Source organism: Pseudomonas sp. PDM13 (assembly GCF_025685765.1).
GTDB classification, from domain to species: domain Bacteria; phylum Pseudomonadota; class Gammaproteobacteria; order Pseudomonadales; family Pseudomonadaceae; genus Metapseudomonas; species Metapseudomonas solani.
On the sequence record NZ_JAOTQU010000002.1, the window covers coordinates 221,374 to 275,046 of the forward strand.

Sequence of the window (53,673 nt, forward strand, 5' to 3'; positions counted from 1 at the left end):
GGCCTGGCTTTCACCCCAGGCCTGGCTGAGCTGGTTGCGTTGGGTCTGCTGGGCACCGTTGATCAGTGCGGCCCAGAGCAGCACGCCGGCGGCGGCTACGCCCAGTGCCGCGGCGATGGCGCCGGGCAACAGGTCGCCCAGGCCCTTGTCACGGGCCGGTTTGTTCTTTTCGGCAGGGCTGGCCAGGATCTCGGTGTCGGCATCCTTGGCGCTGCGCTTGAAGAGTTTCACTGAAGGTCTCCCCCGCGGATCATCCTGAAGTCGTTCCGGATCAGTGGCTGCCGGAGTGCCCGAAGCCGCCCGCGCCGCGCTGGCTCTCGTCGAACTGGTCGACCAGCTCGAAGTGCGCCTGCACGACTGGCACCAAGACTAGCTGAGCGATGCGCTCGCCGATGGCGATGGTGAAGGCGCTCTGGCCACGGTTCCAGCAGGAGACCATCAGCTCGCCCTGGTAGTCGGAGTCGATCAGGCCGACCAGGTTGCCCAGCACGATGCCGTGCTTGTGGCCCAGGCCCGAGCGCGGAAGGATCAGCGCGGCGAGGCCCGGGTCGGCGATGTAGATGGACAGGCCAGTGGGGATCAGCACGGTCTGGCCCGGTTCCAGGGTCAGGTCTTCCTTGAGCATGGCGCGCAGGTCGAGGCCGGCGGAGCCCGGCGTGGCGTACTGGGGCAGCGGGAAGTCGCGGCCGATGCGGGGGTCGAGGATCTTGGCTTGCAATGAGTGCATGGGGTCTCAGGCCTGGTTGAGGCGATCGGCGATGAAGGCGATCAGCTGGCGGGCGATCTTGCCCTTGCTGGTCTGGGCGAAGCTGTTCTGGTGCAGCGCGCGATCGATGATGGTGATCGCGTTTTCCTCGCTGTTGAAGCCGATGCTGGGGTTGGCCACATCGTTGGCGACGATCAGGTCGAGGTTCTTGTCCTTGAGCTTGCGCGAGGCGTACTCGAGCAGGTTCTCGGTCTCGGCGGCGAAGCCGACGCTGAAGGGGCGATCGGCGCGCCCGGCGAGGGTCGCGAGGATATCCGGGTTGCGCACCAGTTGCAGCAGCAGGCCTTCGCCGCTGGTGGGGTCCTTCTTCATTTTGTGCGCCGCCACCACTTCCGGGCGGTAGTCGGCCACGGCGGCTGCGGCGATCAGCAGGTCGCAGGGCATCGCCGCTTCGCAGGCCGCGAGCATGTCGCGGGCACTGACCACATCGATGCGGTTGACCCGGTCCGGCGTCGGCAGGTGCACGGGGCCGGTGATCAGGGTGACCTTGGCGCCCGCCTCCACCGCGGCTTCGGCGAGGGCGAAGCCCATCTTCCCGGAGCTGTGGTTGGTGATGTAGCGCACCGGGTCGATGTTTTCCTGGGTCGGGCCGGCGGTGATCAGCACGTGGCGGCCGGTCAGGGCCTTGTGCTGGAACAGGTCGGCGGCCAGCTGGGCGAGCTGGTCGGCTTCGAGCATGCGGCCGAGGCCGACGTCGCCGCAGGCCTGGCTGCCGGATGCCGGCCCGAACAGGTGCAGGCCACGCTTGGCGAGGGCTTCGGCGTTGGCCTGGGTCGCCGGGTCGCGCCACATGGCCTGGTTCATCGCCGGGGCCAGGGCAACCGGTGCGTCGGTGGCCAGCACCAGTGTGGTCAGCAGGTCGTCGGCCACCCCCTGGGTCAGGCGGGCCATGAGGTCGGCGGTGGCAGGGGCGATGAGCACCAGGTCGGCCCAGCGTGCCAGCTCGATATGACCCATGGCCGCTTCGGCAGCGGTGTCGAGCAGGTCGAGGTGCACCGGGTGGCCGGACAGGGCCTGTAGGGTCAGCGGGGTGATGAATTCGCGCCCGCCATGGGTCATCACGACCCGTACTTCCGCGCCCTGGTCGCGCAGGCGGCGAACCAGCTCCGCGCTCTTGTAGGCCGCAATGCCGCCGCCCACGCCCAGTACGATGCGTTTCCGATAGAGCCGCTGCATAGGCCTGCCTTATGGATGTTTAGATTTGCGCTGCGGCGACGACGCCTCCCCAGGCCAATCGCCGCGCAAAAAAGGTGGATTAAGATAGCACAGCGACCGCATGGGAACAGCGGTGCGCTCAACCACGGAGGTGCCATGAGCATTCGTCACTGGCCTGCGGCGGAGCGGCCGCGGGAGAAGCTTCTAGAGCAGGGCGCGGCGGCCCTTACCGACGCCGAACTCCTCGCCATATTCCTGCGTATCGGGGTGGCTGGGCAGAGCGCGGTGGACCTCGCCCGCCATCTGCTCAACGACTTCGGTGGCCTGCGCCTGCTGCTGGAAGCGGACATCGATTCCTTCTGCAGCCGCCCCGGCCTCGGGCCGGCCAAATACGCCCAGTTGCAGGCGGTGCTGGAGATGTCGCGTCGGCACCTGGCCGAAGGGCTGCGCCGCAATTCGGTGTTGGAAAGTCCGCAGACGGTGCGCGATTACCTGAAGGCGCAGCTGCGCCATGAGCCCCATGAGCTGTTCGGTTGCCTGTTCCTCGACTCGAAGCACCGGGTGCTGGCCTTCGAGGTGCTGTTCCATGGCTCCATAGACGGTGCCAGCGTCTATCCGCGCCAGGTGGTCAAGCGGGCCCTGGCGCACAACGCGGCTGCGCTGATCCTCACCCACAACCACCCTTCCGGGGTTGCCGAACCCAGCCAGGCGGACCGCCTGCTGACCCAGCGTCTGCAGGAGGCCCTGGCATTGGTCGAGGTGCGGGTGCTCGACCACTTCGTGGTGGGGGATGGCGAGCCGTTGTCGATGGCCGAGTACGGCTGGCTCTAGCGCGTGTCGTCGACCCGGCGCTGGATGGCGGCCAGCAGGCGCCGGCGGATCAGCCCGCTGGCCGGGCGTATGGCCAGCCAGTAGGGCGTGAACAGCAGGCGGCTGCGGCGGTCCGGGCAATAGACCCGGGTTTCGGTGTGCAGGGTCGTGCGGCCATCCGCGCCGGGGCTGCAGTGAAAACTCAGAACCAGCTTGGCGACGCCGGGCTCGGCGTAGGCGTCGAAGGCGCTGGCGTCGCTGACCGACTGCAGGCCGAAGTCGCTGCGCCAGAAGCGCCCGATGAGCCCATAGGCCAGGGCCCGATCGGCGTCTCGTTCCAGCAGGGTGAATTCGTGCAGGCCAAAGGTCGCGCGGTCCTTGAGGTTGTTGTTAAGCCCGAGCGCGCCGGCCAGGCGTGCCGGCGCTTCACGGATATACAGCAGGGTGCGCACCAGCGGGTCGTCATGCACGGCGAGTTCTCCGACCGCATCCAGTGCCTGGCGTGGCGTTGCCCGCAGTGGCAGCTGGTGCCGCTCGACGAACTGGAACTGCGGCAGGTAGCGCTGGCTCAGCTCCATCAGGGTTTCACGCTGACGTGGGAAAAGTCCTGGCGACCGAAGGGATTGGCCTGGTAGCCCTCGACGCCGGCGCGGGTCAGGGCGAAGGCGGTGGGATGAGCCAGTGGCAGCCACAGGGCCTGTTCCTGGATGACGCGCTGCGCCTTTATATAGAGGGCTGTGCGTTCGGCCTGGTCGGCGAGGCCCTTGCCGTCGCTGATCAGCTTGTCCAGCTCGGTGTCGCAATAGCGTGCGAAGTTGAGCCCCGGCTGCACCGAGGCGCAGGAAAACTGCGGGGTGAGGAAGTTGTCCGGGTCGCCGTTGTCGCCGGCCCAGCCCATGAACAGCAGATCATGCTCGCCGGCCTTGGCGCGGCGGATCAGCTCGCCCCATTCGATCACGCGGATCTCCGCCTGGATGCCCACCTTGCCCAGGTCCGCCTGCAGCAGCTGGGCGCCGAGGCTGGGGTTGGGGTTCAGCAGGCTACCGGAAGGACGGGTCCAGATCGTGGTCTTGAATCCATCCTTGAAGCCGGCCTCGGCCAGCAGCGCGCGGGCCTTCTCCGGCTCATGGGCGTAGCCGGGCAGGTCCTTGGCATAGCTCCAGGTATTGGGCGGATAGGGGCCGTGGGCGGCGCTGGCGCTGCCTTCGAACACGGCCTTGAGGTAGCTCTGCTTGTCGAAGGCCAGGTTGATGGCCTGGCGCACCTTGGCCTGGTCCAGCGGCGGGTGCTGGCTGTTGATGCCGATGAAGGCGGTCATGAAGGCCGGTGTCTGCACCACCTTGAGCGTGGCGTCCTTGCTTGCGGCCTGGACATCCAGCGGCTTGGGCGACAGGGCGATCTGGCATTCACCGCGACGCAGCTTCTGCAGGCGCACATTGGCGTCCGGCGTGATGGCGAAGATCAGGCCGTCCACCGCCGGCTTGCCGGCGAAATAGTCCGGGTTGGCGGTGTAGCGCACCGCGGCGTCCTTCTGGAAACGCTTGAAGACGAAGGGGCCGGTGCCGATCGGCTGGGCGTTGAGCTTCTCCGGTGTGCCGGCCTTCATCAACTGGTCGGCGTATTCGGCCGAATAGATGGAGGCGAAACCCATGCTCAGGGTGGCGAGAAAGGTGGCGTCGGGCTTGTTCAGGGTGAAGCGCACCTGCAGCGGCGCGACCTTGTCGATGGACTTGATCAGTTGCGGCAGCTGCATCGACTGGGCGTGGGGGAAGCCGCTCTGGGCGACCTTGTGCCAGGGGTTGGTCGCATCGAGCATGCGCTGGAAGCTGAACAGCACATCATCGGCATCCAGTTCGCGGCCGGGCTTGAAGTACTCGGTGGCATGGAAGCGTACGCCGGGGCGCAGGGTGAAGGTGTAGGCCAGGCCGTCGGGCGAGACCTCCCAGCTCTGCGCCAGCCCGGGCACCAGTTCGCTGCGCTGGGCATCGAACTCCACCAGGCGGTTCATCAGCACATCGGCGGACGCGTTGGTGGTGGTCAGCGAGTTGTACTGCACCACGTCGAAACCTTCGGGGCTGGCCTCGGTGCACACACTCAGGCTGGCCGCCTGGGCGAACAGCGGGGCGAGCAGCAGGGGAAGGGCGGCGAATCGCATGGGCAGGCTCCATTTGCGGTGGCCCTGGCCGGTGGCGGCGGGCGGAGGCCCTACGCTAGACCATGGCCAGGAGCGGGGCAATGCGCTTCTGGCGACGAGCGGTTATTTTCTGCGCAGCCCGCGTCGCTGCGGTTGCAGGCCCCTCGCGGTTGGGCAATGCTTTCGGCAAAGTGGTGCAGTCCTTGCTGCACTAGGGGGTTTCTGATATAAAGCAGCGCTCTTTTCTAGGGGCCCGGTCTTTCGCAGTCTGTGTGTGGCCGGTAAGACCCTGACGAGACGGGCGCTAAAACGCCCACAAGTGAGAGTTCAAGCGGCCAACCCATGCCGGGTTGGGCATGAGGTTTAGAGGGCTGAGGCATGTCTAGAGTCTGTCAAGTAACCGGTAAGGGTCCGGTTACCGGGAACAACGTTTCCCACGCTAACAACAAAACCCGTCGTCGTTTCCTGCCGAACCTGCAGCACCACCGCTTCTGGGTCGAGTCCGAGAAGCGCTTCGTGCGTCTGCGCGTTTCCGCCAAGGGCATGCGCATCATCGACAAGCGTGGTATCGACGTAGTCCTGTCCGAGCTGCGTGCTCGCGGCGAGAAGGTATAAGGAGCTAATCATGCGTGAACTGATCCGTTTGGTGTCCAGCGCCGGTACCGGCCACTTCTACACCACCGACAAGAACAAGCGCACTACTCCCGACAAGATCGAAATCAAGAAATTCGATCCGGTCGTGCGTAAGCACGTGATCTACAAGGAAGCCAAGATCAAGTAATTGATCCGGCCCTTGTCGAAGAAGCCCGCCTACATGGCGGGCTTTTTCATGCCTGCGATTTACCGCCGGCCTTGGTCGCACCCATAAAAAAGCCCGCTTGCGCGGGCTCAAGGGGATTACGAGCTTCTGGAGGTGAAGCGGTGGATCATTTGCTCTGTTCAAAGATCACGTAGACCTTGCGGCAGGCCTCGAGCACTTCCCAGGTGCCGGAGAAGCCGGCGGGAATGACGAAGCGGTCACCGGCGCGGACGGTCTTGGCGTTGCCGTCGGCGTCACGCAGTACGGAAACGCCCTGGAGGATCTCGCAGTATTCGTGTTCGGTGTAGCTGACGGTCCAGTGGCCGATCGCGCCTTCCCAGATGCCCACGTTGAACTGCCCGCAGGGGCTGCCGTAGTGGTTGCGCACGCTCTGCTCCGGGTCGCCCTTGAGGACTTTCTCGGGGGCGGGCCGGTAGCGTTCGGCGGCGGCTGGGCTGTTGGCGAAGTCGACGATGGATTCGATGTTCATGGCGGTTCCGTTGCAGCTGGCGGGTGGTCCGCGCCCGGCGGACCTGTTTTTTATTCTGCCCGGTTGTCGGCGGCTTCCCGTATGCCCGTGGGAGGGAGGGAAAACGCCAGGGCGATCCGATTCGCAGTCTATGTTTAATAAAACGAACATGACAAGGGCGTTTGCTGGAATTTTGTCAAAAATATTGAAAACCCAGGGCCCTCTGGTTTAGGGTTGCGATCAGGTTCGGCCGCATGCTGGCCTTGCAGAATTCTTGACAGTGCCGGAGCCAGGATCCGGCACTTTTCTACTAATAAGAGGAATGCCCCATGACCACCCTGACTCGTGCCGACTGGGAACAGCGCGCCAAGTCCCTGCAGATCGAAACCCGTGCCTTCGTCCATGGCGAGTACACTAACGCCGTTTCCGGCGCGACCTTCGACTGCATCAGCCCGGTGGATGGGCGCGTGCTGGGTCAGGTTGCCAGCTGTGACCTTGCCGATGCCGAGCTGGCGGTGAAGGACGCACGCGCCGTCTTCGAGTCCGGTGTCTGGTCGCGCCTCGCGCCCACCGCGCGCAAGGAGGTGATGATCCGCTTCGCCGACCTGATCGACGCCCATGGCGAAGAGCTGGCGCTGCTGGAAACCCTGGACATGGGCAAGCCGATCAGCGACTCGCTGAACATCGACGTCTCCAGCGCCTCCCGTGCCATCCGCTGGAGCGGCGAGGCCATCGACAAGATCTACGACGAAGTCGCGGCCACCCCGCACAACGAGCTGGGCCTGGTGACCCGCGAGCCGGTGGGCGTGGTGGCCGCCATCGTGCCCTGGAACTTCCCCCTGCTGATGACCTGCTGGAAGCTCGGCCCGGCGCTGTCCACCGGCAACTCGGTGGTCCTCAAGCCGTCCGAGAAGTCGCCGCTGACCGCTATCCGCATCGCCCAGCTGGCCATCGAGGCCGGCATTCCCGCTGGCGTGTTCAACGTGCTGCCGGGCTTCGGCCACACCGTGGGCAAGGCCCTGGCTCTGCACATGGACGTCGACACCCTGGTGTTCACCGGCTCCACCAAGATCGCCAAGCAACTGATGATCTATGCCGGCGAATCCAACATGAAGCGCGTCTGGCTGGAAGCCGGCGGCAAGAGCCCGAACATCGTCTTCGCCGACGCGCCTGACCTGCAGGCCGCTGCCGAGGCTGCCGCCGGCGCCATCGCCTTCAACCAGGGCGAGGTCTGCACCGCTGGTTCGCGCCTGCTGGTGGAGCGTTCGATCAAGGACAAATTCGTGCCCATGGTGGTCGCGGCGATCAAGACCTGGAAGCCGGGCAACCCGCTGGATCCGGAAACCAACGTCGGTGCGCTGGTCGACACCACCCAGATGAACAACGTGCTGTCCTACATCCAGGCCGGCCATGACGACGGCGCCAAGCTGGTGGCCGGCGGCAAGCGCGTGATGGAAGAGACCGGCGGCACCTACGTCGAGCCGACCATCTTCGACGGCGTGGATAACGCCATGCGCATCGCCAAGGAAGAGATCTTCGGCCCGGTGCTTTCGGTCATCGCCTTCGACGACGTGGCGGATGCCATCGCCATCGCCAACGACACCGTCTACGGCCTGGCCGCTGCGGTCTGGACCAGCAACCTGTCCAAGGCCCACCTGACCGCCAAGGCGCTGCGCGCCGGCAGCGTCTGGGTCAACCAGTACGACGGTGGCGACATGACCGCGCCCTTCGGCGGCTTCAAGCAGTCGGGCAACGGCCGCGATAAGTCGCTGCACGCGTTCGACAAGTACACCGAGCTGAAATCCACCTGGATCAAGCTCTGAAAAAGGGCGGCATGACCGCCTGACAAGGTCCGCCTTCCTTCGGGAGGCCGGCTCCCCTGGAGCCACACCTGCGGCCGGGTTTCCTTCACAGGAGCCCGGCCGCTTTTGCTTTTCTGCCTGCCAGAATCCCCCGGGATGCTGGCCTATGGAATGGAGGACACCGCCATGCGTTGGGGGACCTACTTCGCCGTCTGCGGCGCAGTGATCAGCATTGGGCTCGCGCTGGGCGTGACCATGCCCCTGGTCTCGTTGCGCCTGGAAAGCTGGGGCTATGACGCCTTCGCCATCGGCGTGATGGCCGGCACCCCGGCGGTGGGCGTGCTGCTCGGCGCTTCCCTGGCAGGGCGCCTCGCCGCGCGCTTCGGCACCACTCCCCTGATGCAGCTGTGCCTGCTGGTCAGCGCCGTCTCGGTGGCGATGCTGGCGCTGGTGCAGAGCTACCCCATCTGGCTGGCCCTGCGCCTGTTCATCGGCGTGGCGCTGACGGTGGTGTTCATCCTCGGCGAGAGCTGGATCAACCAGTTGGCCGTGGAAAAATGGCGCGGGCGCCTGGTGGCGTTGTATGGCACCGGCTACGCCCTGAGCCAGCTGTCCGGGCCGCTGCTGCTCAGCGTGCTGGGTACCGGCAACGACCTCGGCTTCTGGACAGGCACCGGCCTGCTGGTAGGCGGCTCGCTGTTGCTGCTGGGGCGCACCGGCGCGCCCAGCGTGGACGCCCACAGCGCCTCGGGGCGCGGCCTGCTGACCTTCTGCGCACGGTTGCCGACCATCGCCTGGGCGGTGGTGCTGTTCGCCGCCTTCGAGGCGATGATGCTGACCCTGCTGCCCATCTACGGCCTGCGCCAGGGCTTCAACCAGGAAGTGGCGTTGCTGATGGCCAGCGTGGTGGTGGTCGGCGATGCTGCCTTGCAGTTGCCCATCGGCCTGCTGGCGGACCACATGTCGCGGCGCACGCTGTTCCGCGGCTGCGGGCTGGCCCTGCTGCTGTCCAGCCTGAGTATTCCCCTGTTCCTGCACACGCCGCTGATCTGGCCGATCTGGGTGATATTCGGTGCCAGCGCGGGCGGGCTCTTCACCCTGGCGCTGATCCTTATCGGCGAGCGCTACCGGGATGACGAGCTGGTCCGCGCCAACGCCCATGTCGCCCAGCTCTGGGGCATCGGCTGCCTGATCGGCCCGCTGGTCACCGGTGCCGCCAGCCAGTGGATCAGCGGCCATGCACTGCCGTTGATGATGGCCATCGGTGCAGCCGGCTTCGTCTGGCTGGCCTGGACCCGCGAGCTGTTCGACGACGAGGGTCGCGAGCCGGCCGTGACCGGCAACCCCTGATTCAGAGCATCCGCTCCAGGCCCACGCGCTCGGCGAACCAGGCATTGAAATGCCGCCACAGGCTGCCCGGCTCCTGCCGCAGCACCTGCTGGCGGCCGCCCTCCTCCGTCACCCATTCCATACCGCCGTCCGGCCGCAGGCGCACCTGGTAGCTGCGCCCGGGGCTCATGCCCTCCAGGGCCAGGCGGCGCAGGTGTGCGCTCAGTTCCAGGCTGTCGATCAGCACGCCGACCTCGGTGTTCCACAGCACCGAGCGCGGGTCGAAGTTGAAGGAGCCGATGAAGGCGTGGCGCTGGTCGAGGATCATCGCCTTGCTGTGCAGGCTGGAGTTGGAGGAGCCGCTGAAGCTGTACTCGCCGCTGCCGGCGCCATCTCCGGCCTGGCGACGCAGCTCGAACAAGCGGACGCCATGCTCCAGCAGCCGCTGGCGATAGGGTGCGTAGCCGCCATGCACGGCGGGCACGTCGGTGGCCTCCAGGGCGTTGGTCAGCAGGCGGATGTCGACGCCGGCGTCGGCCTTGCCGACCAGGTAGTCCATGCCCTCCCGGGCGGGCACGAAGTAGGCCGAGATCAGCACCAGGTCCTGCTTCACCCCGGCCAGCACCGGTTGCAACTGGTTGGCCAGGAGCAGGTGCGGATCGGGCGTGCCGCTGGCCAGCACCTTGCTCGGCGCGTCCCACAGGGCGCTGGCCGGTGCCCAGATCAGTTCGCGCAGCCAGAGGTCGATGCGCGGGTCATCGCGGTAGGTGTGCAGCCGCTCGTACAGGGTCTTCTGCTGCACCCGCGCTTCGGCCAGGTAGCCCCGCAGGCGCTGGCGCGCCTCGTCCAGCTCCTGGCGCTGCGGCTGGCGCCAGAGGAACTGCTGGATGGGCTTGCTCAGCGCGCTGTTCCAGTACTGGTCGAAGCTCTGCCCCAGCTGCTCCGCCACCGGGCCGATGGCCAGCAGGTCGATGTCGGTGAAGTGGAGGCTGGGCTCGGCGTCGAAGTATTCGTCCCCCAGGTTGCGCCCGCCGACTATGGCCGCCGCGTTGTCGGCCAGCCACAGCTTGTTGTGCATGCGCCGGTGCTGCTGGCCCAGGTCCAGCGCCCGGCCGAGGGTCCGCGTGACGCCGGTGACGCGGCCGAGGTGCAGGGGGTTGAACAGCCGCACCTGGATATTCGGGTGCGCGGTCAGCAGCGCGATGCTGGCGTCGCGACCGTCGCTGCTGGTGTCGTCGAGCAGCAGGCGCACACGCACGCCACGGTCGGCGGCGCGTAGCAGTTCGTCGAACAGGGCGCGGGTGGAGAGGCCGTCATGGACGATGTAGTACTGCAGGTCGAGGCTGCTGCGGGCCGAGCGGATCAGCTCGGCGCGGGCGCTGTACGCCTCGTTGCTGGCGGGCAGCAGGCGGAAGCCGGAGTGCCCCGGGTGTTCTGCAGCCAGTGCCTGCAGGCGCCGGCCGAAGGGTGACTCGGCAGCGGCGATCGCCTGGCTGGGCGGTGCCGGGGGCGGGCTGGCGCAGCCGGCGAGTGCGGCCAGCAGGCAGATGAATAGTAGGGGGATGCGCACGTCGGCCTCCGACTCGCCGGGTCCTTGAGCTCAGACGCCAGCGCAGCCGGAAGATTCAGGCAGCCCGCGCCTGGCGCGGGCCGAGGGTCATTTCGCCAGGCTGTTGCCGACGCTTTCCTTGATCCGATACCAGAGCATGCCGAGGGCCAGCAAGGGCGAACGCAGCAGCTTGCCGCCGGGGAAGGTGATGTGCGGCACCTTGGCGAACACGTCGAAACCGTTGCTCTGCTCGCCGCTGATGGCCTCGGCCAGCAGCTTGCCCGCCAGGTGGGTGGCGTTGACCCCGTGGCCCGAGTAGGCCTGGGCGAAGTAGACGTTGGGTTGGTCCGGCAGGCGGCCGATCTGCGGCAGGCGGTTGGCACCGATACCGATCATCCCGCCCCACTGGTAGTCGATGCGCACATCGGCCAGTTGGGGGAAGACGTCCAGCATCTTCGGCCGCATATAGGCGGCGATGTCCGCGGGGTCGCGGCCGGAATAGTGGCAGGCGCCGCCGAACAGCAGGCGGTTGTCGGCGGAGAGGCGGTAGTAGTCCAGGGCCACGCGCTGGTCGCATACCGCCATGTTCTGCGGCAGCAACTGCCGGGTGAGCGCCTCGGGCAATTGCTCGGTGGCGATCACGTAGCTGCCCGCCGGCAGCACCTTGCCGCCGAGTGTGGGGTTGAGGTCGTTGAGGTAGGCGTTGCAGCCGAGCACCAGGGTCTTCGCGCGGACCTGGCCCTGGGCGGTATGCACCTTCACTTCCGGGCCGTAATCGATGCGCAGTACCGCCGAGTGCTCGAAGATGCGCACGCCCAGCGAGCTGGCGGCGGCGGCTTCGCCCAGGGCCAGGTTGAGCGGGTGCAGGTGGCCGGAACCCATGTCGATCAGGCCGCCGGCGTAGCGATCGGAGCCCACCACGCTGCGCATCTCGCCCGGTTGCAGCAGGCGCATTTCGTGGCGGTAGCCAAGGCTCTTCAGGTCTTCCAGGTCTTCGGCGAAGCCGGCGAGGTCACGGGCGGTATTGGCCAGGTCGCAATAGCCCCAGGTCAGGTCGCAGTCGATGGCGAACTCTTCCACCCGCTGGCGAACCAGCTCCACCGCCTCCAGGCCCATCAGCTTGAGGGCGCGGACGCCGTCCTTGCCCACCACCGATTCGAAGTGCTCGACATCGTGGCCGACGCCGCGGATCAGCTGGCCGCCGTTGCGCCCGCTGGCGCCCCAGCCGACCTTGTGCGCTTCCAGCAGCACCACCGAGAAGCCGCGCTTGGCCAGTTCGATGGCCGTGTTCAACCCGGAGAAGCCACCACCGACGACGCAGACGTCGGCCACCTCCTCGCCCGCCAGGGGCGGATGTTCGATACGACGGTTGGCGGTCGCGGCGTAATAGGAGGGGGCGTGCTGGTCGCTGTGGACCGGATGGCGAACGCGGGCGTTCATGTGCGGAATCCTGATTATTATGTTTGGAAAATTTGACGGAGGATAAGCACGAAGCACGCCAACCGCCAAGGGGCGCCCAGGAAAAATCCCTGTGCCTCGCAGGCAACTATCGGCAAGGGGCGTCGGCGCTCCCGGGTTCATTCGGGAATGGGCAGGTTGAGGGATTCCTTGACCTCTTCCATCACGATGTAGGACTTCGACTCGCGCACGTGCGGCAGCTTCAACAGGATGTCGCCGAGCAGCTTGCGGTAGGAGGCCATTTCGTTGATCCGCGCCTTCACCAGGTAGTCGAAATCGCCGGAAACCAGGTGGCATTCGAGTACATGGGGCAGCTTCAGCACGGCGCGGCGGAAGTCCTCGAACGTATCGCCGGACTTGTAGTCCAGGCTGATCTCGACGAACACCAGCAGGCTCGCCTTGAGGTGCTGCGGGTTCAGCCGGGCGTTGTAGCCCATGATGATCCCCTCGCGCTCCAGGCGACGTACGCGTTCGGTGCAGGGGGTGGTGGACAGGCCTACCCGTTCGCCCAGCTCGGTGAAGGAGATACGTCCGTCTTCCTGGAGAATTCGTAAAATATTCCGGTCTATCTTGTCTAACTCACGACGCGATTGATGCTGGGTACGCATGGTGGATGCCCCTCCGCAAAAGCCGTATTGGCCAAGAATTATCGCCAAATATAGCTGGCTATATAGTGAATATCACTGGGGCGCTCTTCATATACTGCGCGGCATCTACGCTCAAAATAACAAACGCAGCGGTTACCCCGTTTGCGCTGGAGGCAGACATGCGAGTGATGGTGCTGGGCAGCGGTGTGATCGGTACGGCGAGTGCCTACTATCTGGCCCGGGAAGGCTTCGAAGTCGTGGTGGTCGATCGGCAGAGCGCCGTCGCCATGGAAACCTCCTTCGCCAACGCCGGCCAGGTCTCCCCTGGCTATGCCTCGCCCTGGGCCGCTCCCGGCGTGCCGCTGAAGGCCATCAAGTGGCTGCTGCAGAAGCACGCGCCCCTGGCCATCAAGGCCACTGGCGACATCGGCCAGTACCTGTGGATGGCGCAGATGCTGCGCAACTGCACCGCTTCGCGCTATGCCGTGAACAAGGAGCGCATGGTGCGCCTGTCCGAGTACAGCCGCGATTGCCTCGACGAACTCCGTGCCGAAACCGGCATCGCCTATGAAGGCCGCCAGCTCGGCACCACCCAACTGTTCCGCACCCAGGCCCAGCTCGACGCCGCCGCCAAGGACATCGCCGTGCTGGAAAGCTCCGGCGTGCCCTATGAAGTGCTCGACCGCGCCGGCATCGCCCGTGCCGAACCGGCCCTGGCCAAGGTCACCGACAAGCTGGCCGGCGCCCTGCGCCTGCCCAACGACCAGACCGGCGACTGCCAGATGTTCACCACCCGCCTCGCCGAGATGGCCCGTGGTCTGGGCGTGGAATTCCGCTTCGGCCAGGACATCCAGCGCCTGGACTTCGCCGGTGATCGCATCAACGGCGTGTGGATCGACGGCAAGCTGGAGACCGCCGACCGCTACGTGCTGGCCCTCGGCAGCTACAGCCCGCAGCTGCTCAAGCCGCTGGGCATCAAGGCGCCGGTGTACCCGCTCAAGGGCTACTCCCTCACCGTGCCCATCACCAACCCGGACATGGCGCCCGCCTCGACCATCCTCGACGAGACCTACAAGGTCGCCATCACCCGCTTCGACGACCGCATCCGCGTGGGCGGCATGGCCGAGATCGCCGGTTTCGACCTGTCGCTGAACCCGCGTCGCCGCGAAACCCTGGAAATGATCACCGCCGACCTCTACCCCCAGGGCGGCGACCTGGCCCGCGCCGAGTTCTGGACCGGCCTGCGCCCGGCGACCCCGGACGGCACGCCGATCGTGGGCGCGACCCCGTTCCGCAACCTGTTCCTGAATACCGGACACGGTACCCTTGGCTGGACCATGGCCTGCGGTTCCGGCCGCCTGCTCGCCGACCTGATGGCGCGCAAGCGTCCGCAGATCAGCGCCGAAGGCCTGGACATCTTCCGTTATGGCAACACCAAGGAGAGCCAGAAACATGTCACTACAGCGCCTGCGCACTGAAGCCCGCTACAGCGAAATCGTCATCCACAACGGCACCGTCTACCTGGCGGGCCAGCTGGATGAAGCGCTGAACCCGGGCATCGAGCGCCAGACCCGCGAAACCCTGGATGCCGTCGACCGCATGCTCGCCGAGGCCGGTACCGACAAGAGCCGCATCCTCTCGGTGACCATCTACCTGAAGGACATCGACGCGGACTACGCCGGCATGAACGCCGTGTGGGACGCCTGGGTCGCCAAGGGCGCCGCCCCGGCCCGTGCCTGCGTCGAGGCGAAGATGTACTCGCCCGAGGTGCTGGTGGAAATGACCGTGGTCGCCGCCCTGCCCTGAACCCTTGCTCTGCCCGGCGTCCGCGCCGGGTTTTTCATATAACCAGAAGAAGCCTTTGCCATGCGTCCCGCCCGTGCCCTGATCGACCTCGAAGCGCTGCGCCACAACTACCGTCTCGCCCGCGAAGCCACCGGTGCCAAAGCACTGGCCGTGGTCAAGGCGGATGCCTACGGGCATGGCGCGGTGCGTTGCGCCCAGGCGTTGCAGGCGGAAGCCGACGGTTTCGCCGTGGCCTGCATAGAGGAAGCACTGGAGCTGCGCGATGCCGGCATCGTCGGCCCCATCCTGCTGTTGGAAGGTTTTTTCGAGGCCGATGAGCTGTCGCTGATCGAGCGCTACGACCTCTGGTGCGTGGTGCATTCCACCTGGCAACTCGAGGCCATCGAACGCGCCAGCCTGAGCCGCCCGCTGACGGTGTGGCTGAAGATGGACTCGGGCATGCACCGCGTGGGCCTGCACCCGGCGGAATACCGTGACGGTTACCAGCGCCTGATGGCCAGCGGCAAGGTCGGCAAGATCGTGCTCATGAGCCACTTCGCCCGTGCCGACGAACTGGACAGCGACAGCGCCGCCGAGCAGGTGGCGGTCTTCGAGCAGGCCCGTGCCGGCCTCGCCGCCGAGATCAGCCTGCGCAACTCGCCCGCCGTGCTCGGCTGGCCGCAGGTGCCGAGCGACTGGGTGCGCCCCGGCATCATGCTCTACGGCGCAACGCCCTTCGAGCAGGCCCATGAGCTGGCCTCGCGCCTGAAACCGGTGATGACCCTGGAGTCCAAGGTCATCAGCGTGCGCGAACTGCCCGCCGGCCAGCCGGTCGGCTACGGCGCGCGCTTCATCACCGAGCGCCCGACCCGCGTCGGCGTGGTCGCCATGGGTTATGCCGACGGCTATCCCCGCCATGCGCCCACCGGCACCCCGGTGGCCATCGACGGGCAGCTGTCGCGGCTGATCGGCCGGGTGTCCATGGACATGCTCACCGTCGACCTCACCGACCTTCCCCAGGCCGGGCTCGGCAGCCGGGTCGAGTTCTGGGGCAGCCAGGTCCTGGCCAGCGATGTCGCCATCCAGGCCGGCACCATTCCCTACCAGATCTTCTGCAACCTGCGCCGGGTGCCGTTGATCTACCGCTGAAGCGGCTCTTAAAGAGCCATCTACGCAGCTGATGATGGTTCAAATAATTGATTTTCCTCGGGGTTTTCCGGGGTGGTGAAAGTTTGCGCAGGATTTACGGCCGAAGTGTTGTAAATACTGAACGCTGGCCGCATCATACGGCCACCGTGACCACCCCCCTCAACAAGAATCCCAAGGAGGATCCCACCATTGGACGTCGGTGTTCGACTGCAATCCATCCGCAAGCTCAAAGGCCTCTCCCAGCGTGAACTCGCCAAACGTGCAGGCGTAACAAACAGCACGATTTCCATGATCGAAAAGAACAGCGTCAGCCCCTCCATCAGTTCGCTGAAGAAGGTGCTCGGGGGCATCCCCATGTCGTTGGTGGAGTTCTTTTCCCTCGATCTGGAACAGGACAGCCAGACCCAGGTGGTCTACCGGGCTTCCGAACTTACCGATATCTGCAGTGGTGCGATCACCATGAAGCTGGTGGGCAAGGCCCATCCGAGCCGCGCGATCGCCTTCCTCGACGAAACCTACCCGCCGGGCACCAACACCGGTGACGAGATGTACGCCCATGAGGGCGAAGAGGCCGGGATGCTGGTAGAGGGCCGTCTCGAGCTCACCGTCGGCAACGAGCTGTTCATCCTCGAGCCGGGCGACAGCTACTACTTCGAAAGCAGCAAGCCGCACCGTTTCAGCAATCCCTTCGATGTTCCGGCCCGTTTGATCAGCGCGACCACACCGGCCAACTTCTAGTCCGTTCCAGCCTCCGGCGCGTGGCTTCGTGAGCCACTGCGCGGTCTTCACCCGAGCCGGTCATCGGACCGGCGCCGGCATGCTAGGTTTGCGCACGCGTCGCCGCAAAGGCGGCGTGCTCATCCACTCAAGGCCGTGCCCAGCGCAACGGCGCATGACAAGGAAGGTCCCGTGGCTGCCTCGAACAAATGGTTGATGTCCTCGCTCGCCTATTACCTGGACTTCTTCACCGCTCCGCTCTTCATCCTCATCGCCCTGTTCGTCGGCCCGATCCTGCCCTGGCAACTGTTGGCCGGCCTGTTGCTGTGGTCGCTCGTCGAGTACGGGGTGCATCGCTTCCTGTTCCACTCGCTGTATCGCCGTGAACACTGGACCCACCATCTCGACGTGCTGGCGTTCATCGGTATCTCCAGCTGGAAGACCAGCGCGGTCTATGCGCTGCTGCTGCCGTTGTGTGCCTACCTGGGGCTGGCGTCGCTGTTCGCCGGGCTGGTTGCCGGCTACTTTCTCTATATCTCGCTGCACTACGTGATGCACCGCCCCGGGCATCGGTTCTACCGTTTCATCCCCGGGCTGGTGTTCAACCACGACCTGCACCACCAGAAGGGCGTGGAGAAGAACTTCGGGGTTTCCTCGCCGCTCTGGGACCACGTCTTCGGCACCTATGTGCGCGTGGTGGAGAGAGCGAAGGTTTCGGGCTGATCGGCCTCTGGTCGCAAGGCGCTCATGCTTTAGTCGTGCGACAAGTAGGGTTGTTTCAGCATGGCGGGCTAACCGTTATACTGGCGCCCGCCCGCGAAACCGTGGCCGCGGGCGTCACTAGCCAGGATGAGGGTGTAAGGGTGAACCTGATAAATAAGATGCTGGCAGCGCATGTTGCCGTATTGGCCCTTTGGGCTGTTAGCGCCCAGGCCGCGACCGATGACGCCATCGCCGAGCGTATCAAGCCGGTAGGCGAAGTCTGTGTCCAGGGCCAGGAATGCAAGGGTGTGGAAGCTGTAGCAGCCTCCGCAGGCGGCGGCGCCAAGACGCCGGACGACATCATCGCCAAGCACTGTGGCGCTTGCCACACCGCCGGCGTTCTCGGCGCTCCGAAGATCGGCGACACCGCCGCCTGGAAAGAGCGTGCCGACCACCAGGGCGGCCTCGACGGCATCCTGGCCAAGGCCATCACCGGTATCAACGCAATGCCGCCGAAAGGCACCTGCGCCGACTGCACCGATGATGAGCTGAAAGCGACCATCAAGAAGATGTCCGGCCTGTAACAGGGACCCGGCATCAACGAAAAAGCCGCCCTCGGGCGGCTTTTTCGTGTCTGGCTGCTGCGGCTTATTGTCGCAGCGCCGGGCACTCAATCGATAAAGGTCACGGTGCCGTTGGCCAGGGATTGGACCCGCGCCAGGGACTCGACCCGGTAGCCTTCGCTTTCCAGCAGGGTGCGGCCTTCCTGGAACGACTTCTCGATGACGATGCCCATGCCGGCGATGCTCGCGCCTGCCTGGCCGATCAGGTCGATCAGCGCCTTGGCGGCGTGGCCGTTGGCGAGGAAGTCATCGATCACCAGCACGTGGTCGGATGCCGTCAGGTGCTTGGCGGAGATGGCGATGGTGCTCTCGGTCTGCTTGGTGAAGGAGAACACCTTGGAGATCAGCAGGTCGTTCTTCAGCGTCAGCGACTGGAACTTGCGGGCGAAGATCACCGGGATGCCCAGCTCAAGGCCGGCCATCACCGCCGGGGCGATGCCCGAGGCTTCGATGGTGACGATCTTGGTGATGCCCTGGCCACGGAAGCGTTCGGCGAATTCATGGCCGATGTGCTTCATGAGCTGCGGGTCGATCTGGTGGTTGAGGAAGGCGTCTACCTTCAGCACCTGGTCGGAAAGCACGATGCCTTCGGAGAGGATCTTTTCTTTGAGAATGTTCACGGGAGGGGCTTCCTGCGAAGCTGCTGTCGCTGATGAAGCGCGGCATTCTACCTCGGCGCGGGGGCATCGCGCGATGCCCTTCTGACAGATCGCGCCACGGCCCCCGGTTGCCCGTTGGACAGCGGCCTCAGGGCTTCTTGAGCATGGCGCGGATGTCCGCCAGCGCCGTGTTGCCGCGCACCGCCTTGACCTCCACCGGCGTGTCTTCCATGCCTTCCCATTGCAGGTCTTCCTGGGGCAGTTCGTCGAGGAAGCGGCTCGGCGAGCAATCGATGATCTCGCCGTACTGCTTGCGCTTGGCGGCGAAGGTCATGGCCAGGTTCTGCCGGGCACGGGTGATGCCGACATAGGCCAGCCGGCGCTCCTCCTCGATGGTGTCGGCCTCGATGCTGGAGCGGTGCGGCAGGATGTCTTCCTCTACGCCCATGATGAACACATAGGGGAATTCCAGGCCTTTGGACGCGTGCAGGGTCATCATCTGCACGCCATCGGCGCCCTCTTCCTCTTCCTGCTGGCGCTCGAGCATGTCGCGCAGCACCAGCTTGGCGATGGCTTCCTCGATGGTCATCTCGCCTTCTTCGTCGCGCTCCAGGGTGTTCTTCAGGGCGTCGATGAGGAACCAGACGTTGCCCATGCGGAACTCGGCGACCTTGTCGCTGGAGGCGTTCTGGCGGATCCAGTTCTCGTAGTCGATGTCCATCACCATGCTGCGCAGGGCGGCGATGGGGTCGGTCTGCGCGCAGTCCTGGCGGACCTTGTCCATGAAGCGCTTGAAGCGCTGCAGGCGCTCGGTGTAGCGGCTGTCCAGGTGCTCGCCGAGGCCGATCTCGTCGGCGGCGGCGTACATCGAGATCTTGCGCTCGGTGGCGTAGTTGCCGAGTTTTTCCAGGGTGGTGGAGCCGATCTCGCGGCGCGGCACGTTGATGACCCGGAGGAAGGCGTTGTCGTCGTCCGGGTTCACCAGCAGGCGGAAGTAGGACATCAGGTCCTTCACTTCCTGGCGGCCGAAGAAGCTGGTGCCGCCCGACAACCGATAGGGAACCTGGTGGTGCTGCAGCTTCAGCTCCATCAGCTTGGCCTGGTGGTTGCCGCGGTAGAGGATGGCGAACTGGCTGTAGGGCCGCTCGGTCTTCAGGTGCAGCGTGAGGATCTCCATGGCGATGCGCTCGGCCTCGGCGTCCTCGTTGCGGCAGCGGATCACCCGGATCGGGTCGCCGACGCCCATCTCGCTCCACAGCTGTTTCTCGAACACGTGGGGGTTGTTGGCGATCAGCACGTTGGCGCACTTGAGGATGCGGCTGGTGGAGCGGTAGTTCTGCTCCAGCATCACCACCTTCAGCGAAGGGAAGTCCTCCTTCAGCTGCATCAGGTTCTCCGGCCGCGCGCCCCGCCAGGCGTAGATCGACTGGTCGTCGTCGCCCACCACTGTGAACTGCGCGCGGTGCTGCACCAGCATCTTCACCAGCAGGTACTGGCTGGCGTTGGTGTCCTGGTATTCGTCCACCAGCATGTAGCGCACGCGCTGCTGCCATTTTTCGAGGATGTCCGGGTTTTCCTGGAACAGCTTCACCGGCAGCAGGATCAGGTCGTCGAAATCGACCGCGTTATAGGCCTTTAGAGTGCGCTGGTAGTGCAGGTAGACCACCGCTGCCGTCTGCTCCTTGGGGTTGCGCGCGTTGGCCAGCGCCTCCTCGGGCAGGATCAGGTCGTTCTTCCAGGAGCCGATGTAGTTTTTCACCTCATCGGCGCCATCGTCCCCGGCGTACTCCTTCTGCATGATGTCCGTCAGCAGCGCCTTGATGTCCGTCTCGTCGAAGATCGAGAAGCCCGGCTTGTAGCCCAGCCGCGCGTGTTCCTTGCGGATGATGTTCAGGCCCAGATTGTGGAAGGTGGACACCGTCAGCCCACGACCTTCGGCGCCGTGCAGCAGGGTGCCGACGCGGGCCTTCATCTCGCGGGCGGCCTTGTTGGTGAAGGTCACGGCGACGATGTACTGGGCGCGGATGCCGCATTGCTGGACGAGGTAGGCGATCTTGCGGGTGATCACGCTGGTCTTGCCGGAGCCGGCACCGGCGAGCACCAGGAGCGGGCCGCCGACATAGTTCACGGCTTCCTGCTGCCGGGGATTGAGTCGGGACATGCGGGTCGATTTTTCGCGGGGAAATGGCCGCGCATTCTAACAGGCCGGCCCCGATCTGCCGATGCGCGCCGAACAGTGTGACGTAGCGCCCTTTGGTGAAGCTTGGCGCTTGGATATTTCGAGCCATCAAGTACGATTGTTCCGACACACACTGTTGATGGCTGTTCACATTTGGCGCAAAGTTCGCCAAGTCGCCTCAAGAGCGCACTTAAAAGAACGACGTCGATCACGACGCGAATTGGGCAAGTTGCCCACTGTTTTTGTGACCCCGGGGAGGTCATTTGTCCGCGCTTGCCGAGCCCATGCGCATGCTCCTGCTGGCGGAATCGCCTGGCTGGGCGGAATCCTTACGCGAGCTGCTCAGCTCGCTGGGCAGCCTTTCACCCCTGATCACCGCCCCCTCCTGGGAGGCTGCCAGCAGCCTGTTCGATGACAGCGAGGGCGGCTTGCTGCTTTGTACCCCGCAATTGCTGCCGGCCCCCGGGCGTTGCCACCTGCCCACCATCCTGCTGCTGGAACAGGAGCCCGATGAAGCACCGGCCGGCGTCTGCGATTGGCTGGTGCGTGACCAACTGGGCCTCGACGTGCTGCGCCGCAGCCTGCGCTACATGCGCGAGCGCAGCACCTTGCAGAACACCCTGCAGAGCCTCGCCGAGCAGGACCCGCTCACCGGCATCGCCAACCGCCAGGGCTTCCAGACCCTGCTGGCAGCGCGCCTGGCCGAATTCGCCGGGCGCGGCCTGGCCCTCGGCCACCTGGACCTGGACAACTTCCGCCACGCCAACGACGCCCTCGGCTACCAGGCCGGCGACCGCCTGATCCTCCAGGTGGTGGCGCGGCTCAAGGGCGAGCTGGCTGCCGGCGACCAGCTGGCCCGCCTGGGCAGCGACGAATTCGCCCTGCTGCTGGACACCCGTCGCGACCCATCCCGCGCCGAGAAGGTCGCCGAGCGCATCGCCGAAGCCCTCGGCGAGCCTTACTGGGTCGACGGCGAGAGCCTGCTCATCGGCTGCAGCCTGGGCATCGCCCATGCCCGCTCCGATGAAGGCGCCGACCCGCTGATGTGGCACGCGCACATCGCCATGCAGCAGGCCAAGGCCGTGCAGGGCTGCACCTTCCACGTGTTCGACGAACGCATCAACCGCAGCGCGCGCAGCCTGGCCGACCTGGAAAGCGAGTTGCGCCGCGCCCTGCGCCGCGACGAGCTGGAGCTGCACTACCAGCCCCGGCTGTGCCTGGACACCGGGCGTATCGTCGGCCTCGAAGCGCTGGTGCGCTGGCGCCATGCCGAGCGCGGCCTGCTCTCGCCCAATGAATTCGTGCCCCTGGCCGAGGAAAGCGGGCTTATCGTCCCCCTTGGCTACTGGGTCATCTCCCGGGCCCTGCGCGACATGCAGTGGCTGCGCGGGCGCGGCCTGCCGGCCCTGCACATGGCGGTGAACCTGTCGTTCCGCCAGTTCCAGGACAGCCAGCTGCTACCGACCCTGAACCGCCTCATCAGCGAGCGCGGGGTCGATGCCCAGTGGCTGGAGTTCGAGCTGACCGAGACGGCGGTGATGCGCCGCAGCGAGCAGGTGCAGCAGACCATGCAGGCCCTGGGCAAGGTCGGCGTGCGCTTCTCCCTGGACGATTTCGGCACCGGCTTCTCGTCCTTCGTCCACCTCAACAGCCTGCCCATCACCCTGCTGAAGATCGACAAGAGCTTCGTCGGCGGCATGCAGGATCGCCCCGAGAACCGCCAGCTGGTACGCGCGATGATCAACCTCGCGCACAACCTCAACCTGGAGGTGGTGGCCGAAGGGGTGGAAACCGCCGAGCAACTGGCCCTGCTGCGCCAGTTCGGTTGCGACCAGGTGCAGGGCTACTGGATCAGCAAGCCGCTGCCCCTGGCCGACCTGGCGCGCTTCCTGGTATTCGGCGTGCGCCAGCCGCTGTTCAGCAGCCAGCCCAACCTCTAGCGTCTCCCGCTCAGCCCGCCTTGCAGGCGCTGCCGAGCGGTGCCTGCGGGCGCAGCATGCGCAAGGTCTTCCACTCGAACCCCAGGGTCAGCCCGACGGCGGCGCAGGCCAGGCCCGACGCCAGGCCCCACCACACGCCCTGGGCACCCATTCCCATGGGGAAGGCCAGCAGCCAGGCGGCGGGCGCGCCCACCAGCCAGTAGCAGCCGAGGCCGACGAGGAAGGTGGTCTTGGCGTCCTTGAGGCCGCGGATGGCGCCCATGGCGATGGTCTGGATGCCGTCGAACAGCTCGAACAGCGCGGCGATGGCCAGCAGGCTCACCGCCAGGGCGACCACCTCCTGGTACTCGCCGGCGTTGCGGTCGAGGAACAGCCCCACCACCCATTCCGGCGCCAGCCAGAACAGTGCGGCGAAGCTCAGCATGCAGCCGGCGCCCACGGCGATGCCCAGGCGCCCGGCGCGGCGTGCGTCTTCCAGGCGGCCGGCGCCGAAGTGCTGGCCGATGCGGAAGGTCACCGCGTAGGAGATGCCCACCGGCACCATGAAGGCCACGTACACCGACATGATCGCGATCTGGTGCGCCGCCAGCGACAGGCTGCCCAGGGCGCCCATGCACAGTGCGGCGAAGGCGAAGAGGCCGGACTCCACCGCATAGGTGCCGCCAATGGGCAGACCCAGGCGCAGCAGCTCGCGCAGGTCGTCCAGGCGCGGCTGGAACAGGCCCTGGCGCAGGGAGTAGGCGGCGTAGGCCGGGTGGCGGGTGACATGCCAGGCCAGCAACAGCGCCATGACGTTCATCACCAGGGCGGTGACCAGGCCGATGCCGGCCAGGCCCAGCGAAGGCAGGCCGAACCAGCCGTGGATCAGCATGTAGTTGAGGGCGAAGTTGGCCAGCGCGCCGCCGATGCTGATGGCCATCACCGGGCCGGGCCGGCCGATGGCGCTGGTGAAGCCGCGCAGGGCCATGAAGCTCATGTAGCCGGGCAGGGCGAACACCAGGGTGGAGAGGAAGCGCATGCCGCCTTCGATGTTGTGGGCCTCCTGGCCGAACAGTGTCAGCAGCGGGCCGAGGTTCCACAGCAGCAGCCCGGCGCCCAGGGCCAGGCCCCAGCCGAGCCACAGGCCGGCCTGGGTCAGGCGCGCGGCGCCGGCGATGTCCCCCGCGCCGTGGCGGATGGCGACCAGGTTGCCCACGGCGGCGATCACCCCGACGCAGAAGATCGACACGAAGGAATAGCTCGCCGCGCCCAGGCCGCCGGCTGCCAGCTCCGCCGGGCCGAGCAGGCCCATCATCACCGTGTCGGTGAACACCATCAGCACGTTGGCCAGCTGCGCCGCGATCAGCGGGCCGGCGAGGCGGAGGATGGCCAGGAGTTCGGAGCGGATCTGCTGTGGCATGAGTCTGGATCACTTGTCATGGCGGGCCCGAAAACGCATCGGGCCAGAGACGATGGATTCTCCAGCGCTTGAATCCGCGCCACAAAGGGAAAAAAATGATGCCTTCCATGATTCTGACTCATGAATGGGCTCAACCATGACGCGCCGCTTGCCTCCGCTCTACGCCCTGCGTGCCTTCGAAGCCGCGGCGCGCCATGCCTCCTTCACCCGTGCCGCCGAGGAGCTGGCCATCACCCAGAGTGCGGTGAGCCGGCATATCCGCACCCTGGAGGAGCACTTCGCCTGCCGCCTGTTCGAGCGCAAGGGCCGCAGCCTCCAGCTCACCGAGCCGGCGCGGATGATCCTGCCCGGCCTGCGCGAGGGGTTCGATTCCCTGGAGCGCGCCTGCGCCACGCTGCGGGTGGACGACAGCATCCTCTGCCTCAAGGCGCCCTCGACACTGACCATGCGTTGGTTGCTGGCGCGGCTGTCGCGCTTCCGCCTGCAGAACCCGGACGTGGAGGTGCAGCTGACCAGCGCCTGGATGGATGTGGACAAGGTCGACTTCAACCACGAGCCCTTCGATTGTGCGGTGCTGCTGAGCAGCGGCGGCTTCAGCGATGAATGGGAGAGTGTCGAGCTGTTCGCCGAATGGCTGATCCCGGTCAGCGCGCCCTCGGCAGCCGCCGAGGGGCCCTGGGACCTGGCGCGCCTGCGTGGCGCCGAGCTGCTGCACCCCACGCCGGATCGCCGCGACTGGCGGCGCTGGTTGCACGCCATGGGGCTGGAGCAGGACGTGCCGCTCAAGGGCGGCCAGGTGTTCGACACCCTGGAGCTGGGCATAGTCGCGGCGACGCGGGGCTACGGCATCTCCATCGGCGACCTGGTGATGGTCGCCGAGGATGTGGAGGAAGGGCGCATCGGCCTGCCCTGGCCCAGCGCCGTACCCAGCGGCCAGAGCTACTACCTGGTCTGGCCGAAGGCACGCAGCGGCCAGGATCGTCTGCGTCGCCTGCGGGATTACCTACTGGCCGAGGTGGCGGCGATGCGTTTGCCGCCGGTGAGCTTCAAACGCTAGAGCGGCGTGGTTTCCGCTTACAGATTTTTCCGGTGCTTTTGGCAGATGCGTCCTATACCTCAGTAAAGCGGTCAAGTATTCTCGCCGCCCGCCGAAGGAGCCCCAGAAGTTCCTCGTCAGCCCTGCCTGCAAAAAAAACTGGAGAAACCCCATGAACCCGCCCAGGTCACGTATCGCCTGGCAGCTCGCCGCCGCCCTCGCCCTGATCCTCGTGCTGCTGATCAGCGGCAGCACGCTCTTCGCCCTGCGCTCCCTGGACCAGGCCAACCTGGCCACCCGCGAAGAGCACCTGGCCAGCGAGGCGCGCCTGCTCGCCGACCAGCTCAGCACCTTCCACGGCAGCCTGCGTGAAAGCACCCAGCGCCTCGCCAGCCTGTTCGAGCAGCGCTTCGCCAGCGGCCTCGCGGTGCATGCCGACGAGCGCGTGCCGGTCGCCGCGCTGAGCCCGCCGGCCCTCTACCTCAACGGCCAGGTGCTGAACAACGATTTCACCCTGGTGGACGAGTTCCGCCACCTCACCGCCGGCGTGGCCACGGTGTTCGTCCGCGATGGTGCCGACTTCGTCCGCGTCACCACCTCGCTGAACAAGCAGGATGGCACCCGCGCCATCGGCACCGTGCTCGACCACGCCCACCCCGCCTACCAGCGCCTGCTGTCCGGGCAGAACTACGTGGGCCGCGCGCTGCTCTTCGACCGCTACTACATGACCCAGTACACGCCGGTGCGCGACAACGGCGGCCAGGTCATCGCGGTGCTCTTCGTCGGCTTCGACTACACCGATGCGCAGAACGCCCAGTTCGCCAACCTGCAGCGCTTCCGCATCGGCAAGACCGGTTCCCTGGCGCTGATGGACGAGGCCGGCAAGTGGCTGGTGACCCCGGCCGGCGTGCGCCGCCCGGAAGCCATCGGCGACACCCTCGCCGCGTTGGCCCGCGAGCCCGGCCATGGGCGCTTCTGGAGCGATGGCGAAGAGGATTTCTTCAGCGTTGCCGTGTCCTTCGCCGATGGCCCCTGGCAGGTGGTAGCGAGCATGCCCAAGGCGGAAATCCGCGAGGTGACCTGGAGCGTCGGCGGCCAGCTGGCCTTCGGCAGCCTGCTGGCCATGGTGCTGGCGGTAACCTCGGTGATCTGGCTGCTGCGCAAGCGCCTGCGTCCGCTGGGCGAGCTGGTGGAGCAGGCCCGGGCGCTGGGCGCGGGCGATCTCAGCGTGCGCCTGGATGTATCCAGCAACGACGAGATCGGCGAGCTGGCGCGCAGCTTCAACCAGATGGGCGAGGCGCTGTCGACCATGGTGGCGCACATCCGCAGCTCGGCGCAGCAGGTTGGCAGCCGCTCCCAGGTGCTGTCGGGTCTCTCCAGCGGTGCCTATGAAGGCATGGAGCAGCAGTCCGGCGAGATCAGCAGCATGGCCGGCGCGGTGGAAGAGTTCAGCGCCACCTCGCTGAACATCGCCGACAACATGCGCGCCACCGAGCGCATGGCCAGCGACAACGCCCAGCAGACCCGCATCGGCCAGAGCTCCATGGGCGAGGCCTCCGCGGCGCTGGAGCAGATATCCACAGCCCTCAACGGCACCGCCGAAGTGATCAATACCCTCGGCCAGCGCTCCCAGGAAATCGGCGGCATCGTCGGGGTCATCACCGCCATCGCCGACCAGACCAACCTGCTGGCGCTCAACGCCGCCATCGAGGCGGCGCGTGCCGGCGAGCAGGGCCGCGGCTTCGCCGTGGTGGCCGATGAGGTGCGCAACCTGGCGGCCCGCACCCGCGAGGCGACCACCGAGATCTCCAGCATGATCGGCAGCATCCAGGATGAGACCGCCAGCGCCATCAGCACCATGGAGCACGGCAAGGTGCTGATGCAGGACGGCCTGGAGCGCAACGCCAAGGTTGCCGCCGCCCTGGCGCAGATCGCCCAGCAGAGCACCGCCGCCGGTGAGCAGTTCGCCGCCATCACCACCGCCACCCAGGAGCAGAGCAGCACCGCGACCCTGCTCAGCAGCAACCTGCAGAGCATCGCCCTGGCCAACAGCGAGCAGCGCGAAGTGGTCGCCAACCTGGCGCAGACCGCCCAGGAGCTGGACCGCCTGGCCGAGGAACTGCGCCAGGAAGTGGGGCGCTTCCGCTGAGTCCGGCCGTTCCGCCGCAATGAAAAAGGCGCCCCGATGGGCGCCTTTTCTTTGGGTCGCGTTCTGCCTGGGCGCTCACTCGTTGGTCAGGCTCTCCAGCTCACGGCTGAGGCTGGCCCGGGACAGTTCGCCCATGTGGCTCTTCAGCATGCGCCCCTGGCCGTCGTAGAACAGTGTGGTCGGCAGGCCGTAGGAGCCGGTCAGGGCGCCGAAGCGGTTGCCACCGTCGATCAGCACGTCCTGCACGTCCAGGCCCTGCTCCTGCAGGAAGCGCTTCACGTGCTCGGCGTTCTCGCCCTGGTTGATCAGCACGAAGCGCAGGTCGGGCCGGGCCTGCTGGGCCGCTTGCAGAGCCGGCATCTCGCGGCGGCACGGCGGGCACCAGGTGGCCCAGAGGTTGATCACCAACGGCCGACCATCCAGCTCACGGATATCCACAGGCTTGCCGTCGAGGTCGCTCAGCGCCACGTCCGGCAGTTGGCGGCCGCTCTCCAGGGCTGCCAGCAGCGCGCTGCCTCCGCCCCAGAGCGTGGCGCCCACCAGCAGGGCGATACCCAAGGGCCGGCGCACGGCTGGGTGGCGACGGGCATGGAGAATGCCCACCAGTGCCGCCAGCGCCAGGCCGGGCAGGAGGAGGAAGCCGCCGTCGCGGATATCCAGCACGCGCCAGAGCTCGGCGCGGTACTCGGTGAAATAGAGAGCGACGAAGGCGAGACGCGCCGCCAGCACCCCGGCGACCAGCATGGCGAACAGTGCGCCTTCGGGGTTTGCGCCTCGTTTGCGCCCCAGCCACCAGCCACAGCCGAGGGCGGCGAAGAAGCCCAGGTAGAAAAGCGCCTGGGAGGCGGAAAGGGCGACAGGGCCGATTTGCAGGCTGTTCATCGAGGTGGACCAGGTGGCTTGGCGGGTGGGGCCGCAGTATGCCATCGGCCCTGGCGTGGCCCGGCGGCGCAAGTGTTTCCCTGCTTTACGGGGCTCAGGGCTCGGTGGCCGGGCGGTACTGCAGCGCCTCGGCCAGGTGCTGGCGGGCAATGGCCGGGGTGCCGTCGAGGTCGGCGAGGGTGCGGGCGACCTTGATGATGCGGTGTGCGGCGCGCAACGACAGGCCGAGGCGTTCGCAGGCGTTTTCCAGCCAGCGACGGTCCTCCACCACCAGCGGGCAGTGGCGACGCAGGCCCTGGAGGTCGAGAAACGCGTTGGCGCAGCCCTGGCGATCGAGCTGGCGCTGGCGGGCCTGGGCCACGGTTTTCGCCGCGCTGGCACTGTCCTGGCCGCCGGGCTTGGGGTCGTCCAGGGATGTGGCTTCGCGGGCGACGGTGAGGTGCAGGTCGATGCGGTCGAGCAGCGGGCCGGAGAGCTTGGCGCGGTAGCGCTGGATCTGTTCCGGGGTGCAGCGGCACGGGTTGGTGACGTCGCCCAGGTAACCGCAGGGGCAGGGGTTCATGGCGGCGACCAGTTGGAAGCGCGCCGGGAAGCGCACCCGGTCGTTGGCCCGGGCGATGACGATCTCGCCGTTTTCCAGGGGCTCGCGCAGGACTTCGAGGACCTTTCTGTCGAACTCCGGCAGCTCGTCGAGGAACAGCACGCCCTGGTGGGCCAGGGTGATTTCGCCGGGACGGGGCTTGCTGCCGCCACCCACCAGGGCGGGCCCGGACGCGCTGTGGTGCGGCTGGCGGAAGGGGCGCTGCGGCCAGCTGTCCAGCGGGGTGTTGCTGGCCACCGAGTGGATGGCGGCGACTTCCAGTGCCTCCTGCTCCTGCAAGGGCGGCAGCAGGCCGGGCAGGCGGCTGGCGAGCAGCGTCTTGCCGGTGCCGGGCGGCCCGGAGAGCAGCAGGTTGTGGGCACCGGCGGCGGCCACCAGCAAGGCGCGCTTGGCGGCCACCTGGCCCTGCACTTCGGCCAGGTCCGGGTAGGCGTCGGCGCGGTTCGGCAGGCCGGCGGAGGCATAGGGTTCGAGGGGCGTTTGCCCGGTGAGGTGCGCGGCCAGTTCCAGCAGGTGGCCGACGGCGATCACCCGCAGGCCGCTGGCGAGGCTGGCTTCTTCGGCATTGTCCTTCGGCACCACCAGGGTGCGCCCTGCCGCGCGGGCGGCAAGGGCAGCGGGGAGGACGCCCTGGACCGGGCGCAGCGCACCGGAGAGGGCCAGCTCACCGAGGCATTCCACCTCGTCCAGGCTGGTGGCCGGCACCTGGCCGCTGGCGGCGAGGATGCCGAGGGCCACGGCCAGGTCGAAACGCCCGCCGTCCTTGGGCAGGTCGGCCGGCGCCAGGTTCAGGGTGATGCGCCGCAGCGGGAATTCGAAGCCACTGGTGAGGATGGCGCTGCGCACGCGGTCCTTGCTTTCCTTGACCGCCGCTTCAGGCAGGCCGACCAGGGCCAGGGACGGCAGGCCATTGGTGAGGTGCGCTTCCACGGTTACGGCAGGCGCTTCGACGCCTACCTGGGCGCGGCTGTGAACGAGGGCCAGGGACATGATCGCTCCTTGATCGCGTCACCCGCCCGCCGGGTCACTCGTTCGGCGGAGGGGTGGGCGTGGCTTCCAGCTCGGCGACCTTGGCTTCCAGGGCCTCGAGGCGGGCGCGGGTACGGGCGAGGACGGCCATCTGGCTGTCGAATTCCTCGCGGCTTACCAGGTCGAGCTTGCTGAAGGCGCTTTGCAGCAGGGCTTTGAACTGGGTTTCGAATTCGGCGCGGGGCAGCGGGGTATCACCGCTGAACAAGCGGGAGGCGCGGGCACCGAGGGCGTCTAGCAGGGCTTTGGGCGGCAGCATGATGGGCTTCCATAGTCAGGCGGCGGGCAGTCTACCACGCGGGGTGAATGGCCGATCCCGATGGGCGGCGCACAATTTTTGAGCAATGGCCGTTCGCCGGGTGCGCCATCTTGGTGCGCGATGCCGGGGCATCGTCCGGCCCCGAGGGGGCACACGGCCAGTATCTGCTTGAAAAACTGCGCTTTTGGCGGAGCTGGCAAGCTTTCTGCTTTAGGCCATATGACGCATGCACCGATGCAGTACCGGTGTGTCGGGCGAGGCGGGGGAGTGTTTCGCCGGAAGCGGTTGGTCTGCGTTCGAAGTGGCCGAGCCAGGGCGGTTCGACGCGTTACAAAGCCAGACACTGCGCTTAGACTTGAGCCGGGTTCGTTTTTCCTGGGGCAAGTCCACCAAATACGGGAGAGAGTTTCATGAAGCTAGTCACTGCCATCATCAAGCCGTTCAAACTCGATGACGTGCGCGAGTCGCTGTCCGAGATCGGCGTGCAGGGCATCACCGTTACTGAAGTCAAAGGCTTCGGTCGGCAGAAGGGTCATACCGAGCTGTACCGTGGCGCGGAATACGTGGTCGATTTCCTGCCCAAGGTGAAGATCGATGTCGCCATCGCCGACGATCAACTGGATCGCGTGATCGAGGCCATCACCAAGGCAGCCAACACCGGCAAGATCGGTGACGGCAAGATCTTCGTCGTCAATCTGGAACAGGCCATCCGCATCCGTACCGGCGAAACCGGCACAGACGCGATCTAAGCCTCCGAACCCCAACGCCCCAGGAGAAAACAACATGACTCTGCGTAAAGCCGCAGGGCTAGGAGCCCTTTTGTCCCTCGTTACCCCCGGCCTCGCCATGGCCGCTGACGAGGTCGTGCTGAACAGCGGTGATACCGCGTGGATGCTGACCGCTACCGCGCTGGTGCTGTTCATGACCATTCCCGGCCTGGCGCTGTTCTACGGCGGCATGGTGCGTTCCAAGAACATCCTCTCGGTGATGATGCAGTGCTTCGCCATCACTGGCCTGATCAGCATCCTCTGGGTCGTCTTCGGCTACAGCCTGGCCTTCGACACCACCGGGATGGAACAGGGCGTCGTCAACTTCAACTCCTTCGTCGGTGGCTTCGGCAAGGCCTTCCTGTCCGGCTTGACCGTCGACAGCCTGACCTCCGCCTTCCCTGAAAGCGTGTTCATCACCTTCCAGATGACCTTCGCCATCATCACCCCGGCCCTGATCGTCGGTGCCTTCGCCGAGCGCATGAAGTTCTCCGCGATGCTGATCTTCATCGCCATCTGGTTCACCCTGGTCTACGCGCCGATCGCCCACATGGTGTGGAGCGGCAACGGTGGCCTGATGTGGGACTGGGGCGTACTGGACTTCGCTGGCGGCACCGTGGTGCACATCAACGCCGGTGTCGCCGGCCTGGTGGCCTGCCTGGTACTGGGCAAGCGCAAGGGCTACCCGACCACCCCGATGGCCCCGCACAACCTGGGCTACACCCTGGTCGGCGCCGCCATGCTGTGGATCGGCTGGTTCGGCTTCAACGCCGGCTCCGCCGTCGCCGCCAACGGCACCGCCGGCATGGCCATGCTGGTCACCCAGATCGCCACTGCCGCCGCTGCCCTGGGCTGGATGTTCGCCGAGTGGCTGACCCACGGTAAGCCGAGCGCCCTGGGCATCGCTTCCGGCGTGGTCGCCGGCCTGGTCGCCATCACCCCGGCTGCCGGCACCGTCGGCCCGATGGGCGCCCTGATCATCGGCCTGGCCGCTGGCGTCCTGTGCTTCTTCAGCGCCACCAGCCTGAAGCGCAAGCTGGGCTACGACGACTCCCTGGACGCCTTCGGCGTACACGGCATCGGCGGCATCATCGGTGCCCTGCTGACCGGCGTGTTCGCGGCCCCGGCCCTGGGTGGCTTCGGCGCCGTCGAAGACATCGCCAGCCAGGTGTTCATCCAGTTCAAGGGCGTCGCCTTCACCGTGGTCTACACCGCCATCGTCACCTTCGTGATCCTCAAGGTGCTGGACCTGGTGATCGGCCTGCGCGTCAGCGAAGAGGAAGAGACCGTAGGCCTCGACCTGGCTCAGCACAACGAGCGCGGCTACAACCTGTAAGCGCCATGGCCCGGCTCCGCGCCGGGCCCTGTCGAGGCGGCCATGGGCCGTCGTACCTGGGGCTCTGGCTCGCTCGAGGTCGCTGTCGCCGCAAGGCGTCTGCAGAAGATGCAACACGAGCCGCAAAGGGCGCCCGCAAGGCGCCCTTTGCTTTTTCTGGAGCCGCGCTAGAATGCGCGCCGACGAGTTCGAAGCGGGAGACGTGCATGTGGCAGCAGACCCTGATCAGCCTGCGCGCACGGCCACGCGGCTTTCATCTGGTGACCGATGAGCTGCTGGCGAATTTGCCGGAACTGCGACACTGTCGCGTCGGTCTGTTGCACCTGTGGTTGCAGCACACATCGGCATCACTGACCGTCAATGAAAATGCCGACCCCTCGGTGAGGCGCGATTTCGAGCGATTCTTCAATCGCCTCGTGCCCCAGGGCGAGGGTGGCTACGAACATGACTATGAAGGCCCGGATGACCTTCCGGCGCATTTCAAGTCGAGCCTGCTGGGCTGCCAGCTGATGCTGCCGATACAGGAAGGGCGGCTCGCGCTGGGAACCTGGCAGGGGATATACCTGGGCGAACACCGCGATCATGGCGGCGTGCGCCGGGTTGTCGCCACGCTCAACGGCGAGGCGATCTGATTTTTTCCAGTGGTGTTAGCACGCTGGCGCGGCTGGGCTATAACTAACCTGCTTTGGCAAGACAAGAGGTAGAACATGAGCGACGAAGATCTGGAACAAGACGAGCTCGAGGCATCCGACGAGGATGAGGGCGAGGAGCTTGCGGCGGCCGAAGACAGCGATGACGGCGATAGCGAGAGTGACAGCGAATCCCCAGCGTCCGGCGGCAAGAGCAAGGGCAAGAAGGCGGCGGTAGAAGTCGAAGAACTGCCCAGCATCGAAGCCAAGCAGAAGGAGCGCGATGCGCTCGCGCGGGCCATGGAAGATTTCCTGGCGCGCGGTGGCAAGGTGCAGGAAGTCGAGCCCAATGTGGTTGCCGACCCGCCCAAGAAGCCGGACAGCAAGTACGGCAGCCGCCCCATCTAAGGCCTGCCGTCACATGAAAGAAGCCCGCTATCAGCGGGCTTTTTCATGGCTGTCGATCACTCAGCCCGGGGTGTTCCAGCGGCCGAGCAGGGCCGGCAGCTCGGCCAGGTTGCGTATTTCCGCATCCGGCGCGCTTTCGCCATCCCAGGCCTTGCCCTGGGGGTTGAACCAGATGGCGCGCATGCCGGCGTTACGGGCGCCGTGGATGTCGTCGCTGGGGTGGTCGCCAATGTGCACCGCCTGCGCGGCTGCCACGCCGGCGCGTTTCAGCGCTTCCTCGAACGGATGCGGGTCGGGCTTGCCGATGCCCAGCTCCTCGGCGCACAGGGCGAACTGGAAGTAGTCGGCCAGGCCCAGGCGGCGCACGTCGGCGTTGCCGTTGGTGATCACCGCCAGGCGATAGCGGTTGGCGAGTATCTCCAGGGTCGGGTGCACCTCGGGGAACAGGTCGATGCGGTGACGTGCGTCGAGGAAGACGTCGAAGCCCCGGGTGGCCAGGGTGCCCGCTTCGTCCCGGGGGTAGCCGGCCTCTTCCAGGGCATGGAAGAGGATGCGCTGGCGCAGCTCGCTGAGGCGGTGCTTGAGTGCCGGCTCAGCCGCCAGCAGGCGCGCGCGGATGGCCCACAGGTGCTCGATGGGCACCGGGCCGAGCTTCGGCGCCTGCTGTGCCAGCCATTCACGCAGGGCCGCTTCGGCGCCGTGCATCACGGTGGCGACGTCCCAGAGGGTGTCGTCGAGGTCGAAGGTGATCAGCTGGATGCTCATTCGTCGTTCGCCTTGTTGCGCTTGGCCCGTGGGTGGGCCTTGTCGTAGACCGCTGCCAGGTGCTGGAAATCCAGGTGGGTGTAGATCTGCGTGGTGGAGATGTCGGCGTGGCCGAGCAGCTCCTGCACCGCGCGCAGGTCCTGGGAGGACTCCAGCATGTGGCTGGCGAAGGAGTGGCGCAGCATGTGCGGGTGCAGGTGCTGGCCCAGTTCGCGCACGCCGGCGGCCCGCACACGCAGCTGGATGGCGCGAGGCCCCAGGCGGCGGCCGGTGCGGCCGACGAACACGGCGCCATCCTGTGGGTTGGCCAGGGCGCGCAGTGGCAGCCATTGCTCCAGTGCCTGCCGGGCCATGCGGCCCACCGGCAGTTCGCGCACCTTGTTGCCCTTGCCGTGCACGCGCACGCTGCCGTCATTGAGGTCCAGGCCGTCGAGGTTCAGCCCCACCAGCTCCGAAAGGCGCAGCCCGGAGGAATAGAAGAGTTCGAGGATGGCCTGGTCGCGGCGGGCGATGAAGTCATCTTCCACGGCGCCGTCCAGCAGCTGCTGGGCGCGGTCGGCATCCAGGGTCTTGGGCAGGCGGCGCTCGCCCTTGGGGGCGCTGAGGCCGCTGGCCGGGTCGTGGCGGCAGACGCCTTCACGCACCAGGTAGCGGTAGAGCCCGCGTACCGCCGAGAGCAGGCGCGCCAGGCTGCGGCTCGACTGCCCCTGCTGATGCAGGCGGGCGACCATGCTGCGCAGGGTGCGTGGGTCGAGGGCGGGCCAGTCGGCGATGGCGAAGGTCTCGCACAGGGCGACGACCTTGCCCAGGTCACGGCGGTAGCCGTCGAGGGTGTGGGGCGAGACCTGGCGTTCGCTGCGCAGGTGTTCGATGTAGCGGTCCAGATCGGCGTTCATCCGTCTACTCCTGCCGCTGTGCGTCGCCCGCCGCTTACCTCACGGAGCGCAGCGGGGAGGCGAAGAGGGGCAGCACGCGGGCCAGGACTTCGGCGATGTAGCCGAGGAACAGGGTGCCCAGCGAGCTCTTGTAGTGCTGCGGGTCGTGGCTGCCGATGGCGAGGACGCCATGCTGGCCCTGATGGTTGAGGGACACCACGGCGGCGGAGCCGACCTTGGGGCCTTCGTCCTTGCCGAAGAGGAATTCCAGCTCGTGGGCGCGGAGCACCCCGCAGATGGTCTTGCCGGCCACCAGCAGGCCGCCGATGGCTTGCTGGGCCTCCACGCTGGTGACGCTGCGGCCGACCGGCAGGGTGCTGTCGCTGAACAGGATGAGGCTGACGAAGGGCACCTGGAACTCGTGGCGCAGGCTGTCTTCCACCGCGCTGACCACTTCTTCCAGGGTGCTGGCGTCGAGCAGGTCGAGCACCAGGCGACGGGTCTTGTCGAACAGCCGGTCGTTGTCCCGAGCCACGTCCATCAACTGCGACAGCCGATGGCGCATCTCGATGTTGCGCTCGCGCAGCAGCTTGACCTGGCGTTCCACCAGGGACACGGCCTCGCCCGGCTGGTGCGGGATGCGCAGTTCGGGAATCAGCTCTTCGTGGTCGACGAAGAACTCCGGGTGGTGCCGCAGGTAGGCGGCGACCGTTTCGGAGTCGAGGTGCTGAGGCGGTTCCTGGTGCTTGTCACTCATGCTCGCTGCTCGCTCATAGGCGGACCTGCCCTTCATACACGCGCACGGCGGGTCCGGTCATCATCACGGACTGGTCGGGGCCGGCCCATTCGATGGACAGCTTGCCACCCGGCAGCTCCAGTTGCACGGGCGAGTCCATCCAGCCCTGGCGGATGGCGGCCACGGCGGCGGCGCAGGCACCGGTACCGCAGGCCTGGGTTTCCCCGGCGCCACGCTCCCACACGCGCAGGCGCGCCTGGTTGCGGTCGATCACCTGGAGGAAGCCGACGTTGACCCGCTGCGGGAAGCGCGAGTGGTGTTCGATCTTCGGGCCCAGCTCATGGACCGGCGCCTTGTCGATGTCCTCGACGCGCAGCACCGCATGGGGGTTGCCCATGGACAGGGCGGCCAGTTCGACCTCGCGGCCTTCGACCTCGACGCTGTAGTTCAGCGCCTCGCCTTCGGCGACGAAGGGGATCTGCTGGGGCGCCAGGCGAGGCGGGCCCATGTCGACGCGGACCTGGCCATCGGCGCGGACGTCCAGCTCGATGATGCCGCTCTTGGTCTCGACGCGGATCTGCTTCTTCACCGTCAGGCGCTTGTCCAGCACGAAGCGGGCGAAGCAGCGGGCGCCGTTGCCGCACTGTTCGACCTCCGAGCCGTCGGAGTTGAAGATGCGGTAGCGGAAGTCGACGTCCGGGTTGGTCGGCGCCTCCACTATCAGCAACTGGTCGAAGCCGATGCCGGTGTTGCGATCGCCCCATTGCTTGGCGTGCTTGGGCTGGATGTGCGCGTGCTGGCTGACCAGGTCGAGGACCATGAAGTCGTTGCCCAGGCCGTGCATCTTGGTGAAACGCAGCAGCATGGGTTTACTCCGGTAGCAGGCTTTCGCCGGCGTAGAGTTCCTCGACGGTCTCGCGACGGCGGACCTCGTATGCCCGCTCGCCATCCACCAGCACCTCGGCGGCACGGCCACGGGTGTTGTAGTTGGAGCTCATGACGAAGCCATAGGCACCGGCGGAACGCACCGCCAGCAGGTCACCTTCGGCCAGGGCCAGGTCGCGGTCCTTGGCGAGGAAGTCGCCGGTTTCGCAAATGGGGCCGACCAGGTCGTAACGGTGCTTCTCGCCTTCACGGGGCTCCACCGGCACCACGTCCATCCACGCCTGGTACAGGGCCGGGCGGATCAGGTCGTTCATGGCCGCGTCGATGATCGCGAAGTCCTTGTGTTCGGTGTGCTTGAGGTACTCGACCTGGGTCAGCAGCACGCCGGCGTTGGCGACGATGTAGCGGCCCGGCTCGAAGACCAGCGCCAGCTTGCGCGCGCCGATGCGCTCGCGCACGGCCTTGATGTAGTCGCCGGCCAGCGGCGGCTCTTCATCCTTGTAGCGCACGCCGAGGCCGCCACCGAGGTCCAGGTGGCGGATGTGCACACCCTGTTCGGCGAGGCGGTCGATCAGCGCCAGCAGGCGGTCGAGGGCATCGAGGAAGGGCGCCAGGGTGGTCAGCTGGGAGCCGATGTGGCAGTCGACGCCGACCACTTCCAGGTTCGGCAGCGAGGCGGCGTGCAGGTACACGGCTTCGGCAGCGGCGATGGCGATGCCGAACTTGTTTTCCTTGAGGCCGGTGGAAATGTACGGGTGGGTGCCGGCGTCGACGTCGGGGTTAACCCGCAGGGAGACCGGTGCCTTCATGTCCATTTCGGCGGCGACGACCTGCAGGCGCTCGAGCTCCTCGGTGGACTCGACGTTGAAGCAGTGCACGCCGACTTCCAGGGCGCGACGCATGTCGTCACGGCTCTTGCCGACACCGGAGAAGACGATGCGGTCGGCCGCGCCACCGGCGGCGAGCACACGCTCCAGCTCGCCGCTGGAGACGATGTCGAAGCCCGAGCCCAGGCGGGCCAGCAGGTTCAGCACGCCGAGGTTGGAGTTGGCCTTGACCGCGTAGCAGACCAGGTGCGGTACGCCTGCCAGGGCATCGGCATAGGAGCGGTACTGCGCCTCGATGTGGCTGCGCGAATAGACGTAAGTGGGTGTGCCGAAGCGCGCGGCGATGGCGGACAATGCCACGCCCTCCGCGAAGAGCTCACCATCGCGGTAAGTGAAGGCGTCCATCAGCGCCCCCTTAGTGCGAATGTTCGGCGGAAGACGGCTTGGATTCGTCCGGCAGGTACAGCGGGCCCTTCTGGCCGCAACCGGCGAGCAGGCAGGCGACGGCGACGAGCGCGACGAGAGGGGTGAGCAGTCGCTTCATGGCGAAATCCTTGAAGAAAACGTGAATTGCTCGGGAGTATACCGACCGCCCGGCGCCTTGCCTATGCGCTGGAAAAGCCGCCGGACGTGGCTTTCGGCTAGCCAATCGGGCCTTCCGAAGCCTAGGATTGGCGCCCAAAAACGGAGGTCCGATGGAACCATCCACGCCCATGGCCAGCTCGGTTTCGGTGGCCTACCTGCAAGGCCTGGTCGACCACCTGGCACGCCAGGGAATCGAACCCGCCGAGCTGCTGGCGCACGTCCAGCTGACGCCCGCCATCCTCGGCCAGCGCGACCAGCGCATCGCCGCCAGCGCCTACCTGGAGCTGCTCGCCCAAGGCATCCGCCTGACCGGTGACACGCGCCTCGGCCTGCACCTGGGCGAAGCGGTGCGGCCCGGCTATTACGGTGTGCTCGGTTACCTGCTGATGAGCTGCGCGACCCTCGCCGATGCCTTGCACCGGCAGGCCCGCTACGCGGCGCTGGTGGGCAACCTGGGGCGGGTCGACCTGGCCGACGAACCGGAGCGGCCCGGTCATGAACCGCTCGTCGTGCACAGCTGGGAGCCCTTGCTGCCCCAGCAGCGCGAGCAGGTGGCGGAGGAGTCTCTCGCCGGCTGGGTGACCTTCGGCCGCTGGATCAGTGGTCTGGACATCCCGCCCACCGAGGTGCGTTTCCAGCACCCGGCGCCGGCCGACCTCAGCGAGTACCAGCGGATCTTCCGTTGCCCGGTGCTGTTCGGCCAGGCCGACAATGCCCTGGTGTTCCCCCGCCGATTGCTGGCCACGCCGCTCGGCCAGGCCGACGCGCAGGTGCGGCAGATGCTCGATGCCTACGCCGACCGGCTGCTGGGCGAGATCAACCGGGGCAACAGCGTGCTCGACCGCGCCCGGGTCGTCCTCGCTGGGCAACTGTCGGAGCAGGGGCCAGACCTGGAGCGCCTGGCCGAGGCATTGGCGCTGAGTCCGCGTACACTGCAACGTCGATTGCGCGAGGCTGGCCTATCGTTCAGCCAGTTGGTGGACGAGACGCGCCAGCAGCTGGTGCTGCATTATCTGCGCGACCCGGCGCTGGAACTCGCCGATATCGCCTTCCTTGTCGGCTTCAGCGAGCCCGGTTCGCTGGCCCGTGCGTTCCGCCGTTGGACCGGGCAGAGCCCCGGCGAGTATCGGCGTCACCTGTCACCCTTTCCCTGAGGACCCCCCAATGAGTTTGAGCGAAGCGCGTTTCCACGATCTGGTCGATGCCGCCCAGGAAGCCGTCGAAGACATCTTCGACAGCAGCGATCTGGACGTTGACCTGGAAAACAGCGCGGGCGTGCTGACCATCCGTTTCGAGAATGGCACCCAGGTCATCCTCAGCCGCCAGGAGCCCTTGCGCCAGCTGTGGGTCGCGGCCCGCTCCGGTGGCTTCCATTTCGACTATGACCAGGCCAGCAGCCTGTGGATCTGCGACACCAGCGAAGAGCCTCTCGGCGAGCTGCTGGGCCGCGTAACCCGCGAGCAGGCGGGCGAAGACCTTGAGTTCGAAGAACTCTGAACCCCCTGCCCCTCCCTCCCCGGGCTCGCCCTGCATCCGCAGGTGCTGCCTGGATGAGGCCGACGTCTGCGTCGGATGCGGTCGTACCCTGGGTGAGATCCTGGAATGGAACGAAGCAGGCGCGGATCGCCGTCGGCAGATCAACGAGCAGGCCGCTCAGCGCGTGCGTTCCAGGCCGCGCTGACTGGTCGGTCTTGCCAACAGCGCATCCACTGACGTAGTGTCGGTCGGGCTGGTGCCGAATGCACCGGCCCACAATTCTGAAACCCCGCCTTCGGGCGGGGTTTCGCTTTTTCGAGCCAAGGATTCAGGAGTTCCGGATTTGCCATGAGCACTCAACCGTCAATCATCATCACCCGTCTCGACCTGCAGCGACTGGAGCGACTGCTCGATGAACTGGAGGATTTCGGTCCCGGTGCCCAGGCACTGGAGAGCGAGCTGGCGCGCGCCCAGGTGGTTGGTCATGACGAAGTGCCGCCGGGCGTGGTGACCATGAATACCCGCGTGCATTGCCGTGAGGAGGCCAGCGGCAAGGACTACCACCTGACCCTGGTCTATCCGAAGGACGCCGGTGGCGAAGGCACCGTTTCCATCCTCGCACCCATCGGCAGCGCCCTGCTGGGCCTGTCCGTCGGCCAGCACATCGACTGGCCGGCGCCGGGTGGCAAGACCCTCAAGCTGCAACTGCTGGAAGTGGAATACCAGCCCGAAGCGGCTGGCGAATACGACCGCTGATCCACGATCCTGACCGCCTCCCCGGCGGTCAGGCCTTGTTCAGGGCCTGGTTGAGCTGTTTCTCCAGCTCGGCCTTGTAGCGCAGGTAGTGCACCGTCTGCGCATGGCCCTCGCCGAGGACCCGCGACAGGTCCAGGTCGGTGATGTAGCAAGGGTAGCGCTCGGCCTCGCTGCGCTGGGCGAGGATGTGCCGGGCCACGGAGGCGAACAGCTCGCCACCGTATTCCAGTTCCGAAAATTCCCGATGGTTGCAGTAGAGCGTGACATGCACGCGATCGGCGTCTGCCGGCTCGACGATCGCCTGCACGTCGTAGAACGGGTGGCTCACCGGCGCCTGGGGCGCGGCGCGGCGTTCTACCTGCTGGGCACGCTGCGGCGGTGACGGCAACACTTCGTAATAGAGAATTTCCAGGTTGCTGGGTGGCGTCGGGCTGTCCAGCGGCAGCAGGGCGTTGCGCCGGTAGAGCACCGACTGCAGGAAGCGCTGCAGCGGCGTGAGCAGGCTCTGCTGGTCACGGAACGGCTGGCGCTGGCGCCAGAGCGCGTTGTGCTCGTCGAGCAGGGTCAGCTCGGCGCTGTCGCCCTCCTGGCGGAAGAACACCTGGATGCAGTTCGGTCGGCCCAGCGGCAGGATCAGCGCCAGGTCCTCGCCTTCCAGGGCGTAGCGGTCGAGGAACAGCGGGCTGTAGGCCGGCAGGTCCTCGCCCAGGTGTTCCAGCAGCGTCGGCAGGTCGTCGAGAGCGGTGTGGCTGACCTGGCCGGGCAGCAGTTCGAGCACGTGGTACTGCTGGCGCACCTGCAACAGGTAGCGGGTGGTGTCCGGGCTGCCCAGGTGCGCCAGGGCGTCGCGGAACAGTTCCTCGATACGCTGGGCGATGGCCTGGGCGCGGTTGCGGCAGAAGCAGCGCACGCGCAGGTTCGGCAACTGGTCCACGGGGGTGGCGTTGAGGAAGTCGCGCAGGCAATCCAGCGGCGCGAAGGGGCCGTCGTAGCGGGTCACCAGCAACTCGTTCCAGCTGTTCAGGGTGACCTGGTCGATGGTCAGCACCAGGTTGTCACGCACGCCGGAGTAGCCGAGGGAGTCGGTACGCTCGGTGGTCATGTGCACGTTCATCTGGCTGTGCTGCTTGAGCGGGTCGACACCGACGTTGATCAGTAGCAGCACTTCGCTTGGGGCGCTGGCGCGTAGCAGCGCCGCTTCGCCCACCGGCGGCAGTGGCAGCGGGATGCTTTGCTGCAGGCTGCTGATCAGGTTGGACAGCTCGAATTCGGTCAGGTCGCTGCTGCCGGGGTTCAGCGACAGCCGCGTACTGGGGTCGATCACGCCGTTGCGGTGGCACCAGGCGAGCAGCTCGATCAGCTCGCGGGACCGCTTGATCGGCGCGAAGTCCCGCCATTCCTGGGCATTCAGGCTGCCGGGGAACAGCGCCCACTGGGTCTCGTTCGGCGCCTCGGGGCTGGGGTGCTGCACCAGGGTCAGGGTGTCTTCGGCCAGGTCCGGGGCGATGCCGGGGTTGATGAACTCCACCTTGCCGGCCTTGCGCTCGAAGGCGGCGTAGAGGCGCCGGCCGAGCACGCCGAGGTCGCGGCTGTTGAGCGAGCTGATCGCGTGCTGGCTGCGGCCGAACTCGGAGAGGAAGCGGTAGCTGTAGGTCAGCTCGTTGACCAGCGCGCGGCGCTCGGCGCCCACCTGGCGCACCTTCCACTGGCTGCGGCTGTCGAGCATGGCCAGTTGGCGCGAATCCCATTGCCACTCCCGGGTCAGTCGCTCGAACAGCAGGCGCTGCCAGCTCTTGCGGCGATTGCGCGGCGGTCGGCTGAGCTTCTTGTTGACCTTCAGATACAGGCAGCGCCGTATCAGCTCCAGGCGCTCGCGGTCGCCGCGGGCGGTGAGGTATTCCTCCAGGCGGCGGTACACCACTATGTAGGGGTCGAGCTCATCGAGGTCCAGATGATTGGCGTAGACCGCCTGCTTGAAGCGCAGCGATAGGCAATGAACCTGGGGGTGCTCGCTGGCGTAGACCTCGGTGAGCAGCAGCTTGAGCACCGACTTGTAGGGCGACTCGATACCCTTGAACAGCTGCCACATGCCCGCACCGATGAACTCGCCTACAGGGATATGCGCCAGGTGCCCCAGGTCGAGCACTTCGTCGGCGCGGATGAAGCGGCGCGACAGCAGTTTCTCGGTGTATTCGGCGTAGCGCCCTTCCTCGTAGACAGGTACCAGCCACCACAGGGGCGTGCGCCCGGCCAGCCAGATGGCGGTGCGGTAGAACTCGTCCAGCAGCAGGTAATGCTGGGTGGTCCCGCAATCGTCGGAGGTGAGCTGCGCCTCGCGGTCGCCGACCACGAAGCGCTTGGGGTCGATGAGGAAGAAGTGCGCCTCGGTGCCCAGGGTCGCTGCCCAGGCCTCCAGCAGCTCGCACTTGCGCCGCAGTTCGGCCACTTCGCTGGCGGAGAGGTCCGGCGCATGGCAGACCCACAGGTCCATGTCGCTCTGTTCGGCCTGCGCCACCGTGCCCAGGCTGCCCATGAGGAACAGGCCGTGGATGGGCATCGGCGGGTTGCCCCGGCGTGCCTTGTAGGCAAAGGAGCGGGTCAGGCGCTGGACTTCGGCCAGTTCGTTTTCATCCGGCTCGTAGTTGGCCAGGCCGGCCGGGGTCTGCCCCGAGACGTAGCCGGGCAGCAGCGGGTGGTTGACGTGGAACAGCAGTGGCAGCAGGCGCAGGACCAACTGCTGGCGCGTGGAAAGCCCCTGTATGGCGCGTTCCAGGCGACCGCTGTTGACCTTGAGGAAGCGCGCACGCAATTGCGCGAGGACCTTGCGGTCGATGCCGTCATCGATGTCGGGGCGGATTTCCTGGGTGCGCGTCATGGAGCTTCTGCCGGATGGATGGGCACAGCCTACCAGCCGGCGAAGCGGTCGGGCAGGGTTGTGCCCGGGTTATCGGCGCGGACGCGGTTCAGCTTGAGGTAACGGGTTCTGTGGTGAGGATGGTGAGCAGACTCTGGGCGTGTTCGGCGGCATCCAGCCCCAGGCTGGTGAGGTAGCCGCCATCGGGCAGGGTGATCAGTTTTTTCTGGTGCAGACGGGTGACCGCGCCTATGACCTTGGAAGAGGCATTGTTGTGCACCTTGAGTCCTTCCTGGGTGTTGTCCAGGTTGAACAGGGTCAGCAGTTCCAACTCGGCAATCAGCTCGGGGGTATACGACATGGTGACTCCTGGGCTTCTGGTGGGCCCGCCTTCGTGCGGGCGGGTGTGACGGATCAGTGTAGTCCGCCCGGCTCAGTCTGCCGGGTAGATCGGCTCGCCGTATTGCCAGCGGTCAAGGATTGCCTGGTAGCGGCCGTCTTCCTGGATGCGCTGCATGCCCTGGTCGAAGCGCTGCAGCAACTGCTCGGCCCCCGGAGCCCGGCGCGAGAACGACAGGAATAGCTCGGGCCGATGCACGGTCCCCACGGCCTGGAAGGCGCCGACCAGCTCGGGGTATTCGCGCAGCAGCTCGGCGGTGGTGGCGCGATAGGCCACCACATAGTCGACGCGCCCGTGCTGGAGCATGAGGAAGCCGTTGATGTCCTTGCGCACCGGGACCCGCTCCAGGCCACGCAGGGCCTCGAAGGGCGCGCCGTACTCGTAGCCGATGGTGACCGCTACGCGCGCGCCTTCCAGGCGCTGCAGGTCGTCCACCGGGGCGGCCTTGTCGACGCGGGACCAGAGCAGGATGTCATCGCGGAACAGCGGGTGCCGGGGCAGTCGGTAGGCTTCGGCGATGCGGGCGTCCGGCGCGGTGTTGAAGCAGCCGGCCAGCTTGCCCTGGAGGGCCAGCTGCATGCAGCGCGAATAGGGATAGGGGACCAGCTCCACCGGTGTGTCGGCGGCAGCGAACGCGGCCTGGACGATCTCCACCGACATGCCGCGCACTGCACCGTCGCGGAAGGCGGTGAAGGGGTACCAATCGTCCTCGGCGCCGATCTGCAGCGTCTCGGCCAGGCTGGCCGCAGGTAGTAGCAGCGCCAGGGCGAAGAGCAGGCGGCGGAGCGGTGGAACGGTGCGCAGCGGACTCGGGCTCATGGGGCTGGACCTCTACGGCGCTCGGGTGGTTGGCGCGATGCTAGGGCCTGTCGTGACGGCGGAACCCGGCGTGGATCAAGCTTCCTCTTCGTCGTCCGGTAGCTCGGGCAGCGCCCTCAGGGCGGCTTCGTACCAGGCCAGGTCGAAGGGCTGGTCCTGCTCCAGTCGGCTGATGGCCCGTGCCAGCACCAGGGCCATGAGCTGGACGCTCTCCTCGCGCTCGTAGCCCACCAGGGTCAGCTTGTTGAGGGTCGCCCGGGCCGCCGCTGGATTACCGGCTTCCAGCTGGTTCTCGATGGCCTGGATCAGGGTTTCCTCGGCGAAGGCTTCTTCGCTGTCGTCATGCTCGCTCATGGGGGTTCCTCGTTGTGCAGGCCCGCAGTTTGCCACGGCGTGCCGCTGCATTCACTGCCTTGATCCAACTGGCGCCGGCCGGGTACCCGGGTCTATAACGACGGACGCCCACCCCACACGGCCAGGAGGCCCCCGATGCTCAAGCTCCACGGTTTTTCCGTCAGCAACTACTACAACATGGTCAAGCTGGCGCTGCTGACCAAAGGCATTCCCTTCGAAGAGGTGCTAGTCCACGGCAGCCAGGAGCCGGCCTTCCTCGCCATCAGCCCGCGCGGCAAGGTGCCGGTGCTGGAGACCGAGCAGGGCTTCATCAACGAGACCGGCGCCATCCTCGAATACCTCGAAGAGCGCTTCCCCCAGCGTCCGCTGCTGCCGGCCGACCCCTACCAGCGTGGCGTGGTCCGTGCGCTGGTGCGCGAGATCGAGCTGTACATCGAGCTGCCGGCACGCAGCTGTTATCCGCAGGCCTTCTTCGGCATGCCGCTGCCGGAGGCGATCCGCGAGAAGGGCAAGGCCGAGCTGCTGGCCGGCGTCGCCGCCCTGGCCCGTCACGGCCGCTTCGCGCCCTATGTGGCGGGGGATGCGCTGACCATCGCCGACCTGTACTTCCTCTACAGCATCGACCTGGCCTGCGAGGTGGCGCAGAAGCTGTTCGACACCGACCTGCTGGCCGAGCTGCCGGGCGCCCGCGCGCTGCTGGCCAAGCTGGGCGCCGAGCCGCACGTGCAGCGCATCGCCGCCGACAAGGCGCGGGAGATGCCGAGCTTCCTCGAGGCGGTCAAGGCCCGGGCACGGGGCTGAGGCTGCGTTTCAGCCGGGCAGTTCGCTCAGCCAGGCGTCGAGCTCCGCCCGGGAGCCGAACCTGATGAAGCGGATGCCGGCGTTGGCCGGGTCCGTCCGCTCGGCGGCGAAGCGCTCGCGGTAGAGCGCATGGCGCGTCCAGGCCCAGAGGATGATCGAACGCTCCGGGTCCAGGCTCAGCAGGTTACGCAGGCTCTCGCGGTTGCCGTTCCAGAGCGCCTTGCGCAGCAGCAGGCGGCCCAGGGTGCGGGTGATGATCTGGCGCATCACGACCGGGCGTGGCAGGTCGAGCCAGATCACCGTATCGGCGCGGGAGAGCGTCAGCGGGCGCACGGCCGAGTAGGCGCCTTCGACTATCCAGCGCGGCGCCTGCAGGGCCGTCTCGACCCGCTCGCGGAATTCGGCGCGGGGCAGGGGCTGCCAGCCGGGCTGGTGGAAGATGGCGTCGAGTTCGATGTGCGGGCAGCCCAGGCGCGCGGCCAGGTGCTGCGCCAGGCGCGTCTTGCCGGCGCCCGAGCAACCGACGATGGAAATGCGCTGGCCGACGTGCGTCGGCCAGTTATCGGGGCTGTGGTCCTGCATGGGCATCCCTGCCGGTCGCCGGGGCGACCTTGTATCAGCGTGCGGCGAGCAGTGCCTTGCCACGGGTGACGGCGGCGCGGACCTGGTTCGGCGCGGTACCGCCGATGTGGTCGCGGGCGTTGACCGAGCCTTCCAGGGTCAGCACGGCGAAGACGTCGTCGTCGATCTGGTCGCTGAATGTGCGTAGCTCGTCGAGGCTCATCTCGGCCAGGTCCTTGCCGGACTCGACGCCGTACTTCACCGCATGGCCGACGATCTCGTGGCAGTCACGGAAGGGCAGGCCCTTGCGCACCAGGTAGTCGGCCAGGTCGGTGGCGGTGGAGAAACCACGGCGGGCCGCTTCGCGCATCACCGCATGGCGCGGCTTGATCGCCGGGATCATGTCGGCGAAGGCGCGCAGGGAATCGCGCAGGGTGTCGGCGGCGTCGAACAGCGGTTCCTTGTCTTCCTGGTTGTCCTTGTTATAGGCCAGTGGCTGGCCCTTCATCAGGGTCAGCAGGCCCATCAGCGCGCCGAACACGCGACCGGACTTGCCACGCACCAACTCGGGCACGTCGGGGTTCTTCTTCTGCGGCATGATCGAGGAGCCGGTGCAGAAGCGGTCGGGCAGGTCGATGAACTGGAACTGGGCGCTGGTCCAGAGCACCAGCTCTTCGGAGAAGCGCGACAGGTGCATCATCGCCAGGGAGGCGGCGGCGCAGAATTCGATGGCGAAGTCGCGGTCGGACACGCCGTCCAGGGAGTTGCCGCCGACGGCGTCGAAGCCCAGCAGGCGGCAGGTGACTTCGCGCTGGATCGGGTAGGTGGTGCCGGCCAGGGCGGCGCTGCCCAGGGGCATGCGGTTGACGCGCTTGCGGCAGTCCACCAGGCGCTCGTGGTCGCGGCTGAGCATTTCGAACCAGGCCAGCAGGTGGTGGCCGAAGGTCACCGGTTGCGCGGTCTGCAGGTGGGTGAAGCCGGGCATGATGGTGTCCGCTTCGCGCTCGGCCTGCTGCAGCAGGCCCTGCTGCAGGCGGGTGATCTCGCCGAGGATGATGTCGATCTCGTCGCGCAGCCAGAGGCGGATGTCGGTGGCCACCTGGTCGTTGCGCGAGCGGCCGGTGTGCAGCTTCTTGCCGGTGATGCCGATGCGGTCGGTCAGGCGTGCCTCGATGTTCATGTGCACGTCTTCCAGGTCGACGCGCCAGTCGAAGGTGCCGGCCTCGATCTCGGCCTGGATTTCCTTCAGGCCCTTCTCGATGGCGTCGCGCTCATCGCCGGTCAGCACGCCGGCTTCGGCCAACATGGTGGCGTGGGCGATGGAGCCCATGATGTCGTGGCGATACAGGCGCTTGTCGAAGTCGACGGAGGCGGTGAAGCGGGCGACGAAGGCGTCGACGGGCTCGCTGAAGCGGCCACCCCAGGACTGGTTGGTCTTGTCGGTGCTCATGAGTGGGCTCGGTGTTGGCGGTGAAAGAAGGCCGATGGCCGAAAAATTACCGGCAATAATAACAGCGTTGCTCATAAAACCGGCGTGTCCCGTCCGACTGACCTGCCGGTCGGCGATTGTCGCCTGCTTCACAGTTTTTCATCGCCAACAGCATTTCAGTGCTTTATTTCGCCCGGCCGGAGCGCTCTGGCTTGCCGCCTGACGGGCGCTTACGGAAACTGGCCGGATGCCTCCAGACAATCGCAACAAGGCGCGCGCCGCCGCGTCCATCGATGATTTCTTCCTGCCGGAGCTGTGCCTGCCCGAGGCGCTGCTGGGCCTCGTGCTGCTCGCCGAGCTGCTGGTGATGGTGCTGGTGCTGGCCGAGCCCATGCTGCCGAATTTCGACTGGATACGCCTGGCGCTGACGTCGCTCTTCGTGCAATGGATCGTGCTGCTTTCCGCCGCGCTGCTGTGCCAGCTGCGCCCCTTGCTGGCCCGCATCCGCGCGGCGCTGGCCGGAATCATCTGCTGCCTGATCGTGGTCGGGCTGACCCTGTCCTGCACCGCCGTGGCCGACTACTACGACCTGGGCGGGCCGTTGCCGCGCGCCGGCGAGGTCAACCTTTACCTGCGTCATGGGCTGATCAGCCTGATCATGTCGGCGCTGCTGCTGCGCTACTTCTTCCTGCAGAGCCAGTGGCGCCGGCAGCAGCAGGCCGAGCTGCGGGCACGCATCGAATCGCTGCAGGCGCGCATCCGCCCGCACTTCCTGTTCAACAGCCTCAACAGCATCGCCAGCCTGGTGGTCATCGACCCGTACAAGGCCGAGCAGGCGGTGCTCGACCTTTCCGACCTGTTTCGCGCCAGCCTGGCCAAGCCCGGCACCCTGGTCAGCTGGGCCGAGGAACTGGAGCTGTCGAAACGATATTTGTCGATCGAGCAATATCGTCTCGGAGAACGGCTACAGTTGGATTGGCAGGTTGATGATGTGCCCGATGATTTGCCGATTCCGCAACTGACCCTGCAACCCCTGTTGGAGAATGCCCTGATCTATGGCATTCAACCGCGCATAGAGGGTGGGCTGGTCAGGGTGGAAGCGGAGTACAGGGATGGTGTGTTCCTGCTCTGCGTGAGCAACCCCTTCGATGCGGGTGCGGAACCCCAGCCTTCACGCGGAACCCATCAGGCGCTCACTAATATCGATGCTCGACTTACGGCACTTTTCGGCTCCAGAGCCAGTCTCAGCGTGGAGCGCCGTGACGGTCGCCACTTCACCTGTCTACGCTATCCTTGTGCGAGACTCACGCAGGAAGCCCGAGCAATATGAATGTCCTGATCGTCGATGACGAACCCCTTGCCCGAGAGCGTCTCAGCCGCCTGGTCTGCGACCTCGACGGATACCGAGTTCTAGAGCCCGCCGCCACCAATGGCGAAGAGGCTCTGACCCTGATCGACAGCCTGAAACCGGATGTCGTGTTGCTCGACATCCGCATGCCAGGGCTCGATGGCCTGCAGGTGGCCGCGCGGCTCTGTGAAAAGGAGGCACCGCCCGCGGTGATCTTCTGCACCGCCCATGACGAGTTCGCCCTGGATGCCTTCCAGGTCAGCGCCGTGGGTTATCTGGTCAAGCCGGTGCGGCCGGAGTCCCTGGCCGAAGCCCTGAAGAAGGCCGAGCGCCCGAACCGGGTGCAACTGGCGGCGCTGACCCGTCCCGCCGCCGAAAGCGGCACCGGGCCCCGCTCCCACATCAGCGCGCGGACCCGCAAGGGCATCGAGCTGATCCCCCTGGACCAGGTGATCTACTTCATCGCCGACCACAAGTACGTGACCCTGCGTCACGAGCACGGCGAGGTGTTGCTGGACGAACCCCTGAAGGCCCTGGAAGACGAATTCGGCGACCGTTTCGTGCGCATCCACCGCAACGCCCTGGTCGCCCGCGAGCGCATCGAGCGTCTGCAGCGCACCCCGCTGGGGCACTTCCAGCTGTTCCTCAAGGGCCTCAACGGCGATGCCCTGACGGTGAGCCGTCGCCATGTCGCCGGCGTGCGCAAGCTGATGCACAACCTCTAGGACGGATAGCCGCAGGCGCCGGGTTTCCCGCCCGCGCGCCGGCGGCTGTCTTGCCTGTTATCATTCCGGGCAGTCCTGCTTCCGGAAGTCATCATCCATGTCCCGCGAGATTCGCATCGCCACCCGCAAGAGTGCCCTGGCCCTGTGGCAGGCCGAGTTCGTCAAAGCCAGCCTGGAGAAGGCCCATCCCGGGCTCAAGGTCAGCCTGGTGCCCATGGTCAGCCGCGGCGACAAGCTGCTCGACGCGCCCCTGGCGAAAATCGGCGGCAAGGGCCTGTTCGTCAAGGAACTGGAAACCGCCCTGCTGGAGGACGAGGCCGATATCGCCGTGCACTCCATGAAGGACGTGCCCATGGACTTCCCCGATGGCCTTGGCCTGTTCTGCATCTGCGAGCGCGAAGACCCGCGCGACGCTTTCGTCTCCAACACCTTCGACAGCCTCGACGCGCTGCCCGCCGGTGCCGTGGTCGGCACCTCCAGCCTGCGCCGCCAGGCCCAGCTGCTGGCGCGTCGTCCGGACCTGAAGATCCAGTTCCTGCGGGGCAACGTGAACACCCGCCTGGCCAAGCTCGATGCCGGCGAATACGACGCCATCATCCTCGCCGCCGCCGGCCTGATCCGCCTCGGCTTCCAGAACCGCATCCGCTCCTCCATCAGCGTCGACGACAGCCTGCCGGCCGGTGGCCAGGGCGCCGTGGGCATCGAGTGCCGCACCGCCGACACCGAGATCCACGCCCTGCTGGCGCCCCTGCACCACCGCGACACCGCCCTGCGCGTCACCGCCGAGCGCGCCCTGAACAAGCGCCTCAATGGCGGCTGCCAGGTGCCCATCGCCTGCTACGCGATCCTCGAGGACGACCAGCTGTGGCTGCGCGGCCTGGTCGGCCAGCCCGACGGCGGCACCCTGCTGCGCGCCGAGTCCCGCGCGCTGGCCAGCGATGCCGAAAGCCTCGGCGTGCGCGTCGCCGAGGACCTGCTCGGCCAGGGCGCCGAAGCCATCCTCCAGGCTGTCTATGGTGAGGCCGGTCATCCGTGACCGGCTGGCGCCTGCTGCTGACGCGCCCCGCCGACGACAGCGCGGCATTGGGCGAGACCCTCGCCCAGTGCGGCGTGCACAGCGCCAGCCTGCCGTTGCTGGACATCCAGCCGCTGGCTGAAACCCCCGAACACCGCACCACCCTCCTCGGCCTCGATCGCTACGCTGCGGTCATCGTGGTCAGCAAGCCCGCTGCCCGCCTCGGCCTGGAACGTCTCGGTCAGCATTGGCCGCAGCCACCTGCCGCCGTGCGCTGGTTCAGCGTCGGCGCCGCGACTGGCGAGCTGCTGGCCGCTGCCGGCCTCGATACCCACTGGCCGGAAGGCGGCGATGACAGCGAGGCCCTGCTGGCGCTGCCGGCCTTCGCCGAGGCGCTGGCCTCGCCGCGCAAGCGCGTGCTGATCATGCGTGGCGAGGGTGGCCGAGAATTCCTCGCCGAGCGTTTGCGCGGCCAAGGCATTGCGGTGGACTATCTGGAACTCTACCGCCGCCGCCTGCCCGACTACCCGCCGCGCAGCCTGCAGCGGCTGATTCAAGCGGAACGCCTGAACGGGCTGGTGGTCAGCAGTGGGCAGGGTTTCGAGCACCTGAACACATTGGCCGGGGATGATTGGCCCGCCCTGGCCCGTCTACCCTTGTTCGTACCGAGCCCGCGCGTGGCCGAACTGGCCCGCGATGCGGGCGCGCAAGTCGTTGTGGACTGCCGGGGCGCCAGCGCCTCGGCTTTGCTGGCGGCGCTGGAAAATCATCCGGCCCCGGCCCCCTGATGCAAAGGATGGATACGTGAGCGAAGCAGAACTGGCGAAAACCGAGCAGCAACCCCCGGCCTCCGAGCCCGTCATTCCTCCCACCGCCAAGCCGGTTTCCCGGGGTGGTGGCCTGGCCATCCTGGCGTTGCTGGTGGGCGCCGCCGGTGTTGCCGTCGCCGGCTGGAGCCTGTGGCAGATCCGCAGCCTCGAAGCCCGTGACCAGCAGCAGCTGAGCCTGGTCGAGGACGCCCGTGGCCAGGCCCAGTCGCTGCAGCAGCGCGAGAAGAAGCTCACCGAGCGCCTCGACCAGTTGCCCAGCGCCGAAGAGCTGGATGAACGCCGCCGCCTGCTGGGCAACCTGCAGGGCGACCAGCAGCGCCTCAGCCAGCGCCTGGAAACCGTGCTCGGTGCCAGCCGCAAGGACTGGCGCCTGGCCGAGGCCGAACACCTCTTGCGCCTGGCCAGCCTGCGCCTCTCCGCGCTGCAGGACATCACCAGCGCCAAGGCCCTGGTGGAAGCGGCCGATGACATCCTCCGCGACCAGGACGACCCCGCCGCCTTCGCCGCCCGCGAGCAACTCTCGCGCAGCCTTGAAGCGCTGCGCACCACGCCGCAGCCGGACCGCACCGGGCTGTTCCTGCAACTCGGCGCGCTGCGCGAGCAGGCGGCTCAGCTCAACCCCCTGGCCCCGGCCTTCGAAGACAAGGGCGGCGTGCTGCGCAGCATGGCCGCCGAAGGCGATGGCGGCAGCTGGTGGGCCGAATGGCTGGAGAAGCTCTCCCACTACTTCCGCATCCAGTTCGATGCCGACCAGAACATCAAGCCGCTGCTCGCCGGCCAGGGCCTGTCCCAGGTACGCCTGGCCCTGTCCCTCGCCCTCGAACAGGCGCAGTGGGCTGCCCTGCATGGCCAGACCCAGGTCTATCGCCAGTCGTTGAAGCAGGCCCGCGAGGTGCTGGATTCGCAGTTCAACGCCGAGAACCCCGAAAGCCGCGCGCTGCTGGCGCGCCTCGATGAACTCGCCACCCAGCCGGTGGAAGTGAAGACGCCCGACCTCGGCGCCTCCCTCGAAGCGCTCCAGGCCTATCTGCAGCGCAGCCAGCGTCTCGCCGAGCCCAAGGCCGCCAAGGCCGCCGCCGAGCCCGAAGTCGATGCCTCCCAGGACCCCGAAGCCGCACCGCCGGTGGAGGGCCAGGGCCAATGAGACGCACCCTCCTGATCCTGTTGCTCCTGGCCGCCGCCGGCACCCTGATCGGCATGGCCGTCGTCCAACACCAGGGCTATGTCCTGTTCGCCTACAAGGGCTTCCGCTACGAGTCCAGCCTCTGGGCCTTCCTCGCCCTGGTGGCCGTGGTCTGGCTGCTGCTGTGGCTGGTGCGCATGCTGCTGACCCTGGTGTTCGTCTCCAGCGGCGTGGTCAACCCCTGGTCCCGGCGTAATGCCCGTCGCCGCGTGCGCCTGGCGTCCGAACAGGGCCTGCTGGACCTGGCCGAAGGCCGCTGGGCCCGTGCCCTGCGCCACCTGCGCCGTGCCGCCGAGGCCGACCCACAACCCTTGATGTACTACCTCGGCGCCGCCCGGGCGGCCAACCGCATCGGCCAATACGAGGAGAGCGACCAGATGCTTGAGCGCGCCCTGGAGCGTCAGCCCCAGGCCGAGTTGGCCATCGCCCTGGCCCACGCCGAGCTGCAGCAGGAACGCGGTGAAACCGACGCCGCGCTGGAAACGCTCAAGATCATGCACGAGCGTCACCCGCGCCATCACCAGGTATTGCGCCAGCTGTTGCAGCTGCATCGTCAGCGTGGCGATTCGGCGGCCCTCGTGGGCCTGCTGCCGGAGTTGCGCAAGAACAAGGCGCTGCCGGAATCCGAGCTCAACCAGCTGGAACTGAGCGTGTGGAGTGATCGCCTGGTGCACGCCGGGCAGGCCGGCCTCAACGAGGGCGAGACCGCGCTCAACCCGTTGATCCAGGCCTGGCAGCATCTCTCGGCTGCGCAGCGTGCCGAGCCACGCCTGGTGCTCGCCTTCGCCAATCAGCTGCGCCAGCTGGGCGCCGAGCCCGAGGCCGAAGAGGCGGTACGCATCGCCCTCAAGCGGAGCTATGACGAATCCCTGGTGCGCTTCTACGGGCGCCTGCGTGGTGCCGATCCGGCCCGCCAGCTGCAGACCGCCGAAGCCTTCCTCAAGGATCATCCGACCGACCCGGCGCTGTTCCTCACCCTGGGCCGTCTGTGCCTGCAGAACAGCCTGTGGGGCAAGGCACGGGAGTATTTCGATACTGGCCTGAGCTTCTCCCGCGAGCCGGAACTCTGCGCCGAGCAGGCCCGCCTGCTGGCTCAGATGGGCGAGATGGAGCGCAGCAACCAGCTGTTCCAGGAAGGCCTGGTGCAGCACCTGCCAGCCCTGCCCCTGCCCGGCGAGCGCGTCGCCTGATGCCACGCCGCCGTCCTGGCGGCGCGTTTCTCACGAGCCCTGGTAGCTGATGCGGTAGATGGCTCCGGCCTGGTCGTCACTGACCAGCAGCGAGCCATCCGGCGCCACCAGCACATCCGCCGGGCGCCCCCAGACCTCGCCATTCTCCAGCCAGCCCTCGGCGAACACGCTCTGGCGCTTCAGGCTGCCGTCCTCGTTCAGCTCCACACGCT

56 protein-coding genes and 1 pseudogene (1 of these 57 only partly in view) are annotated in these 53,673 nt (G+C 66.9%); 30 read left to right on the plus strand and 27 right to left on the minus strand.

What is annotated here, in order from left to right:
* Positions 1–271: 271 nt before the first annotated feature.
* Entirely contained in the window at positions 272–727 is a 456-nt protein-coding gene (gene dut, locus OEJ36_RS02985) for a dUTP diphosphatase (protein ID WP_111262961.1), read from the minus strand.
* 6 nt (positions 728–733) lie between these two features.
* Complete coding sequence (gene coaBC, locus OEJ36_RS02990; RefSeq protein ID WP_021218926.1) at positions 734–1,942, minus strand: bifunctional phosphopantothenoylcysteine decarboxylase/phosphopantothenate--cysteine ligase CoaBC; 1,209 nt, start codon at positions 1,940–1,942, stop codon at positions 734–736.
* Positions 1,943–2,077: 135 nt separating this feature from the next.
* Here coaBC and radC point away from each other — a divergent pair, with 135 nt between their 5' ends.
* Positions 2,078–2,752: a RadC family protein gene (radC, locus tag OEJ36_RS02995; protein ID WP_263400325.1), complete on the plus strand. Its 675-nt coding sequence runs from the start codon at positions 2,078–2,080 to the stop codon at positions 2,750–2,752.
* Here radC and OEJ36_RS03000 read toward each other — a convergent pair.
* The gene (locus OEJ36_RS03000) at positions 2,749–3,309 is read right to left on the minus strand and encodes a DUF2867 domain-containing protein (RefSeq protein ID WP_263400326.1); all 561 of its coding nucleotides are present in this window, start codon (positions 3,307–3,309) and stop codon (positions 2,749–2,751) included. The genes radC and OEJ36_RS03000 overlap by 4 nt on opposite strands.
* Positions 3,309–4,886: an ABC transporter substrate-binding protein gene (locus tag OEJ36_RS03005; RefSeq protein ID WP_263400327.1), complete on the minus strand. Its 1,578-nt coding sequence runs from the start codon at positions 4,884–4,886 to the stop codon at positions 3,309–3,311. The genes OEJ36_RS03000 and OEJ36_RS03005 overlap by 1 nt, the downstream gene beginning before the upstream one ends.
* 357 nt (positions 4,887–5,243) lie before the next feature.
* Between OEJ36_RS03005 and rpmB the strand changes: the two genes are divergently transcribed.
* Both rpmB and rpmG read left to right on the plus strand, forming a co-directional pair.
* Positions 5,244–5,480 (plus strand): 50S ribosomal protein L28, encoded by a 237-nt coding sequence (rpmB, locus tag OEJ36_RS03010; protein WP_021702024.1) that lies wholly within the window; start codon positions 5,244–5,246, stop codon positions 5,478–5,480.
* 10 nt (positions 5,481–5,490) lie between these two features.
* Positions 5,491–5,646 (plus strand): 50S ribosomal protein L33, encoded by a 156-nt coding sequence (gene rpmG / locus OEJ36_RS03015; protein WP_003457707.1) that lies wholly within the window; start codon positions 5,491–5,493, stop codon positions 5,644–5,646.
* A 145-nt stretch (positions 5,647–5,791) separates the two neighbouring features.
* Here the strand turns inward: rpmG and OEJ36_RS03020 are convergent, their stop codons facing one another.
* Positions 5,792–6,154, minus strand: a complete 363-nt coding sequence (locus OEJ36_RS03020) for a cupin domain-containing protein (protein ID WP_263400328.1) — start codon at positions 6,152–6,154, stop codon at positions 5,792–5,794.
* 308 nt (positions 6,155–6,462) lie between these two features.
* Here OEJ36_RS03020 and OEJ36_RS03025 point away from each other — a divergent pair, with 308 nt between their 5' ends.
* Together OEJ36_RS03025 and OEJ36_RS03030 are read left to right on the plus strand one after the other, a co-directional pair.
* On the plus strand, positions 6,463–7,956 hold the full coding sequence (locus OEJ36_RS03025) for an aldehyde dehydrogenase (protein WP_263400329.1): 1,494 nt from the start codon (positions 6,463–6,465) through the stop codon (positions 7,954–7,956).
* Between the two features lie 165 nt (positions 7,957–8,121).
* Positions 8,122–9,285, plus strand: a complete 1,164-nt coding sequence (locus OEJ36_RS03030) for an MFS transporter (protein ID WP_263400330.1) — start codon at positions 8,122–8,124, stop codon at positions 9,283–9,285.
* 1 nt (position 9,286) lies between these two features.
* On the opposite strand, the gene OEJ36_RS03035 is transcribed toward OEJ36_RS03030, so the two are convergent.
* The 3 genes from OEJ36_RS03035 to OEJ36_RS03045 form a co-directional block, all read right to left on the minus strand.
* A complete protein-coding gene (locus OEJ36_RS03035) occupies positions 9,287–10,834 on the minus strand; it encodes a phospholipase D family protein (protein ID WP_263400331.1) in 1,548 nt (515 codons plus the stop codon).
* 87 nt (positions 10,835–10,921) lie between these two features.
* A complete protein-coding gene (locus OEJ36_RS03040) occupies positions 10,922–12,253 on the minus strand; it encodes an NAD(P)/FAD-dependent oxidoreductase (protein ID WP_263400332.1) in 1,332 nt (443 codons plus the stop codon).
* Between the two features lie 137 nt (positions 12,254–12,390).
* Positions 12,391–12,879 (minus strand): Lrp/AsnC ligand binding domain-containing protein, encoded by a 489-nt coding sequence (locus tag OEJ36_RS03045; RefSeq protein WP_031287530.1) that lies wholly within the window; start codon positions 12,877–12,879, stop codon positions 12,391–12,393.
* A gap of 158 nt (positions 12,880–13,037) precedes the next feature.
* Between OEJ36_RS03045 and dadA the strand changes: the two genes are divergently transcribed.
* The 6 genes from dadA (at position 13,038) to OEJ36_RS03075 (ending at position 17,795) form a co-directional block, all read left to right on the plus strand.
* On the plus strand, positions 13,038–14,336 hold the full coding sequence (gene dadA / locus OEJ36_RS03050) for a D-amino acid dehydrogenase (RefSeq protein WP_263400333.1): 1,299 nt from the start codon (positions 13,038–13,040) through the stop codon (positions 14,334–14,336).
* The gene (locus OEJ36_RS03055; protein ID WP_184488262.1) at positions 14,311–14,664 is read left to right on the plus strand and encodes a RidA family protein; all 354 of its coding nucleotides are present in this window, start codon (positions 14,311–14,313) and stop codon (positions 14,662–14,664) included. The genes dadA and OEJ36_RS03055 overlap by 26 nt, the downstream gene beginning before the upstream one ends.
* A gap of 60 nt (positions 14,665–14,724) precedes the next feature.
* The gene (gene alr, locus OEJ36_RS03060) at positions 14,725–15,792 is read left to right on the plus strand and encodes an alanine racemase (protein WP_263400334.1); all 1,068 of its coding nucleotides are present in this window, start codon (positions 14,725–14,727) and stop codon (positions 15,790–15,792) included.
* Positions 15,793–15,981: 189 nt separating this feature from the next.
* The gene (locus tag OEJ36_RS03065; RefSeq protein ID WP_263400335.1) at positions 15,982–16,530 is read left to right on the plus strand and encodes a cupin domain-containing protein; all 549 of its coding nucleotides are present in this window, start codon (positions 15,982–15,984) and stop codon (positions 16,528–16,530) included.
* Positions 16,531–16,701: 171 nt separating this feature from the next.
* On the plus strand, positions 16,702–17,232 hold the full coding sequence (locus OEJ36_RS03070) for a sterol desaturase family protein (RefSeq protein ID WP_263400336.1): 531 nt from the start codon (positions 16,702–16,704) through the stop codon (positions 17,230–17,232).
* A 140-nt stretch (positions 17,233–17,372) separates the two neighbouring features.
* Positions 17,373–17,795 (plus strand): c-type cytochrome, encoded by a 423-nt coding sequence (locus OEJ36_RS03075; protein ID WP_263400337.1) that lies wholly within the window; start codon positions 17,373–17,375, stop codon positions 17,793–17,795.
* Positions 17,796–17,881: 86 nt separating this feature from the next.
* Here the strand turns inward: OEJ36_RS03075 and OEJ36_RS03080 are convergent, their stop codons facing one another.
* Both OEJ36_RS03080 and rep read right to left on the minus strand, forming a co-directional pair.
* Positions 17,882–18,454 carry a xanthine phosphoribosyltransferase gene (locus OEJ36_RS03080; RefSeq protein ID WP_021218946.1) on the minus strand — a complete coding sequence of 191 codons (573 nt, stop codon included), beginning with the start codon at positions 18,452–18,454 and terminating at the stop codon, positions 17,882–17,884.
* A 127-nt stretch (positions 18,455–18,581) separates the two neighbouring features.
* Positions 18,582–20,594 carry a DNA helicase Rep gene (gene rep / locus OEJ36_RS03085; RefSeq protein WP_184488265.1) on the minus strand — a complete coding sequence of 671 codons (2,013 nt, stop codon included), beginning with the start codon at positions 20,592–20,594 and terminating at the stop codon, positions 18,582–18,584.
* Between the two features lie 281 nt (positions 20,595–20,875).
* Between rep and OEJ36_RS03090 the strand changes: the two genes are divergently transcribed.
* Complete coding sequence (locus OEJ36_RS03090; protein ID WP_263400338.1) at positions 20,876–22,552, plus strand: putative bifunctional diguanylate cyclase/phosphodiesterase; 1,677 nt, start codon at positions 20,876–20,878, stop codon at positions 22,550–22,552.
* A 10-nt stretch (positions 22,553–22,562) separates the two neighbouring features.
* On the opposite strand, the gene OEJ36_RS03095 is transcribed toward OEJ36_RS03090, so the two are convergent.
* Positions 22,563–23,951 carry a NorM family multidrug efflux MATE transporter gene (locus OEJ36_RS03095; RefSeq protein ID WP_263400339.1) on the minus strand — a complete coding sequence of 463 codons (1,389 nt, stop codon included), beginning with the start codon at positions 23,949–23,951 and terminating at the stop codon, positions 22,563–22,565.
* A 136-nt stretch (positions 23,952–24,087) separates the two neighbouring features.
* On the opposite strand from OEJ36_RS03095, the gene OEJ36_RS03100 reads away from it, so the two are divergent.
* The 3 genes and pseudogenes from OEJ36_RS03100 (at position 24,088) to OEJ36_RS30535 (ending at position 27,136) form a co-directional block, all read left to right on the plus strand.
* Complete coding sequence (locus OEJ36_RS03100) at positions 24,088–25,008, plus strand: LysR substrate-binding domain-containing protein (protein WP_043241005.1); 921 nt, start codon at positions 24,088–24,090, stop codon at positions 25,006–25,008.
* A 151-nt stretch (positions 25,009–25,159) separates the two neighbouring features.
* Positions 25,160–26,281 (plus strand): annotated as a pseudogene (locus OEJ36_RS30530) (Cache 3/Cache 2 fusion domain-containing protein); the annotation flags it as partial.
* Between the two features lie 132 nt (positions 26,282–26,413).
* On the plus strand, positions 26,414–27,136 hold the full coding sequence (locus OEJ36_RS30535) for a methyl-accepting chemotaxis protein (protein ID WP_411860961.1): 723 nt from the start codon (positions 26,414–26,416) through the stop codon (positions 27,134–27,136).
* 75 nt (positions 27,137–27,211) lie between these two features.
* On the opposite strand, the gene OEJ36_RS03110 is transcribed toward OEJ36_RS30535, so the two are convergent.
* The 3 genes from OEJ36_RS03110 to OEJ36_RS03120 form a co-directional block, all read right to left on the minus strand.
* Complete coding sequence (locus tag OEJ36_RS03110) at positions 27,212–28,018, minus strand: TlpA disulfide reductase family protein (RefSeq protein ID WP_263400341.1); 807 nt, start codon at positions 28,016–28,018, stop codon at positions 27,212–27,214.
* 94 nt (positions 28,019–28,112) lie between these two features.
* The gene (locus OEJ36_RS03115) at positions 28,113–29,609 is read right to left on the minus strand and encodes a YifB family Mg chelatase-like AAA ATPase (protein ID WP_263400342.1); all 1,497 of its coding nucleotides are present in this window, start codon (positions 29,607–29,609) and stop codon (positions 28,113–28,115) included.
* Positions 29,610–29,643: 34 nt separating this feature from the next.
* Positions 29,644–29,907, minus strand: coding sequence for an accessory factor UbiK family protein (locus OEJ36_RS03120; protein WP_263400343.1), 264 nt, complete (start codon positions 29,905–29,907; stop codon positions 29,644–29,646).
* Positions 29,908–30,317: 410 nt separating this feature from the next.
* Here OEJ36_RS03120 and glnK point away from each other — a divergent pair, with 410 nt between their 5' ends.
* The 4 genes from glnK to sutA all read left to right on the plus strand — a co-directional run bounded on the left by glnK (position 30,318) and on the right by sutA (position 33,047).
* Positions 30,318–30,656, plus strand: a complete 339-nt coding sequence (gene glnK / locus OEJ36_RS03125; protein WP_003457590.1) for a P-II family nitrogen regulator — start codon at positions 30,318–30,320, stop codon at positions 30,654–30,656.
* A gap of 34 nt (positions 30,657–30,690) precedes the next feature.
* The gene (locus tag OEJ36_RS03130; protein ID WP_263400344.1) at positions 30,691–32,010 is read left to right on the plus strand and encodes an ammonium transporter; all 1,320 of its coding nucleotides are present in this window, start codon (positions 30,691–30,693) and stop codon (positions 32,008–32,010) included.
* 206 nt (positions 32,011–32,216) lie between these two features.
* A complete protein-coding gene (locus tag OEJ36_RS03135; protein WP_021218957.1) occupies positions 32,217–32,642 on the plus strand; it encodes a secondary thiamine-phosphate synthase enzyme YjbQ in 426 nt (141 codons plus the stop codon).
* 75 nt (positions 32,643–32,717) lie between these two features.
* A complete protein-coding gene (sutA, locus tag OEJ36_RS03140) occupies positions 32,718–33,047 on the plus strand; it encodes a transcriptional regulator SutA (RefSeq protein WP_043241102.1) in 330 nt (109 codons plus the stop codon).
* A gap of 60 nt (positions 33,048–33,107) precedes the next feature.
* Here the strand turns inward: sutA and OEJ36_RS03145 are convergent, their stop codons facing one another.
* Genes OEJ36_RS03145 through lptM form a run of 6 tightly spaced genes read right to left on the minus strand, consistent with a single transcriptional unit; the run spans position 33,108 to position 37,679 of the window.
* Positions 33,108–33,812 carry an HAD family hydrolase gene (locus OEJ36_RS03145; RefSeq protein WP_263400345.1) on the minus strand — a complete coding sequence of 235 codons (705 nt, stop codon included), beginning with the start codon at positions 33,810–33,812 and terminating at the stop codon, positions 33,108–33,110.
* Positions 33,809–34,708: a tyrosine recombinase XerC gene (gene xerC, locus OEJ36_RS03150; protein WP_021218960.1), complete on the minus strand. Its 900-nt coding sequence runs from the start codon at positions 34,706–34,708 to the stop codon at positions 33,809–33,811. The genes OEJ36_RS03145 and xerC overlap by 4 nt, the downstream gene beginning before the upstream one ends.
* A gap of 34 nt (positions 34,709–34,742) precedes the next feature.
* On the minus strand, positions 34,743–35,444 hold the full coding sequence (locus tag OEJ36_RS03155) for a DUF484 family protein (protein ID WP_263400346.1): 702 nt from the start codon (positions 35,442–35,444) through the stop codon (positions 34,743–34,745).
* A gap of 13 nt (positions 35,445–35,457) precedes the next feature.
* On the minus strand, positions 35,458–36,288 hold the full coding sequence (gene dapF / locus OEJ36_RS03160; RefSeq protein ID WP_184488273.1) for a diaminopimelate epimerase: 831 nt from the start codon (positions 36,286–36,288) through the stop codon (positions 35,458–35,460).
* 4 nt (positions 36,289–36,292) lie between these two features.
* Positions 36,293–37,540 (minus strand): diaminopimelate decarboxylase, encoded by a 1,248-nt coding sequence (lysA, locus tag OEJ36_RS03165; RefSeq protein ID WP_263400347.1) that lies wholly within the window; start codon positions 37,538–37,540, stop codon positions 36,293–36,295.
* Between the two features lie 10 nt (positions 37,541–37,550).
* Entirely contained in the window at positions 37,551–37,679 is a 129-nt protein-coding gene (lptM, locus tag OEJ36_RS03170; RefSeq protein ID WP_021218964.1) for an LPS translocon maturation chaperone LptM, read from the minus strand.
* A gap of 151 nt (positions 37,680–37,830) precedes the next feature.
* Between lptM and OEJ36_RS03175 the strand changes: the two genes are divergently transcribed.
* The 4 genes from OEJ36_RS03175 (at position 37,831) to rnk (ending at position 39,952) form a co-directional block, all read left to right on the plus strand.
* Positions 37,831–38,874 carry an AraC family transcriptional regulator gene (locus tag OEJ36_RS03175; RefSeq protein ID WP_031287538.1) on the plus strand — a complete coding sequence of 348 codons (1,044 nt, stop codon included), beginning with the start codon at positions 37,831–37,833 and terminating at the stop codon, positions 38,872–38,874.
* A 10-nt stretch (positions 38,875–38,884) separates the two neighbouring features.
* Positions 38,885–39,217: an iron donor protein CyaY gene (cyaY, locus tag OEJ36_RS03180; RefSeq protein WP_184488275.1), complete on the plus strand. Its 333-nt coding sequence runs from the start codon at positions 38,885–38,887 to the stop codon at positions 39,215–39,217.
* On the plus strand, positions 39,198–39,401 hold the full coding sequence (locus tag OEJ36_RS03185; protein ID WP_263400348.1) for a DUF1289 domain-containing protein: 204 nt from the start codon (positions 39,198–39,200) through the stop codon (positions 39,399–39,401). Before cyaY ends, OEJ36_RS03185 begins: the two co-directional genes overlap by 20 nt.
* 143 nt (positions 39,402–39,544) lie before the next feature.
* The gene (gene rnk, locus OEJ36_RS03190; RefSeq protein ID WP_021218967.1) at positions 39,545–39,952 is read left to right on the plus strand and encodes a nucleoside diphosphate kinase regulator; all 408 of its coding nucleotides are present in this window, start codon (positions 39,545–39,547) and stop codon (positions 39,950–39,952) included.
* Positions 39,953–39,980: 28 nt separating this feature from the next.
* Here the strand turns inward: rnk and OEJ36_RS03195 are convergent, their stop codons facing one another.
* From OEJ36_RS03195 to OEJ36_RS03210, 4 genes are all read right to left on the minus strand, one after another.
* Positions 39,981–42,827 carry a class I adenylate cyclase gene (locus OEJ36_RS03195; RefSeq protein WP_263400349.1) on the minus strand — a complete coding sequence of 949 codons (2,847 nt, stop codon included), beginning with the start codon at positions 42,825–42,827 and terminating at the stop codon, positions 39,981–39,983.
* Between the two features lie 88 nt (positions 42,828–42,915).
* On the minus strand, positions 42,916–43,167 hold the full coding sequence (locus tag OEJ36_RS03200; RefSeq protein WP_263400350.1) for a TIGR02647 family protein: 252 nt from the start codon (positions 43,165–43,167) through the stop codon (positions 42,916–42,918).
* A 72-nt stretch (positions 43,168–43,239) separates the two neighbouring features.
* Positions 43,240–44,025 carry a substrate-binding periplasmic protein gene (locus tag OEJ36_RS03205; protein WP_263400351.1) on the minus strand — a complete coding sequence of 262 codons (786 nt, stop codon included), beginning with the start codon at positions 44,023–44,025 and terminating at the stop codon, positions 43,240–43,242.
* Positions 44,026–44,100: 75 nt separating this feature from the next.
* Complete coding sequence (locus OEJ36_RS03210) at positions 44,101–44,379, minus strand: hypothetical protein (protein ID WP_263400352.1); 279 nt, start codon at positions 44,377–44,379, stop codon at positions 44,101–44,103.
* Positions 44,380–44,514: 135 nt separating this feature from the next.
* Here OEJ36_RS03210 and OEJ36_RS03215 point away from each other — a divergent pair, with 135 nt between their 5' ends.
* Positions 44,515–45,180, plus strand: coding sequence for a glutathione S-transferase family protein (locus tag OEJ36_RS03215; protein WP_263400353.1), 666 nt, complete (start codon positions 44,515–44,517; stop codon positions 45,178–45,180).
* A gap of 9 nt (positions 45,181–45,189) precedes the next feature.
* On the opposite strand, the gene OEJ36_RS03220 is transcribed toward OEJ36_RS03215, so the two are convergent.
* Both OEJ36_RS03220 and argH read right to left on the minus strand, forming a co-directional pair.
* Positions 45,190–45,762: an adenylate kinase gene (locus tag OEJ36_RS03220; protein ID WP_263400354.1), complete on the minus strand. Its 573-nt coding sequence runs from the start codon at positions 45,760–45,762 to the stop codon at positions 45,190–45,192.
* A 34-nt stretch (positions 45,763–45,796) separates the two neighbouring features.
* On the minus strand, positions 45,797–47,191 hold the full coding sequence (gene argH, locus OEJ36_RS03225) for an argininosuccinate lyase (protein WP_263400355.1): 1,395 nt from the start codon (positions 47,189–47,191) through the stop codon (positions 45,797–45,799).
* A 226-nt stretch (positions 47,192–47,417) separates the two neighbouring features.
* On the opposite strand from argH, the gene OEJ36_RS03230 reads away from it, so the two are divergent.
* From OEJ36_RS03230 to OEJ36_RS03255, 6 genes are all read left to right on the plus strand, one after another.
* Positions 47,418–48,500: a sensor histidine kinase gene (locus OEJ36_RS03230; RefSeq protein ID WP_184488280.1), complete on the plus strand. Its 1,083-nt coding sequence runs from the start codon at positions 47,418–47,420 to the stop codon at positions 48,498–48,500.
* Positions 48,497–49,243 carry a LytR/AlgR family response regulator transcription factor gene (locus OEJ36_RS03235; protein ID WP_021218976.1) on the plus strand — a complete coding sequence of 249 codons (747 nt, stop codon included), beginning with the start codon at positions 48,497–48,499 and terminating at the stop codon, positions 49,241–49,243. Before OEJ36_RS03230 ends, OEJ36_RS03235 begins: the two co-directional genes overlap by 4 nt.
* A 97-nt stretch (positions 49,244–49,340) precedes the next feature.
* Entirely contained in the window at positions 49,341–50,279 is a 939-nt protein-coding gene (gene hemC / locus OEJ36_RS03240; RefSeq protein WP_263400356.1) for a hydroxymethylbilane synthase, read from the plus strand.
* Positions 50,276–51,046, plus strand: a complete 771-nt coding sequence (locus OEJ36_RS03245; protein WP_263400357.1) for a uroporphyrinogen-III synthase — start codon at positions 50,276–50,278, stop codon at positions 51,044–51,046. Before hemC ends, OEJ36_RS03245 begins: the two co-directional genes overlap by 4 nt.
* Before the next feature lie 16 nt (positions 51,047–51,062).
* Positions 51,063–52,232, plus strand: coding sequence for a uroporphyrinogen-III C-methyltransferase (locus tag OEJ36_RS03250; RefSeq protein ID WP_263400358.1), 1,170 nt, complete (start codon positions 51,063–51,065; stop codon positions 52,230–52,232).
* On the plus strand, positions 52,229–53,461 hold the full coding sequence (locus OEJ36_RS03255; protein ID WP_263400359.1) for a heme biosynthesis HemY N-terminal domain-containing protein: 1,233 nt from the start codon (positions 52,229–52,231) through the stop codon (positions 53,459–53,461). Before OEJ36_RS03250 ends, OEJ36_RS03255 begins: the two co-directional genes overlap by 4 nt.
* A gap of 30 nt (positions 53,462–53,491) precedes the next feature.
* Here the strand turns inward: OEJ36_RS03255 and OEJ36_RS03260 are convergent, their stop codons facing one another.
* Positions 53,492–53,673: the end of a PQQ-dependent sugar dehydrogenase gene (locus tag OEJ36_RS03260; RefSeq protein WP_263400360.1), read on the minus strand. The gene runs 895 nt beyond the window's last position; the window shows 182 of its 1,077 coding nt (coding positions 896–1,077); the start codon falls outside the window, past its right edge; it ends in the stop codon at positions 53,492–53,494.

What these genes read in the sequence shown, in the direction of transcription:
- dut (WP_111262961.1), bottom strand. Translation starts at nt 727, where the DNA reads ATGCACTCATTGCAAGCCAAGATCCTCGACCCCCGCATCGGCCGCGAC.
- coaBC (WP_021218926.1), bottom strand. Translation starts at nt 1,942, where the DNA reads ATGCAGCGGCTCTATCGGAAACGCATCGTACTGGGCGTGGGCGGCGGC.
- radC (WP_263400325.1), top strand. Translation starts at nt 2,078, where the DNA reads ATGAGCATTCGTCACTGGCCTGCGGCGGAGCGGCCGCGGGAGAAGCTT.
- OEJ36_RS03000 (WP_263400326.1), bottom strand. Translation starts at nt 3,309, where the DNA reads ATGGAGCTGAGCCAGCGCTACCTGCCGCAGTTCCAGTTCGTCGAGCGG.
- OEJ36_RS03005 (WP_263400327.1), bottom strand. Translation starts at nt 4,886, where the DNA reads ATGCGATTCGCCGCCCTTCCCCTGCTGCTCGCCCCGCTGTTCGCCCAG.
- rpmB (WP_021702024.1), top strand. Translation starts at nt 5,244, where the DNA reads ATGTCTAGAGTCTGTCAAGTAACCGGTAAGGGTCCGGTTACCGGGAAC.
- rpmG (WP_003457707.1), top strand. Translation starts at nt 5,491, where the DNA reads ATGCGTGAACTGATCCGTTTGGTGTCCAGCGCCGGTACCGGCCACTTC.
- OEJ36_RS03020 (WP_263400328.1), bottom strand. Translation starts at nt 6,154, where the DNA reads ATGAACATCGAATCCATCGTCGACTTCGCCAACAGCCCAGCCGCCGCC.
- OEJ36_RS03025 (WP_263400329.1), top strand. Translation starts at nt 6,463, where the DNA reads ATGACCACCCTGACTCGTGCCGACTGGGAACAGCGCGCCAAGTCCCTG.
- OEJ36_RS03030 (WP_263400330.1), top strand. Translation starts at nt 8,122, where the DNA reads ATGCGTTGGGGGACCTACTTCGCCGTCTGCGGCGCAGTGATCAGCATT.
- OEJ36_RS03040 (WP_263400332.1), bottom strand. Translation starts at nt 12,253, where the DNA reads ATGAACGCCCGCGTTCGCCATCCGGTCCACAGCGACCAGCACGCCCCC.
- OEJ36_RS03045 (WP_031287530.1), bottom strand. Translation starts at nt 12,879, where the DNA reads ATGCGTACCCAGCATCAATCGCGTCGTGAGTTAGACAAGATAGACCGG.
- dadA (WP_263400333.1), top strand. Translation starts at nt 13,038, where the DNA reads ATGCGAGTGATGGTGCTGGGCAGCGGTGTGATCGGTACGGCGAGTGCC.
- OEJ36_RS03055 (WP_184488262.1), top strand. Translation starts at nt 14,311, where the DNA reads ATGTCACTACAGCGCCTGCGCACTGAAGCCCGCTACAGCGAAATCGTC.
- alr (WP_263400334.1), top strand. Translation starts at nt 14,725, where the DNA reads ATGCGTCCCGCCCGTGCCCTGATCGACCTCGAAGCGCTGCGCCACAAC.
- rep (WP_184488265.1), bottom strand. Translation starts at nt 20,594, where the DNA reads ATGTCCCGACTCAATCCCCGGCAGCAGGAAGCCGTGAACTATGTCGGC.
- OEJ36_RS03095 (WP_263400339.1), bottom strand. Translation starts at nt 23,951, where the DNA reads ATGCCACAGCAGATCCGCTCCGAACTCCTGGCCATCCTCCGCCTCGCC.
- OEJ36_RS03100 (WP_043241005.1), top strand. Translation starts at nt 24,088, where the DNA reads ATGACGCGCCGCTTGCCTCCGCTCTACGCCCTGCGTGCCTTCGAAGCC.
- OEJ36_RS30535 (WP_411860961.1), top strand. Translation starts at nt 26,414, where the DNA reads ATGGCCGGCGCGGTGGAAGAGTTCAGCGCCACCTCGCTGAACATCGCC.
- OEJ36_RS03110 (WP_263400341.1), bottom strand. Translation starts at nt 28,018, where the DNA reads ATGAACAGCCTGCAAATCGGCCCTGTCGCCCTTTCCGCCTCCCAGGCG.
- OEJ36_RS03115 (WP_263400342.1), bottom strand. Translation starts at nt 29,609, where the DNA reads ATGTCCCTGGCCCTCGTTCACAGCCGCGCCCAGGTAGGCGTCGAAGCG.
- OEJ36_RS03120 (WP_263400343.1), bottom strand. Translation starts at nt 29,907, where the DNA reads ATGCTGCCGCCCAAAGCCCTGCTAGACGCCCTCGGTGCCCGCGCCTCC.
- glnK (WP_003457590.1), top strand. Translation starts at nt 30,318, where the DNA reads ATGAAGCTAGTCACTGCCATCATCAAGCCGTTCAAACTCGATGACGTG.
- OEJ36_RS03130 (WP_263400344.1), top strand. Translation starts at nt 30,691, where the DNA reads ATGACTCTGCGTAAAGCCGCAGGGCTAGGAGCCCTTTTGTCCCTCGTT.
- OEJ36_RS03135 (WP_021218957.1), top strand. Translation starts at nt 32,217, where the DNA reads ATGTGGCAGCAGACCCTGATCAGCCTGCGCGCACGGCCACGCGGCTTT.
- sutA (WP_043241102.1), top strand. Translation starts at nt 32,718, where the DNA reads ATGAGCGACGAAGATCTGGAACAAGACGAGCTCGAGGCATCCGACGAG.
- OEJ36_RS03145 (WP_263400345.1), bottom strand. Translation starts at nt 33,812, where the DNA reads ATGAGCATCCAGCTGATCACCTTCGACCTCGACGACACCCTCTGGGAC.
- xerC (WP_021218960.1), bottom strand. Translation starts at nt 34,708, where the DNA reads ATGAACGCCGATCTGGACCGCTACATCGAACACCTGCGCAGCGAACGC.
- OEJ36_RS03155 (WP_263400346.1), bottom strand. Translation starts at nt 35,444, where the DNA reads ATGAGTGACAAGCACCAGGAACCGCCTCAGCACCTCGACTCCGAAACG.
- dapF (WP_184488273.1), bottom strand. Translation starts at nt 36,288, where the DNA reads ATGCTGCTGCGTTTCACCAAGATGCACGGCCTGGGCAACGACTTCATG.
- lysA (WP_263400347.1), bottom strand. Translation starts at nt 37,540, where the DNA reads ATGGACGCCTTCACTTACCGCGATGGTGAGCTCTTCGCGGAGGGCGTG.
- lptM (WP_021218964.1), bottom strand. Translation starts at nt 37,679, where the DNA reads ATGAAGCGACTGCTCACCCCTCTCGTCGCGCTCGTCGCCGTCGCCTGC.
- OEJ36_RS03175 (WP_031287538.1), top strand. Translation starts at nt 37,831, where the DNA reads ATGGAACCATCCACGCCCATGGCCAGCTCGGTTTCGGTGGCCTACCTG.
- cyaY (WP_184488275.1), top strand. Translation starts at nt 38,885, where the DNA reads ATGAGTTTGAGCGAAGCGCGTTTCCACGATCTGGTCGATGCCGCCCAG.
- rnk (WP_021218967.1), top strand. Translation starts at nt 39,545, where the DNA reads ATGAGCACTCAACCGTCAATCATCATCACCCGTCTCGACCTGCAGCGA.
- OEJ36_RS03195 (WP_263400349.1), bottom strand. Translation starts at nt 42,827, where the DNA reads ATGACGCGCACCCAGGAAATCCGCCCCGACATCGATGACGGCATCGAC.
- OEJ36_RS03200 (WP_263400350.1), bottom strand. Translation starts at nt 43,167, where the DNA reads ATGTCGTATACCCCCGAGCTGATTGCCGAGTTGGAACTGCTGACCCTG.
- OEJ36_RS03205 (WP_263400351.1), bottom strand. Translation starts at nt 44,025, where the DNA reads ATGAGCCCGAGTCCGCTGCGCACCGTTCCACCGCTCCGCCGCCTGCTC.
- OEJ36_RS03210 (WP_263400352.1), bottom strand. Translation starts at nt 44,379, where the DNA reads ATGAGCGAGCATGACGACAGCGAAGAAGCCTTCGCCGAGGAAACCCTG.
- OEJ36_RS03215 (WP_263400353.1), top strand. Translation starts at nt 44,515, where the DNA reads ATGCTCAAGCTCCACGGTTTTTCCGTCAGCAACTACTACAACATGGTC.
- OEJ36_RS03220 (WP_263400354.1), bottom strand. Translation starts at nt 45,762, where the DNA reads ATGCAGGACCACAGCCCCGATAACTGGCCGACGCACGTCGGCCAGCGC.
- argH (WP_263400355.1), bottom strand. Translation starts at nt 47,191, where the DNA reads ATGAGCACCGACAAGACCAACCAGTCCTGGGGTGGCCGCTTCAGCGAG.
- OEJ36_RS03230 (WP_184488280.1), top strand. Translation starts at nt 47,418, where the DNA reads ATGCCTCCAGACAATCGCAACAAGGCGCGCGCCGCCGCGTCCATCGAT.
- OEJ36_RS03235 (WP_021218976.1), top strand. Translation starts at nt 48,497, where the DNA reads ATGAATGTCCTGATCGTCGATGACGAACCCCTTGCCCGAGAGCGTCTC.
- hemC (WP_263400356.1), top strand. Translation starts at nt 49,341, where the DNA reads ATGTCCCGCGAGATTCGCATCGCCACCCGCAAGAGTGCCCTGGCCCTG.
- OEJ36_RS03255 (WP_263400359.1), top strand. Translation starts at nt 52,229, where the DNA reads ATGAGACGCACCCTCCTGATCCTGTTGCTCCTGGCCGCCGCCGGCACC.